Here is a 56,701-nt window from a genome sequence, read left to right on the forward strand (position 1 = left end):
TTTCCGCAATACGCCGCCGGGATGTACAAGCCCTTCTTCGCGGCGGTCTCGGCGCTGATCCTGCCTCTGGCGGCGGTCTCGCCCTTCTACGTCTGGATGCTCGACGGGCGGATGCGTCAGCCCGAAGACGGGACATGGGCCTTCGGCGCGCTGCTGCTCGGGCGGCCGGGCGTGGATCCCGAGAAGATCCGGCAATACGCCCTCGGCTGGCTGGTGAAGGGCTTCTTCCTGCCGCTGATGTTCTCGGGGCTGCATGACAATCTCGTGGGTCTGCGCGGCCGGCCGCCCATCGAGAACCTCGATCTGCTCGGGCTGCACTTCCTGATCTACGACTATCTGCTGCTGATCGACGTGGGCTGCATCGTGGTGGGCTACGCCCTGACGCTGCGCCTCATCGATTCGCACATCCGCTCCGCCGAGCCCACCGCTCAGGGCTGGTTCTGGACGCTGGTCTGCTATCCGCCCTTCTGGAACGCGGTCGGGCCGGAATATCTGGCCTATCGCACCGAATCCGACTGGCGGCTGCTCTTCGCGGGCCATCCGGTGCTGCTCGGGATCTGTTCGGCGCTGATTCTCGGGCTGATGGGAATCTACGCCTGGGCTTCGGTGTCCTTCGGGCTGCGCTTCTCGAACCTCACCCATCGCGGGATCGTCACCAACGGGCCTTACCGCTACAGCCGTCATCCGGCCTACGTCAGCAAGAACCTGAGCTGGTGGGTCGAGACCCTGCCTTTCCTCACGCCCTTTCTGATGGGCGCGCGCTACGGCGTCTGGCGGGGCTACTGGCTTCCGGCGGCGGCGCGCTGTCTGCGTCTGCTGGGGGTGAACCTCATCTACGCCATCCGCGCCTGGAGCGAGGAGCGTCATCTGTCGCGCGATCCGGTCTATGTGCGCTATGCGCTCTGGGTGGAGCGCCATGGCGCGCTTTCCTGGCTGACGCGCCTCTTCCCGATCCTGCGCTATCGTCCGCCGGAGGGCTGGGAGCCCGAGCCGCCTCCGGCGGGTCCCGAGGGCGCCGACCGCGCCCGGCGCGCGCCCGACGGACTCCAGCCTTCGGAGGAGGCCTCCGCCGAGAGCCGCGCGGATACGATCTGGCTCCATGAGGCCGCCCGCGCCGAAGGACGCTCGGGGGAGTCCGCCCGGGCCTCCGGGGGAGCTTCCGGCGAGGCCCCCGCCCGCGAGGAGGCGCAGGAGGCGCGTCGTCAGGGCGGCGGAGATCCTTCGGCCTGAAGCCCGGGCCTTCCTCCCCCCACCATGGGATCTCCATGGGATTTCGCGGCGCTCTCCGACCCCCTTGCGGGCGAGGAGGGCGCCTTTTTCCTGTCCGCCCGGCGGCCCGGGTCCCCGTCCGGGGCTTGTCCGGGGCTTGTCCGGGGGGGGGCGCCGGGGCCATGGCCTCCGCCTCCGCGAGGGCGTCCGGGCCCCCCTGCGCGCCGCGCCGGAGGCCGAGCGCGAGCCCCGGGCCGGAGCCTCCACGAAAAGGAACCCCGACGCAGGGCGCGCCGGGGTTCGAGGAAGTCGCAGCCTGGAGCCTCTTGCGGCCAGGTCGGGTCGGGTCGTCCTGAGGCTCCGGAGCCGCCTTGTCCGGGCGCGATCCCGGCGGAGGGCTTAGCCCTCCATCAGCAGGCCGGTTTCGCAGGTCTTCTGCGGATTGGACTCCACGCCCTCGAAATAGAGCCGACGCGCGATGCGGGGCTGATAGGTGACGTATTTCTTCATGTGCCGGACCGAGGAGCCCGCCAGCAGGCCGCCCATCACCAGACCGCTTTTCGGCTCGTAGGTGAATTCGCCGCGCACGATGATCACGCTGTCTCCGGGAGGCAGGGCCATGCCCGCCAGAAGATGGCTCAGATCGGTCGAGTTGAGGCGGGTGGCGACCGGATATTGCCCCGTCTGCCCGAGATAGGAAGCGGAGTTCGCCTGAGCCCCGTCCCATCCCCGGCTCCAGGAGACGACGTAGATCGGCGTCGTGGGCGCCCCCGCCTGATAGCAGGCCACCGCCGAGATCACCTGAAACTTCAGGCTGGCGTTCCCGTAGGGAGCCATGACCGTCGGCGAACTGCCCACGATCTCGCCGAAGCTCGCGTTGGTCAGGGTGCGCTCCTGGGTCAGCACGTTGCCGACCGAGGCCGTGGTGGCGTTCAGGCGGCCGCTCGCCCAGATGAGATGCGTCACCTCGGTCGAGCCGAGCAGAAGCAGCACCAGCAGCGGCGAGAGAAGCGCGAACTCCAGCGCGGCGATGCCGCGGCGGCTTCGGCGGAAACGGCGCAAGAGCCTGAGGTCTGGGCGTTTGATGGGCATGGTCTCTGCTCTCGGACGGCTGCGGGGCGGGGGCGGCGGGCGGGTCTCCTGGAGCCTTGTCCGATCCTGCCGGATCGTCCGGGGGCTCCCAGGTCTCGTAAGGTCGCATTCTCGCGACGCGAAGCCTTCCGGCTCCGCCGGACGACGCTCTAGCTTGCGCAGGGGGTCTCGGAGTTGAAGGGCTCGTTCTTGAAGATCTGGGTCGCCTGCATGTACATGTGCTGCGAGCCAGAAGATCCGCCGCCGCCTCCCGATCCCCCCGAATCCGCGCCCAGAAGAGCGCCCAGATAGGGGAAGAAGACGCGGTGCTTCTGGATCGCCCGCACGCCCATCCGGTCGCCGCCGACGCCCGGTTCGTAGGCGTTGCTGGCCTGATCGAAGGAGACGTTCTGCCGCGCCAGAAGATCCGGGAGGGGCATCACCAGGATGCGCACCTTCCCGGTGCAGGAAGGCGAGTCGTGGATGCCCAGATAGGAGCAGAACAGATCGCGCACCTCCTCCTGAGGCGCGCATCTGCCCTCGCCGGTCTCGACGAAGCGCACGATCTTCTGCGTCGAGGTCTGGAGCCGGGAGTTGTTCATGTGCGCGACCGAAACCTCGACCACGCCGAGGATCAGCGCCAGAAGCGGGCCGATGATGAAGGCGAACTCCACCGCCGTCGCGCCGCGGCGACGCAACAGGAAAGAGCGGATGGTGGAATGCGGAAGTCTGGGCATCGACTCGCCTCGGATTAGCGCGGGATATGGCATCCTCCGCGCCCGGCTTTAGAAATTCGCTAAAAAACATGGTTTTCGACGCCTGACGTCCTGGAGCCCGCTCTTGCGTCCGGGCCGCAGGCGGCGTATGGGGCCCTCCCGGAGCCGGAGACGGACGCCCGCCGACCGGGGGAGTCCTCCGGCCACCGGGCGCGGTCCGGCTTTCCGGAGCGCGCCGATCCGAAGAAGGCGGCGTCCGGGTCCGGGGCGCGGCCGATCCAGGAGCCGCCCGTCCATGACCGCGACAGAATCCGGTTCTCCGCCGTCCGGGGGCCTCGAAGCCGATCCGGCGGCCAGGCCTTTCCGCAATCTCTACGGCCGACGCAAGGGGCGTCCTCTGCGCGCCGGGCAGCAGAGCCGCATGAGCGAGGATCTGCCCCGCCTCTCGCTGCCGGGCTTCGAGCCGGAGGCGATCTCGGCGGGCGGATCTCCCGTCGCGCCGCCGCCGCCGCTGGATCCGGCGGCGCTCTTTCCCGAAGCGAGATCCCTGCGCATGGAGATCGGCTTCGGCGGAGGCGAGCATCTCGTGGCCTGCGCCCTCGCGGAGCCGGAGGTGGGATTCATCGGCTGCGAGCATTTCGCGCAAGGAGTCGCCAAGCTTCTGGCGGATCTCGCGCGGCGCGGCGGCGCGGAGAATCTGCGGCTCGCGGCCGGAGACGCCCGCGCCGTGCTCGACGCCCTGCCGGAGGCCTCTCTGGAGCGGATCTATCTGCTCTATCCCGATCCCTGGCCCAAGCGGCGCCATGAGGAGCGGCGCTTCGTCTCGGAGGCCAATCTCGACGCCATGGCGCGCGTCCTCGAGCCGGGCGGAGAACTGCGCCTCGCGACCGACATCGTCGACTACGCGTCGCGCAGCCTGAAGATGCTGGAGGGGCGCAAGGATTTCGCCGTCCATCCCGACACGCGCGCCGACTGGTCGCGCCCCTGGGAGAACTGGCCCGGCACGCGCTACGAAGCCAAGGCCAAGGCCGCCGGACGCCCGCAGCATTATCTGATCTTCACGCGGCTCTGAGCCCCTCGAAAAGGAACAAGAACAAGAAGAAAGAAAAAACCCGCCTCGTCGGAGGCGGGTCTTCCTTTCTCCATATCCTCGCAAGGGGGCTCAATCGAGGTTGGGCGTCCCGAAATCGAGGCCGGGCATCTCGAAATCCATCGAGGGCGCGAGATTGTCGAGCTGCTGCTGCATGGCCGCCTCGTCGAGCTGGGTCTGGCCGCTCTTGTAGTGCATCACCAGGCCGGGGAAGATGCAGATGATCGCGACCATCACCAGCTGGATCAGCACGTAGGGCGCCGCGCCCCAGAGAATCTGCGGCGTGGTGACCGGCGCCATGCGCTTGCCCGTGACGCGATCCGTATATTCCTTCTTCGGCGCCACCGACCTCAGGAAGAACAGCGCGAAGCCGAAGGGCGGATGCAGGAAGCTCGTCTGCATGTTCACCGAGAGGATCACCCCGAGCCAGATCAGATCGATGCCCAGAGCGTTGGCCGCCGGAACCAGAAGCGGCACGATGATGAAGGCCAGCTCGAAATAATCGAGGAAGAAGGCCAGGAAGAAGATCATCAGGTTCACGACGATCAGGAAGCCCACCACGCCGCCCGGCACCGAGGTCAGAAGCTCCTCGACCCAGTGATGCCCGTTCACGCCGTAGAAGGTCAGCGAGAAGACGCGCGCGCCGATCAGGATGAACATCACGAAGGCCGAAAGCTTGGCCGTCGAATAGAGCGCCTGCCTGACGATCTCGTAGTTCAGGCGGCGCGGATTCCTGTCCGCCAGCCGCTTGAGCCCCGCGAGCAGAAGCGCGCCCATGGCGCCCATGGCGCCGCCCTCGGTGGGCGTGGCCACGCCGAGGAAGATCGTCCCCAGCACGAGGAAGATCAGGAACAGCGGCGGCGCCATCACGAAGGTCACGCGCTGCGCGATCGCCGAGAGGAAACGCTTGCCGGTCGCCTTCTCCAGCAGCCAGTTCGCGAGCGCCACGACGGAGGCGAAGACCATCGCCGCCAGAAGCCCCAGGATCACGTGATCCGCGATGGAGAGCCCGCGGCCGCTGGTGGCCATCCAGCCGACCGCCGCCGCGAGGGCGTAGAGAATCCCCAGCGAGCGCAATCCGCGTCCGCCGTCGGGCTCGCGAAAGCCGATGGCCTCGGGAGGCAGGCCCGGCAGCATCGCGGGCCGGAACATCGACACGAAGAAGATGAAGAGGGTGTAGAAGCCCACCAGACACATGGCCGGCAGAAAGGCGCCGGCGTACATGTCGCCCACCGAACGCCCGAGCTGGTCGGCCATCACGATCAGCACCAGCGAAGGCGGAATGATCTGCGCCAGAGTGCCCGAAGCCGCGATCACGCCCGAGGCCACCCTCCGGTCATAGCCGTAGCGCAGCATGATCGGCAGCGAGATCAGCCCCATCGAGATCACCGAGGCCGCCACCACGCCGGTCGTCGCGGCGAGCAGCGCCCCCACGAAGATCACCGCATAGGCGAGCCCGCCCCGCACCGAGCCGAAGACCTGGCCCAGCGTGTCGAGCAGATCCTCCGCCATGCCCGAGCGCTCGAGGATCATGCCCATGAAGGTGAAGAAGGGCACCGCCAGAAGCACTTCGTTCGTCATCACCCCGCCGTAGCTGCGGTTGGGCAGGGCGTTGAAGAAGTTGGGCGTGAACAGCCCCAGCTCCATGCCGATGAAGCCGAAGATCAGGCCGTTCGCCGCCAGGGAGAAGGCCGCCGGATAGCCCATCAGCAGGACGATGATGAGCGAGCCGAACATGATCGGCGCCATGTTGTGGATGAACCAGCCCGTGAAGCCCGGTTCCGTGGCCGCCTCGGCGCTCCCGAAGAGAAGCCCCCAGACGAAGACCATCGCCATGGCCAGAGCCGTCGAAACCACCCACCCGAACAAGCCGCGTCCGAGCGTGGTCTTCTTGCGCATGCCGCGCGTTTCCATGATGTTTTCTCCGCGACGGCGTCAGGGGCGGGCGGGAGAGGCCTCGTCGGCCTCGTCGACGATGATGGCGGCCTTGAGCCTCTCGACCTCGGCTTCGGCGGCGTCCGCCGCGAGGACCGGATCCTCCATGCGCCCGTTGAGGATCGCCAGCCGCTTGATCAGCTCCGAGATCGCCTGAAGCAGAAGCAGCGTGAAGGCGACGGGCATCAGAAGCTTGATCGGCCATTGCGGCAGGCCGCCCGCCGCGAAGGACTGCTCGTTCGTGGCGATGGAGGCCCGGGCGAAGGGAACGGAGGTCCAGATCATGATCAGACAGAAGGGGATCAGCACGAAGGCGTGGCCGATCACGTCGATCCAGTCGCGCGTCCGCTTGCTGAAGCGGTTCGACAAGACGTCGATGCGCACATGTTCGTTGTCCCTCAGCGTCCAGCTCGCGCACAAGAGGAACACCGCGCTGAAGAGCATCCACTGAGCATCCAGCCAGACGTTGGACGACGTGTTCAGCGTCTTGCGGATGATGGCGTTTCCGGCCGAGATGGCGGTGGCCGCCAGCAGGAGCCAGGCCGCCTTGCGGCCGATCCAGCCGTTGACGGAATCGATGGCGCGCGAAAGAGAAAGAAACATTCCCGACCTCCCCTGAAAGGGTGTTCGCGTCTTCTTCCAGACGTCTTGGGCGGTGGTTATGAACGCTCGCGCGGCGATGCGCAATGCGCGGCGTGAGGCCCGGGAGCTTTCCCCTGTCGTAAGACCTGTCGCAAGAAGAGCGTGAAAGCGCTTGCGTTCCACGGTTTTCTCCCCGAGATTCCGCCCTCGAAGGCAGCGCAGGAAGCCAGGGCCGCGCCCGGAGCCTCCCGCGCTCAGAAACGTCTCAGGGAGAGATCCGCCGATGAAACGTCGTCAATTCCTGCAGGGCGCGGGCGTCGGGCTCGCCGCCTCCGCGCTGGCCGCGCCGGCCCTCGCGCAGACCATGCCCGAGCTGCGCTGGCGCCTGACCTCCAGCTTCCCGAAATCCCTCGACATCATCTACGGCGGCGCCGAGCTCTTCGCGAAGGCCCTTTCCGACATCACCGACGGCAAGTTCCAGGTGCAGCTCTTCGCGGCGGGCGAGATCGTCAACGCCTTCCAGGCCGCCGACGCCGTCGGCGACGGCACCGTGGAGCTGGCCCACACCTGCTCCTATTACTATTTCGGCAAGGATCCGACCTTCGCGGCGGGCACCGCCCTGCCTTTCGGTCTGAACGCCCGTCAGCAGTCGGCCTGGTACACCCAGCGCGGCGGCAACGACCTGCTGAACAAGCTCTATCACAACTACAATCTGGTGGGTCTGCCCTGCGGCAACACCGGCACCCAGATGGGCGGATGGTTCCGCAAGGAGTTCAAGTCCCTCGACGACTTCAAGGGCGTGAAGATGCGCATCGCGGGCCTCGCGGGACAGGTGATGTCCAAGCTCGGCGTGGTGCCCCAGCAGATCGCGGGCGGCGACATCTACTCCTCGCTGGAGCGCGGCACCATCGACGGCGCCGAATGGGTCGGGCCCTATGACGACGAGAAGCTCGGCTTCGTGAAGGTCGCGCCCTATTACTACTATCCCGGCTGGTGGGAGGGCGGCGCGACGCTGCATCTCTTCGTCAACAAGGGCAAGTGGGACGAGCTGCCCAAGATCTATCAGAGCGCCATCCGCGCCGCCGCCGCCGAGGCCGACCGCGACACCCTCGCGCGGTACGACGCCTCCAATCCGGCGGCTCTGCGCAGCCTGATCGCCGCCGGCGCCCAGCTGCGCCCCTACACCAACGAGATGCTCGAAGCGGCCTTCAAGGCCGCCAAGGAGGTCTACGCCGAGACCGGCGCCCAGAACGCCCTGTTCAAGGAGGTCCATGATTCGATCATGGAGTTCAAGAACGAGCAGTATCTCTGGTCGCAGCTCGCCGAGTTCAACTTCGACCGCTTCCAGATCGCCAATCGCGGCAAGTGACCGGCTGAAGGCGCGCCGCGCAGCTCGGGGCCCCCCGTCGCAGGACGGGGGGCTTCTTGCGTTCAGGCCCTGCCGAAAGCGAGGGGAAGACCGAAGAAGCGGTTGGCCGTCGCCGAGACATGGGCCGGGTCGCCGGTGGTCAGCAGCTTCGGCGCGCGCCAGCGGTCGGAATCGAGATAGGCCGGATGACGCGCCAGCCAGGAATCGAGGCTCGCCGCCGTGATGGCCGGTTGCGCGAAGATCCGCGTCCCGGCGGGCAGGGCCGCGCGGAAGGCCGCCTCAGCCAGAGGATAATGCGTGCAGGCCAGAACCGCCGCGTCCGGAGAGGGCATCCGCCGGAGCGCCTGCTCCACGCAGAGCCGCGCCACCTCGTCGGCCTTCGCCCAGTCGCCCGCCTCCAGGGCGTCCACGAGGCCGGGGCAGGGCTCTGAGGCCACCCGCAGATCCGAGGCCCGGTTGGCGGCCTCGCGCTCGAAGGCGCCGCTGGCCACCGTGGCGGGCGTGGCGAAGAGCGCCACCTCCAGAGGCCCCACCGGATGCGGCGCGGGCGGACGCGGATCCGCCCAGTCCCGACCGGTCAGCGCCTCGACCATCGGGACCAGGACGCCCAGCACCCGCCGTTCCGGCGCCCTCTGCGGAAGCCACTCCTGCTGCAGCCGCCGCAAGGCCGCCGCCGAAGCCGTGTTGCAGGCGAGGACCACCGCCTGACAGCCCTCCTCGAAGAGCCGCTCCACGCCCGCGCAGGTCAGGCGGTAGATCTCTTCGGGCGGACGCACGCCGTAAGGGGCGTTGGCGTTGTCGCCGAGATAGACGAAAGGCCGCCAGGGCGCGGCCTCGGTCAGGGCGCGCAGCACCGTCAGGCCGCCAAGGCCGGAATCGAAGACGCCGATGGGCATGGAGAATCTCCGTGAAGGCGGGAGGCCGCAGCATAAGGCGTTTCGCAGCCCTCTGACGACAGGCCGCCTCCCGAAGACGAGGCGAGGAAGCCTTTTGCGCTCGTCGTGAAGAGGCTCCGCCCCCGCGTCGGCCATGAAAAAACCCGCCCCCGGAAGGGGCGGGCTCGATTCTGGAAGCCTGAAGGCTCCGGAAGCGGATCAGCGCTTCGAGAACTGGAAGCTGCGGCGAGCCTTGGCGCGGCCGAACTTCTTGCGCTCGACGGCGCGCGAGTCGCGGGTGAGGAACCCGGCCTTCTTCAGCGAAGGACGAAGCTCCGGCTCCTGCAGCGACAGCGCATGCGAAAGCCCGTGCTTCACCGCGCCCGCCTGACCCGAAAGGCCGCCGCCGGCCACCGTGGCCATGACGTCGAAGCGGCCCACCACGCCGGCGATCTGGAAGGCCTGGTTGACCACCATCTGCAGCACGGGGCGCGCGAAATACTGCTCGACCGGCTTGCCGTTGACCGTGATCTTGCCCGAACCGGGCTTCACCCAGACGCGGGCCACGGCGTTCTTGCGGCGGCCGGTGGCGTAGGAGCGGCCGAGGGCGTCCTTGACCGGCTCGCGCTTCGGCGCGGCGACGGCCTCGGCGACCGGAGCGCCGCCGACGGCTTCCCGGAGGGCGTCCAGCGATTTGATCTCGTCAACCATGATCAGCCGTTCCTCGTGTTCTTCGGATTCAGCGAGGCCACGTCGAGCACGACGGGCTGCTGGGCGACCTGCTTGTGCTCGGCGCCGGTGTAGACGCGCAGATTCGACATCTGCTGACGACCCAGCGGGCCGCGCGGAACCATGCGGCGGATGGCGTTCTCGACGACGCGGTCGCCCTTGCCCGAGTCGAAATACTGACGGGGCGAACGCTCCTTGATGCCGCCGGGGAAGCCGGTGTGCCAGTAGAAGCGGTTGTCGTCGCGCTTGCGTCCGGTCAGCTGCACCTTGTCGGCGTTGATGACGATGACGTTGTCGCCGCAATCCATGTGCGGCGTGAAGCTCGGCTTGTTCTTGCCGCGCAGGATGTTGGCGACGATCGTGGCGAGGCGGCCCAGAACCACGCCTTCGGCGTCGATCAGGATCCACTTCTTCTCGATGTCGGAAGGCGTAGCGGAAAAGGTTTTCATCTCTGGGTCCCGATGTCGGGAAGCCTCCCGACGATTGGCGAAACAGGGACGGGGCGCTCGCGCGCCCCGGTTGGCGGGCAATATAGCCGCGCGCGAAAAGGCGTCAAGCGGATCTTTCGACGCAACGTCGTGGAAAACCACGCAATATCAGATGGTTGTGAATCTGGTATCCGGATACCTCAGGACAAGCCCCCGCCGGAGCGTCCTTTCGGGGCCTCGGGGCGCGGGGAGGGCTCCGGCCGCGAGGGCGGCGCGAGAAGGGCGCGAGTCGGGACAGGGGGGGTGAAATCCTGGCGGACGGGCTCTATCTTGCGGAGAAGCCCCGCCTTTCCTCTTGTCCCTCAGGGAGGCTTCCGCCATGGCCGCCGCGCGTCCGCCCCCGTTCTCCGCGATCCTGCTGTTCTGCGCGTTCTGTCTTCCCGATTCCGCCGGAGCGCGCGCCTCCGAGGCGGCTGCGGCGTCTTTCGCGCCCGAGCCGCCGCTCTCCTTCCAGAGCGCGGAGGAGCCTCTGGAATCCCGGGTCCGGCTGACGCTCGCCGCCGAGGCGGAGCCCGCCTTCTTCCGCATCCTGCTGGACGCCGCCAAGGCCGAACTCCGCCGCGCCCGCGAGGAATCCGAGGAAGCCCACGCCGTGGCGCTCAACGACGGATCGGCCTTCGAACGCTGGAGCCTCGAGATCCAGGACGAGACCCGACTCGTCGAGGCGCGGGCGCTGAGCCTCCTGCGGCGCGTCACCGCCTATGACGGCCGCGAGATCCGCGCGCGGCTCGAGACCTTCGCCTTCGACCGCGGACAGGGGCGGCTCCTGACTCTGGGCGACCTCTTCGGCGCGGAGGAGGGCGAGGATCCCGAGGAGGCTCCGGCGGCCATGGCGCTCCTGCGGGCGGCGGCGCTGGAGCGTCTGGCGCCGCTCAAGGCGGAGCGTCTGCGCATTCCGGAGGCCGAAGCCCGCGCGGCGCTCGAAGCGGCCTGGCCCGAGGACGCGCGCAAGCCGAGGCTCTTCAGCCTCGCGCCCTCCGACGCGCCGGGGGCCGTCGGCGGGATCTCGCTGCATTTCGGCCCGCACGACCTCGGCGCGGGCGAGGAGGGCGAATATGAGGCGCTCATCCCTCAGGAGATCTTCCGCGACCTCCTCGCCGAGGACTGGCGCGACGCCTTCGCGGGGGCGCCGCTCGCCCTGACGCGGCTCCAGAGCGACGAGGGACGCAGCGGCGCGATCTTCGGCCTGACCCCGGGCGAAGCCGTCTCGGCGCCCCTGACCCTGCGCGGAGAAGCGCCGCGCGCCTTCTTCGCCGGAGCGGGGGCGGTCGTCACCCTGACCCCCGAGCATGGCGGCCTGACCATCGCGCGGGCGGTGGCGCAGCCTCTGGGCGAGACGCCGCCCTCCGGCGCGGTGGAGGAGGGCGCGCCCTTCGAGGTCGTGCTGAAGGCCTTCCGCGAAACCCGACCCGGCGCGCCCCTGATCCTGAGGATCAGCTCGGGCGCCGATCCCGAAGACGAGCGCAGCCCGGACCGCATGAGCCTCCGCCTGACGGCGGGCGCCGCGACCGAAACCGCCAGAGACGAGGAGCCCACTCCATGACGCGCCCCATGACGCGCACGCATGACGAACAGGTGCGGGATCAGTTCGGACCCCGGGCGGCGGCCTATGTCGCCAGCGCGGTCCACGCCCAAGGGGCGGATCTCGACCGCCTGGAGGAGATCGCCAGAGCGGCCGCGCCGCGTCGGGCGCTGGATCTCGGGACGGGCGGCGGACATGCGGCCTACCGGCTGGCGCCTCATGCGGCGGAGGTCGTCGTCTGCGACCTCTCGGAGGCCATGACCGCCGCCGTGCTGGAGACGGGACGGTCCAGGGGCTGCCTCAATCTCTCGGCGCAGGTCGCCCGCGCGGAGGCCCTGCCCTTCGCCGACGGAGAATTCGATTTCCTCGCGACGCGCTTTTCGGCCCATCACTGGGGAGACTTCGAGGCGGGGCTCCGCGAGGCGCGGCGGGTTCTCGCGCCGGGCGGCCGGGCGGTCTTCATCGACGTCTCGGCGCCGGAGGCCGAGGCGGCCGACACCCATCTGCAGGCCGTGGAGCTTCTGCGCGATCCCTCGCATGTCCGCGACCATCGCCCGAGCTTCTGGCTCGCCGCCCTGGAGCGGGCGGGATTCCGGACCCTCGCCCTGAACCGCGATTCCCTGCGTCTGGAGTTCGGATCCTGGACGGCGCGGATGAAGACTCCCGCCGTGCAGGTCGAGGCGATCCGCGCGCTTCAGCGGGGACTCGCCGCCGAGACCGCCGCGCGCTTCGCCCTGGAGCCCGACGGCTCCTTCACGGTGGACCGCGTCTTCATCGAAGCGGAATGAGGAGGCCCCGGAGCCTCGTCCGGCCGCGCCTCCGCGACGCGGAGATCTCTAGTCGTCCTGCCAGGGCTTGCCGTCCAGGGCCCGGCGCAGCCCGCGCAGCGCCGTGAAGAAGACGTAGCCCTGAGCCCCCAGCCAGATCAGCAGCGCCACCGGAATGCCGATGGCCGTGATCGCGAAGAGCCAGCCCACGCCCCAGGCGATCAGCCAGCGCCAGAAGGTCTGCTCCGCGCCCTCGACATGCTGGCCCGCCATGAGCCCCCGGGTCTCGTCGCGCAGGCCATAGGCGTCGCGCGCCCCGAGGAAGCCGAGCGGCGGCAGGAAGGTCGCCGCCACCAGCCAGCCCCACATGCGCACCACCCGGTCCGCCACCGGAGGACGGCCCGGCGGCTTGACTCCCGAAAGGCGGCGGAAGGTCCTGATGCTGTCTTCGAGGTCCGACTTCAGCGTATGTTGCGGCATGGGGCGGGAGTCCTCCGGCTGGGGATCTCCTCGATATGGCCCCCGCGCGAGGCGAGTCAATGCGCGCTCGGCCTCGCGCAAGGAGTTCTGCGCGCGCCTGGTCCGTTTCTCCAGACGCCGCGTCAGACGGCGCAGCTTCTTCGGGGAGATCTTCAGGAGAAGAGCCCCTCCAGAGCCTCTTCCGCCGCGACGTCCGGCGTCAGGCGACCCGAAGCCACCTCCGCCTCCAGCCGCGCCAGACGCGTCCGCCTCTCGGGATCGGCGGAGAAGCCCGCCATCAGCCCCCGCCGGATCTCGTCGCGCATCCAGACCAGCCCCTGACGCCCCCGGCGCTGGTCGCGATGCCCATGCTCGCGCCGCCAGCCGTCGAGTTCGGCCACCGCCGCCCAGAGCTCGGCCACGCCCTGCTCCTCAAGGGCCGACAGCGCGAGGGCCTTGGGGAATCCGGGCGCGTCGTCCCTCTGGCGGCGCATGAGCCGCAGGGCGCCGGCGTAATCGGCGCGGGTGCGCTGGGCCGCCGCCTTGAGGTCTCCGTCGGCCTTGTTCACCGCGACCAGATCCGCCAGCTCCATGATGCCCCGCTTGACGCCCTGAAGCTCGTCGCCCCCCGCCGGAGCCAGCAGCAGAAGGAAGACGTCGGTCATGTCCGCGACCATGGTCTCCGATTGCCCGACGCCCACCGTCTCGACGATCACCACGTCATGGCCCGCCGCCTCGCAGAGCAGGATGGCCTCGCGCGAGCGCCGCCCCACGCCGCCCAGCTCTCCGCTGGAGGGCGAAGGCCGGATGAAGGCCTGAGGATCCCGCGACAGCCGCTCCATGCGGGTCTTGTCGCCGAGGATCGAGCCGCCCGAACGGCTGGAGGAAGGGTCCACCGTCAGCACAGCGACCTTGTGGCCGCGCCCCGTCAGGAAGCCGCCCAGGGATTCGATGAAGGTGGACTTGCCCACGCCCGGCACGCCCGTCAGCCCGAGCCGCAGCGCGCCGCCCGTCCGGGGCGCGATCAGCGTCAGCAGCGCGCGCGCCGCGCGGCGATGGTCGGCGCGGGTGGACTCGACCAGAGTCACCGCCCGCGCCAGAGCGCGCCGCTCTCCGGCCTGCAGACGCGCCGCCAGATCCAGGATCTCCGCGGAGGGGGCCGAAGGAAGGGGGTCCGCCCTGTCGACACGGGCGCTTTGTGGGTTCATCGTAACCACCTGTTCACCACGGCGCGACAGATTGGGGCGGCGCCGAACTCGGGAAGGAACGCGTCCTGTGGAGATCAGCATGTGGCCCAAGCGGCGCCGCGCCGCAACCGCTTTTCGCGTCTGGCTGGGAGTCGGCGCGGTTCTGGCCTCCGCCGGGAGCGCGGAGGCGAGCGAAAAGGGCGCTGCGGTCGTCGGGCCCGGAGACGCCAGCCTCGAAGCGGTCTATGACTTCCACATCGGCGGGCTCTCCATCGGCGAGGCGGTGCTGAGGGTGCAGACCACTCCCGAGACCTACGCCGGAGAAGCCCGCATGCAGCCGCGCGGCATGCTGGAGATGTTCCTCAGCGGCCGCGCCGAGGCTCAGGCCCAGGGCGCCCGCGACGGCCTCGGCGCCTTCGATCCCCATTATTACGAGGCCCGCTTCGAGGGCAAGTCCGACGCCCAGACCCTCGTCATGACCCTCGAAGGCGCCAGCCCCGTCACCCTGACGGTCGAGCCGCCCGAAAAGGAGCCCAATCCCCACGCCGCCCCCTGGCGCGACCAGATCGGCGTGCTGGATCCGGTCTCGGCCATCGTGGCGAGCTTCCTGCCTCTGAGCGCGGGGAACGTCTGCTCGCGCACGATTCCGGTCTTCGACGGCTCGCGGCGCTACGACGTGATGTTCACCGCGCCCGACCCCAAATCCGGAGCCCCCGCGCCGCGCTGGTCGAAGCCCTTGCGCCATTGCATGGGCGTCTACGAGCGCATCGCGGGATTCCCGCCCGAGACCCTGCGCGACGAACGCTATTACGTCTTCGACATCTGGTTCGAGGAGGGGGACGGCCCGCTCTGGCGCCCTGTGCGTCTTGCGGGGCGGACGCGTCTGGGCTACGCCGTAGGGAGCCTGCGGGAGTGACGCCGCAGGAGCTTGAGGAGCGGCCTATGGCGCGGCTGCGCACGGATTTCCGGGTTTCGGCCTATCTGGCGCGGCTGGAGGCGGCGGGCGTCTACGCCTCGCTGATCCGGCGCGGCGATCCTCAGGCGGGCGCGGTGGAGGTGAAGGTGGCCCGTCTGGACGGACGCGCCACGCTCTATACGCGGATCTACGGGCCGGAGGGCGAATCCCTCTGGGAGCCGCTCGGGGGCCTGGACGTCCCGGAGGCCGAAGTGGACGCGCGGATCTCGCGGCGGCTCGGGCAGGACCGCGACCTCTGGACCATCGAGGTCGAAAGCCGCGACGGACGCCATTTCCTCGATTCCGACGCGCCCTGACGGTTCGGCCCGATCCTCCGTCCGGCCGCGCAGGACGGATTGACCATGACCGGACAACTCCCGGCTGTATTTGCGTCGGATCGGGGCGCCGAGTCTTGATTCCCGTCGCCGATCCGCCAAGTCTGGGGCGGCGCGGCCGCGGCGCTGATCAAGGACGGCGGCGGGAGGATCCTGGCGATGAACATGCTCGACTTGCTGCTCGGGGCGCAGAACGGACGCGGCCTCGGCGACGTGGGCCGGCAATTCGGCCTGAGCGAACAACAGACGCTCGACGTCGCGAAGGGGCTGCTTCCCGCGCTCTCGACCGGCTTCAAGCAACAGGCCTCCTCCGCTCAGGGCCTCGAATCCCTGCTCAAGACGCTCGGCGGCGGCGGCGGCTACGACCAGCTCTACGACCGCCCCGAAGCCGTGCCGCCCGCTCAGGCCAAGGCCATGGGCGATTCGGTCCTCGGCGAGATCTTCGGCTCCAAGGAGGTCAGCCGCAACGTCGCGGAGCGCGTGTCGCTCTCTTCGGGCGTGAGCTCGGGCGTCGTGAAGATGCTGCTGCCCATCCTCGCCTCGATGGTGATCGGCGGCATGACCAAGCGCGCCCGCAGCGATTCCGGATCCGGCGGCCTGGGCGGTCTGGTGAACGCGGCCTCGGGCGGCGGCGGACTCGGCGGATTGCTCGGCGGCCTCCTCGGCGGCGGACAGCCTCAGGCGCGGCAGCCCCAGCCCCAGCAGGGCGGCGGACTCGGCGATCTGCTCGGCGGGCTCCTCGGCGGCGGACAGCCCCAGGCGCGCCAGCCTCAGCCTCAGGCCCGTCAGCCGGGGCTCGAAGACCTTCTGGGCGGCCTGCTCGGCGGCGGACAGCCTCAGGGGCGTCAGCAGCCCCAGGCGCAGCAGGGCGGCGGACTCGGCGATCTGCTCGGCGGACTCCTCGGCGGCGGACAGCCCCAGCAGCCCCAGACCCGTCAGGCCCAGCCCCAGCAGCGTCCCCAGCAGGGCGGCGGGCTCGAAGATCTGCTCGGAAGCCTCCTCGGCGGCGGACAGCCCCAGCAGCCCCAGACCCGTCAGGCCCAGCCTCAGCAGCGCCCCCAGCAGGGCGGCGGGCTCGAGGATCTGCTCGGAAGCCTCCTCGGCGGCGGACAGCAGCAGCCTCAGGCTCCGCAGGGCCGCGCGGCCCCCGCCCAGACCGGCGGACAGCAGCGCGCCCCGAACGGCGCCCCCAGCATGGACGACCTGCTCGGCAGCCTGACCGGCGTGCGTCAGGCCCAGACCGGAGCCCGGACCGCCGCGCCCAAGGCTCAGGGCGGGCTGCTCGGGATGCTCGACGCCGACGGAGACGGCAAGATCGACGCCGACGTGCTGGCCCAGATCCTGCGCCAGCAGCAGGGCCGCTGAGGCCTGGCGGCCTCCGCCTGACGGGATTCATGAAGGGAGCGCCTGAAAGGGCGCTCCCTGTCTTGTTTGCGGGGCCCTTCGCGGGATGGGCTCCGCCTCAGGCGGTGATCGTCTCGGGCAGTTCGAAGGTCGTGACCTCGAACTTGCTGAGGAGATGCGGCCCGAAGATCGTGGCGATGGCGACATCCGTGGCGTCGCGGCCGCGGGCCATGACGATGCGTCCGATGCGCGGGACGTTGTGCCGGGCGTCGAAGGTGATCCAGCGCCCGCCCATGTAGACCTCGAACCAGGCGCTGAAGTCCATGGGATCGGGGACCGCCGGAACGCCGATGTCCCCGAGATAGCCCGTGCAGTAGCGCGCCGGGATGTTCATGCAGCGGCACAGCGTGATCGCCAGATGGGCGTAGTCGCGGCAGACGCCGGTCCCCTCGTTGAAGCCCTCCAGAGCGGTGCGGGTGTTGCGGGCGTTCTGGTAGTTGAAGACGATCCGCCGATGGGCGAAGTCGCAGATCGCCCGCACGCGCTCCAGGCCGGGAGGAATATGCCCGAAGAGCGCCCAGGCGTCGCCCATGAGACGGTCCGTCTCGCAATAGCGGCTGCCGAGCAGGAATTGCAGGGTCTCGGGCGGCAGGTCGGCCAGGTCGTGTTGCGGCGCGCTCCAGTCGATGGGGTCGGGAACGCCCGGATCCCGGATCACCGAGGCGCTGCTGAAGCGGATGATCCCCGGAGGAGCCGTCAGCCTCTGGCAGCGGTTGCCGAAGACGTCGTGGTAGCTCGTCATCGGGACGGGCGGATCGGCGCGGATGACCTCCGCGGCTTCGAGATCCTTCTCCCGCCCCGGCGAGACGTTCAGCTGGAGGATCATCGGCGTGGGCGCCTGAACCTTGAAGGCTATGTCGAAGCCCGTCTGAATGCGCATGGCCGCTCCCTTCGTTTCTCCGGCGTCTGCGGATCGGGACGCAGGCGCGCCCTCGGCGCGCGGGACCCCATCCTTTGGTATTGTATTAGGAACGATTCTCCGCGCATCAAGGCGCCGCACTGCGGAAAACCCGTCCGGCGAGGCCGGACGGGTCGTTCTGGGGCGGTTTTTCGAAGGTCGAACCGTTTCGGGACGCGAAATCTCCGAGGCCGGGCCTCTTCAGGGCGCCGCGAGCCAGTTGAACAGATCCTCGTCGAACTTGATGTTGACGCGCATGTAGACGCCTTCGCGGTTGTAGCCCTGAGGATCCAGATCCTCTTCGCGGAAGCCGCTGAAGTTGTAGCCCACGCCGAATTCGACGTTCTCCGTGGCCGCGTAGTTGAAGCCGAGCCCGCCCGACCAGCTCGTGCTTGCGCCCCATCCGGCGGTCAGGGCGCCGCCCCGGCCCTCCAGGGCGAAGCGGTCGGTCAGGCCGTAGAGCACCCGGACGTCCGCGAGCCCGACCTCGCTGCGGTAGCGCGCGCCGTCGAAGCGCTGGTCGGTGAAGCGCAGGCCCAGGCGGCCCGAGACTTGCAGTCTGTCGGTCGCCTGCGTGTTGATGTGCGCCGCGAGGATGTGGTTCAGGCTGTCCTCGCGCAGCGCGGAGGCCGTGCGTTCGTATTCGGCTTCGTAATAGGCCAGCACATGGGTGCGGTTGTTGGTCGGGCGGAAGGCCAGGCCGAGCCGCACATGCGCCCGATGGCTGCTGAAGCCGGTGTCGGGCAGACGGCCTTCGTAGCGCGCGGCCGAAAAGAGGGTCAGCTCCTCGGTGGCGCGGCCGACCAGCGCCGCCGTGGCGCCGAAGGTCCAGTCCTTGTCCTGGACGCGGCTCTCCAGACGCAGGGCGCGGCTCATCGCCTGGCTGCGCTCGTCGCGCAGCGCCAGCGAGAGGGCCGCCGAATCCGGGCCGTCTCCGGCGAAGGCGCGGACGTGCTCGCCCTGAGCCTGGAGGGTCAGCTTCTCGGCCAGGGCGTAGTCGCCGCGCAGACCCACGGCGTTCTCGACGCCGCGTCCGTCGCGCGATCCGGTGAGGCGGGTCTCCGAATAGACGCGGGTGTCGGGACGCCAGTCGTTCTCCACGCCGACGACGGTGCGGCCCTGGCTGAAGGCGTCGGCCAGGCTGAGATAGCCGTCTCCCTCGGGGCCGGTGACGGTCGCGTCGTCGTTGGCGAACTCGTGCTTGACGTAGAAGGCGGTGTCGGGCGTCGCCTGGACGTCGAGGCGGGCGCTCGCGCGGAAGGCGGGCGTGTCCACGGCCCTGGCGGCCTCCAGAGTCCCCGAGACGCTGCGTCCCAGGATGTCGGTCGAGGCGCGCAGGCCGGTGGTGACGAAGGTCTGTTCGGTGCGCTCCGCGCCGGTCTCGGCCTGTTCGTGGCGGACGCCGAGGCGCCCTTCGACCGGCCCGAAGTTGCGGCGCAGCTCCGCTTCCGCCGAGGCGCGCCAGTTGTCCTCGACCAGATCGGCGCTGTAGACGCCCTGAGCCCGCAGCTCGGCCAGATCGCCCAGAGGGCCCTGGACTCCGGCGCGCGCCTCCATGCGGCCCGAGGAGACCGAAGCGCTTTCGCCCTGGAAATCGGCTTCGGCGCGGCCGAAGCCGCCGTCCGCGCGCCATCCGCGGCCCAGCTGCGCCTCGCCCTCGACGAGCACGGCGGTTCCGGTCGCGCCGGTGTCGGGATTGCGCGACCAGGCGCCTTCCGCCCGGATCCGGACGTCGTCGTCGGGGCGATATTCGGCGTAGACGGCCGCGAGGCGGTTGCGCTCCTCGGGATCGTCCACGTGGCTCCAGGCGCCGCCCACGCGCAGGCCTTCGGTCAGCTCGCGCTCGATGCGCGCGCCCGCCACGGTGTAGGCCTCGCCTCCGGACTCGCCCTCGTAGATCGCCTCGATGTAGACGGGGTTCAGGTCGTCGTCGAGCGAGGGGACCGGCGAGAAGAAGTCGAGGCGGCCCGAGTCGTAATCCAGCGTGAAGTCGGAGCCGCGCCGCACCTCGCGCCGCGAGAGCAGGATTCCGGGGTTCAGCCGGTCGCGCACGATGATCGACAGCCGCTCCGCGCCCGAGCGGATCGGCGCGCCGGGCAGCTGGTAGCCCATCGCCAGGCCGAGGCCCTGGATCTCGATCCTGCGGGTGGAGGCGTCGGGCCGGGCGGCGAAGACCTGGGCGCGCCAGCCCTCGCCTTCGTAGGTCGCGTTGACGCCGGTCAGGTTGCGGCGCAGGCCGCCGAGCTTGAGGTCGTTCTCGGCGTCGGTGACGAAGTCGCCCCACATGCCCATGAAGCCGCCCTTCTCGAGGCGCACGTAGAGCGGGCTGCGGGCCTGGGCCTCGTAGCCGGTGACGGAGCCGTCGCCGTAGACGGGATAATAGGCGTTGGGGTCGAGATCGCGGAAGAGCTTGTCGTCCTCGGTGCGCGAGCTGTCGTAGAGCAGGGTCAGCAGGGCGTCGCCGCGGATCTTGCCCTTCAGGAAGACCGCGCCGCGCGCGCCGATCTCGTAGGACTCGCCGTAATCGTCCTCGTCGTCGATGGCGCGCAGGCTCTCGGGGATGCGCCATCCGCGTCCGGCGAAATTGGCCTCGAAGGCCAGCAGGCCGACGCCCATCAGGGGGCGTTCGTCGGCGGAGAAGCGCAGATCGAGTTCGGCCTTGCGCTTGTCGTCGCTTTCGGCGGTCACGCGCACGGGGCCCGGCCGCACGGAGCTGGCCAGTTCGACCCGAGCCACGCCGTCTTCGAGGCGCACCTGAAGGCCGCGCGCCTTGCCGTCGAGATCCTGGGTCATCCAGGCGCCGTCCTCGGCGTGGAGCGTCGCGAAGGAGACGCCCTCCACCGGGATTCCGGCGTCGTCGGTCAGCTTGAGGGTCAGCTGCGCGAGGCTGCGGCCGCCGTCGGCGGGCAGCGAGGAGCGGTCGGAGACCAGCGCCAGCCGCGCGGGCGCGCCCGGACGGCTCGCCGTGGTCGTGGCGAGGACGCGTTCGTTGCCGAACTGGTCGCGGCCGCGGATCTCGATCTGGTTGGGGCCGGCGGTCAGGCTCACGCCGTACCAGGCGACCAGCTCGGCGCGGGCGGCGGGATTGCGCAGCCGCTCGCCGAGCTGGCTTTGCGGCACCGCGACGCCGTTGACGTAGAGCGTCGGTTCGGCGTCGGCGCGGATGGCGGCCATGAAGCGGCCGTCGCGGCTGATTCCGTCCTTCGGCCAGAGCCAGCGGCCTTCGCGGCCCATCTCGGCGGTGAGGCTCTGGACGGCCTCCTCGCTGCGGGGCATCGAGGCGCGGGCGGGGATCTGCTCGCGGGCGCTTTCGGCGACCTGGGCCTCGCGGCGTTCGAGCAGGGGCGAGTCGGCGCGCAGATCGCCGCTCAGGCCGCGTCCGACGTCGCCGTCGCCGCGGGCGCGGGCGCGCAGGTCGGATTCGAGGTCGCGGACCCGGGACTCGAAGCGCACCGCCTCGTCGAGCTGGCGCTCGATGCGCGGCTGGGCGGAGTCGGTCGCGATCTCGGACCAGAGCGCCTCCATCTGGGCGCAATCGGCCACGAGGTGGAAATCGGCGCGCGCGAGGTCGCCGAAGCGCAGGTTCACGAACTGCGACCAGCCGCCCGTCGACAGCACGCTGCGCGGAGAGGCGGGCGCGAGGCCGCGCGGGGTGGTCTCGCCGTCGAGGCGCGCCACATGCGGGCCGCTCTGCACGCCGTAGAGGCTGAAATAGCCGCGTTCGTCGGTGACGGCGTAGACGCCGGTCTCCAGCCAGACGCGCGCTCCCGCCAGAGGCCAGACGCGCGGACGGACCAGGGTCCCGTCGGAGCGGGGCAGGCGCAGGGTCCCGAGTCCGGCGTCATCGAGGCCGAGGGCGTCGATCCGGTCGGGCAGGCGCTCGCAGGCCGAGACCACCGCCACGCGGCCGATGAGATAGTTCTCGTCGCTGATCGGGCCCTTGTTCTCCAGCTTCACGCGCGCCCGGGAGACGGCGGAATCGACGCGGGTGGCGTCCGGACGCAGGCCTGTGGCCCAGGCCGAGTTGAGGAGATCGCCCGAAGCGCCCGCGCCCACGCGCATCACGTAGCTGACGCTGCGCGTCTCTCCGGCGGCCATCTCGCCCAGACGGAAGAGGTTGGCGTTGGGCGCCTCGAAGCTCCAGGCCTCCCGGGCGGGCGCGGCGCCGTCGATGCGCAGGCTGCCGGGCGCGAAGGAGAGTCCGCGGGAGGCCTCGTCGCGCAGCACCGTCCCCGAGAGCAGGCGGCCGGTGCGGTTCTCGATCTTCACCTCGTAGCGCAGGAAGTCGCCGACCTGGGCCGTGGAGGCGGAGACGGTCTTCTCCACCCGCAGCCCCTGGTCCACGATGGGCGCGGCGTAGAGGTCGAGCGGAATGTCGAGGCCGCCCAGATCGGCGCCATGGGCGCTCAGACGCGCGGCCGCGACCTGGAACACGGCGTCGCGGCCGCAGCCCAGCGCGAAGGCCGGATCCACCACCCGCCCTGAAAAGGGCGTCGAGGCCACCAGCGCCAGAGAGGGGAAGACGTGATCCTCCTTGGCGGCGGTCACGCAGTAATCGCCGACCGGCAGGCCCTGGGGCAGACGGAAGAGGCCCTGGGCGTCGCTGACCACGGACAGCCCGGAGGCGGCGGAGGAGGACCGCGCCAGAGCCGCAGGCGCGCCCGGCGTCTCGACGCGCGAGAAGGAGACTTCGGTGTCGGGCAGGCGGGCGGCCGTCGGGGTCGAGCCGACGAAGGTCACGCCGCCGCTGTCCACCAGAGCCTCGACCTGGAGCAGGTCCGAACAGCCCGCCGCGGAGATCTTCGCCGTCAGACGGCTGCGCAGGCCGCTCTGCAGGGCGCAGGAGGCGGAGTCGCCCGTCTGGCAGATCAGGCTGCGCCCCGAAGGCGCCTCGCGCTGGATGCGCGCGGCCTCCTCCATGGCGTAATATCCGGAGCGTCCGGGAACGGGAGTCAGGCGCGCGCGGATCATGTCGCCGGTCGATTCGTCGGAGATCTCGGCCAGGAATTCGTCGACCAGAGCGGCGGCGGCGGGCGCGCGCAGGATCAGCGCGGCCTCGGAATCGCCCGTCAGAGGCGCGCCTTCCGGGGTGAAGTAATAGAGCGCGCTCCGGGCCTGGTTCAGCGCCGACTCCACCGCCGAAGCCTCGAAGCCCGCCAGAGCGAAGGCGCCGTTCGCCTCGGCGAAGCAGGCGCCGGGCGTCACGGGCGCGCAGGGCGCCGCGCCGGAGAGGTCGAAGGAGCCGTCGAGGCGGCCGTCTCCCTCGGCGTCGAAGACGGCGGGCGTCGAGGCGAAGCTCGCGAGCCGTCCGGCGCTCAGGGCCTGAAGCCGGTAGGTCATGCGCGCCTCGGCGCCCGAGGCCAGCACGCCCTCCGGCAGGAAGAAGCCGATGCGGGTCGGGCGCTCGACGCCGTTCCAGGCCGCCCAGGAGCGCCAGACCACCGCCGCGCCCTCGCCGAAGCCGAGCAGCGCATGGGAGCCCGAAAGCGAAAGCTGCGGCGCCGAAGCGACGGGGAAGGCCTCGCGCGGAAGGACGTCCTCGATCATCGCGCCGCGCGTCGAGCCGCCGTCCACCGGAAAGGCGCGGACATGAGGCGCGAGCCGGTCGATTCCGGAGGCCCCGAGCAGGATGGAGAACTCTCCGCCCGGCGGAATCGCCGCCGAACAGGAGGCCGCGAGGCTCTTGGTCAGCCGGGCCGCGCCGGGCCGCGCGACGGTCACCATATCCCGCACCGACGCGATCTCGCGGACCGTGGCGTCGGGATGCGGGTCGGAGATCCGGACGGAGATCTCCGGCCGGATCGTCGCGCCGAGGGGGACGCCCCGGGGCACGACGCCCACGAGCAGGATCGTGACGGAGTTGTCGCCGGTCTCGGGCAGGCGGATGGGGCTGTCCACCACGAGGTCGCCCGCGCTCCACTTGCCGTCCCGGTCGAGGTCGAGGGCGAAGAAGGGGCTCTCCAGGCGCCATTCGCCCAGGAAGGCCGGAGACCCCAGCGCGTAGGAGCTGGGCATGTTGCCGGTGTTGGTCAGGCTGTGGGGCAGCGCGACGAGATCTCCGGGCATGGCGCTCAGCGGAGCGAGCTCCCCGAGAAGCCCCGTCTGCACGCCCCGCACCCGCAGAGAGGCGAAATTGCTGGCCGTGCGGAGCCGCTCGGCCGAGCCCGGATGATTGTAGTCGGCGAAGACCTGCCCCCTGATCACCGTGCCCGCGGCCGTGGCCGCGGAGGCCTGCGGCGTCCGGGCCAGGGAGGCTCCGAGGAGGATCGACGCGGCCAGGGCCGTTCTGCAGGCGACGCGGAATGAGAAGAGCGTCGCGAGGGCAGGCGTCCGGGCGGCGAGGCTTTGGATTCCCATGGGGCGGAGCTTTCCATGAACGGCGGCGTCCGGAGACGCTTCGGGATCTCTGCGCCCCTGGGATGCGCGGGCGGGATCTCCACGCTCGGGGAAGGGCGCGGGGATGCTCCGCCCGCCCGGAGTTCCGGGGCGCGGGGGCCTTCGCCCGCGAAGACGCGGGCGGGGCGGCGGCGGGCGGCGGAGACTGAAAATGACCTAACGAATGAAGCCGGCCGCAGCGCGGAGCGTCGGGCCGGGGGGGAGGGGCGCGGACGCCCCTCCCTGTTGTCTTCAGGGCCGGATCACTGGATCCGGGTCGAGAAGCGGATCCGGAAGGTCTGGCCGGGCAGCAGTTCGCCGCCGGTCAGCAGGCCGCTGGCGTCGAGCGTGATGTCGCCCGAACCCGAGACGTTGAAGCCGGCGAGCGGAGGCGACGCCGCGAAGGTGCAGACCGAAGAGGTGTTCTCGAGGCAGAAGCGGCCGGTGTTGGCGACGTAGGTGGTGAAGTCGGGCACGGCGTCGCTGACGACGATCGTGTTGACCGGCTCGGTGCCGACGTTGGCGCCGACGATCTCCCAGACCGCGCAGTCGCCGGGGTTGGCGCGGGACGCGTTCTCGGTGAAGGCGCCGTCAGGGCCCAGGTCGTCCAGAGCGACGCCCGCGCAGAGCGCGTCCACGGCGGCGGTCTTGGTCAGGCGCAGAACGCCGGTGGCCACGCGGTAAGGCACGCGGGTGGTCTGGGTGGTGGCGCCGTCGGTGCCCGAGAGGGTGACGGTCACGCGCTGGTCGACCGAAGCGCTGGTCGGGGCCTGCACGTCGATCCAGACCGGGATCTCCTGGCCGGGGGCCAGAGGCACCTTGCCGCCGTTGACGAGATTCACCGAGGTGGTCGTGCCGTCCGGATTGCGGACGAAGACCGGGGAGCCGTCGGGGATGGTCTCGAGCGCGCGGTCAGGCACGCCGTCGCCGTTGGTGTCGACCCAGATCGTCGAGCCCCAGGAGGGGTCGGAGCTGGCCACCGTCAGGTCGTATTCGCCGGGCGTGTTGCCGGTGTTGGTCAGGGTGTGGTCGGTGCGGCTGGCGGCGCCCGGCGCGATCGGCTGCTCGTCCTTGTCGGCCGAGAGCTGATAGCGGGGATCCGGCGAGACCTTCACCGCGTCGAGCTTGACGTCCGACACGCCGGTGCTCTGCGAGCGCACCGAGAAGAAGATCGGATAGGCGCCGTCGACCAGAGCGTCGAGGGAGGCGTCGGCGGAGGCGGTCTGGCTGCGGAAGTCCGCCGTGTAGTTGGCGAGGGCCTGAGCGTAGTCGCTCGGAACCTGCACGACGGCGGTCAGGGAGTAGACCCCGCCGGACTGCACCGCCGGAGTGGTGGTGATCTGCTGGCCCGCGGCGTTCAGGAACCGGACCGACCAGCCGTCGGGCAGGGCCTGAAGCCGGGAGCCGACCGCCGCGCCCGCGAACCAGCCGCCGCCCGCATAGAGCTGGAAGCTGTCGGAGACGCCGCCGAAGTTCTTGATGTGCAGCGGGAAGCTGGCCACGCCGCCGACCGCGGCGGGCAGGGTGGTGGTGGCGGTCGCGGTCGCGGCGGCCGCGTTGTAGGCGTCGACGGCGTCCCCGGCGTTCCAGACGCCCGGATTGCTGTTGGCGAGGTCGACGCCGGCGGCGGTGATCTCGCCCAGACGGTTGATCACCGTCGCGGATCTGGTCGCGTCGCCGACGGAGGTCGCGACGGTGGACGCGTCATAGGGCGTGCCCGGAGTCAGCGTGGCCGTCTGCGGCAGGATCGCGCGCACCTGGAAGGTGTAGGGAGCGCCCACGGCCAGAGTCGGGGTGTTGGGAACGCCGTCGCCGTTGGTGTCGAGAAGCTGGACGGAGCCGTTCTCGTTCCAGAAGGAGAAGAGCGTGCCCGCCGGGAAGCTGTGGCCCGCCGGAACGCTCAGATTGAAGCGGTCGGGCGAGTTGCCGGTGTTGGTGACGATGTTCTTGAAGATCACCGTCGCGCCGAGCGGAGCCGTGTCGACCAGCTGCACGCCGTCGGACGCGTTGTCGTCGTCGCCGCCGTCGTTCACGCCGTTCGCGCCGTTGACGCCGGTGTCCACGAGGGTCAGGGCGCGGACCGGAGCGGCCTCGACCTGAGCCGGGTTCGAGGGGACGGGATCCTCTTCGCCCGGAACGCCGTCGAGATCGCCGGCGGCGTAGGCGGTGTTGATGATCTGGGTGCCCGCGACGACGGTCGCCGGATTGTAGGTGACGCGGAAGGTCAGCTGGACCGAGGCGCCCGCCGGAAGCAGGGCGTCGCGGCCTTCGACGCCGACCAGAGCCGCGTCGACGACGTCGCCGTCGTTGTTGTAGTCCTGGCCGTAGGTGGTTTCGTCGATGTTGGCCACCGCGACCGCCGCGACGTCGCCGGCGTTGCCGCCGAAGCCGGTCGAGACGATGCTGCCGCCGACCAGGGTCACGCCGTCGGGCAGGGCGTCGAAGATGCGGACGTCGGTCGCGGCGCGGCCGCCGGTGTTGCGCACCGTGACGGTGTAGGCGATCTCGCCGGTCGCCGTGTTGATGACGGCGGCCTTGGTCACCTCAAGCACGGCGTCGGAGGTGACGGTCACGAGCAGGTGGTTGGCGCCCAGAGTGGTCGGGGTCGCGTCGGAATAGGCGTTGGTCTGGCCCGCCGGAGTGGTGTCGCGCACCACGCCGAAGGAGCCCGTCGCGCCCGCCGCGTCGACGGGGGCCGCGGTGATCACCGAGGCGTATCCGGCGGCCGCCGCCGCGCCGTTGGGCAGCTGGGCCGCGATCAGCAGCTGGGCCGCTTCGGCGCCGTTCAGGCGGACGAGGCTGGTCGTTCCGGCGCCCGAGGCCAGGACCGGCTCGCCCGCGTCGGCGACGCCGTTGCCGTTGAGGTCGCGGAAGACCTGGAGGGCGGTGAAGTCGCCGCTGTCGCCGGTGACGTTGGCCACCGAGATGCGGTACCAGGCCTCGCCGTTGCCCTGGTTGGTCAGGGTGTGCGAGGAGTAGACCGTCTGTCCGGCGGCGCCGGTCTTGCTGCGGTCCTGCGAGATGGTCGCGTCGTAGACCTGCTGGACGGTCAGCTCCGCGATGTTCGACTGCGCCTGATAGCTGTTGCCGCCCGCATCCTGATAGGTGGCGGTGGCCTGGTTGCGAATCACGGTGTTCGCCGCAGTGGCGGCGTGCGCTTCTTGCGCGACGCCCGCCAGAGCGATGAACGCCGTCGTCGTCAACGCCAAGGCGCGCACGCCCGGCTTGATGCGAATTGGCGTCATCTTCCGACCCTTTATTGTGGTTGGCCTCTGGAGAGCCGGAACGGCTCTCGGCCCATGGAGCCGCGCGTTTCGCGACGCAGTCTCCATGTGGGCGGATTTTACGAAGAAGAGGATTGAAACTTTGATAATCCGAGATCGATATCCCGCTCTCGAAAGATCGGTTTCCCCGGCGTCAGGAAGAATGAAACGAAAGAAGGGAAGACCTCGGGCGAGGCCTCCCCATCAGGATATTCAAGAATGGAGATCGTTCCGGCGCAGGATCCGGACGAGATCTTGTCCTCTTCTCCAGACCTGCGCCGTCTGGAGGATCAGTTCACGCGGGCGCGGTACTTGTACTGGATGGACTGGCTCGGATGGATCGGAGCGGCGTCCACCCAGCGGACATGGGTGTATTCGGCGGCGGGCACGACCACCTCGACGGTGCGGCCCTGGGCGTCCTGACGCAGGCGGCGCACCGGCTCGCGCTCCCAGCTCTCGCCGTTGTCGATGCTGACCTCGAGACGGTCGCCGCCGGGGGCCAGGGCCGAGTCCGCCACGTAGCTCATGCTGTCGGGGATCGGGCCGGTGATCACCACGCCCGAGATCGAGGCCGGAGACACGTTGGTGTAGTTGATCTGATACTCCACCACGTCGCCCGGCGCCGCCTCGGCGACCGGGGCCAGGATCTCCTGGCCGAGCGCGTCCCGGGAGACGACCATCGCGGTCAGCGAGGAGACCAGCGGCTCCGCCGGCTGGGCGAAGGCGGACGGGGCGAAGGCCAGCGCCGCGGCGAAGGCGGCCGGACGGAGAAGCACGGGGAGGGACATGGTTCGAACCTCATTCACTCGGATGCGGCGGGGGGCGCCGGGGGAGATGGCCCGCGCTTGTGGGCGGAGGAAGGCGACGATCCCGGACGCCCGTCACTGGATGCGGACCGTGAAGCGCACTTCCGCGCTCTGGCCGGGCCGCAGACAGTAGTTCTCGGGGATCAGGTCGCCGTCGATGTCGAGAGGGGCGCCGACGTCGCACGCGATGGTCGCGCCCGAAATCAGGCAGGATCCGCCGCCCGGCGGGGGTTGGCTGACGATATGCGGAGAACCTTGCAAAAGGGTGAATTCCGGCGCCTCGTCCTCCAGCCGCACGGCGCAGATGGACTGCGCGCCGAGATTGGAGGCCGTCAGGCGCCAGATCACGCAGGCCTGGGGCGGAGCGAAGACGCCGCCGGTCGCGAAGGGCGCGTCGGGCGTCCCGTCGCAGTTCATGTCCGGCGCGCCCGCCTTCTCCAGGGTCAGGGTCGTCGGGCCGACGACGGTCGTGTCCTGGACGCTGCTGGAATAGGGGCCGATCAACGATTCGGCGATGAGCGTCGCGACGTCTCGGGCCCCTTCGGGCGCCGAGCAGGGCGCGAAGACCCGCAGCCGCACCAGAGTCCAGTCGCCCGGATGCAGCTCCACGACCAGCGGGACGCTCATGCCGTTCCAGTAGAGGGAGCGGGTGATCCAGGCCCCTGCGGCCACGCTGTAGACGGAATAGGTCGCGCCGGTGGTCATGAAGAGCGGGGGCAGGTCGTGCATGGGCAGGAATTCGGTCGGCTCCTGGCCGGAGGGCCCCACCGGCAGCTCGATCACCGAGGTGAAGGCGGTCTGGTCGAGCAGCCGGAGCCGCACGGAGATCGGCGTCGTGCCGAGGTTCTCCACCTTGTGCAGATAGGTCGCCACGCCGCAGGGCGCCGCCGAGCCGCTGCGGTCGGGCGAGATCCGCAGCCCGTCGACGACCCGCAGCACCTCCAGATCGATCCGCACCACGTCCTGTCCGTTCGAGCCGCCGCCCCGCGCCGAGACGTAGAAGCTGCGCAGGCCCGGAGCCGCGTCCGGAGGAATCGCCATGGAGAGGTTGAAGCTCGCGACGCCGCCCGGCGTCGAGGGGGCGGCGGGCGTGAGGGGCCCGGCGTGCGGAAGCGCCGTCTGATCCGTCGCCGAGACGGTGGTCCGCACGATCCAGTCCTCGGGGAGCATCATGGTCATGGCCTCGTCGAGCCAGACCTCCAGCACGCCGTCTTCGCTCACCGAGCCTTCGTTGGCGAGAATCAGCGCCTGGTTCACGGTCTCGCCGGGACGCCCGGTCACGAGGGCGGCGGCCGAGTCGGCGGGATCCTGGTTCACGGCGCCGCCGTCGTTGAAGGCGGGGCCCGCGTTCACGGCGATGTCGAGCCGGCCGAACCGGATCTCGCCCAGGACCAGACGCGCCGAGGCCGTCACGGAGGGCGCCGAATCGAGATGGACCTGAGCCACGGCCTCATAAGGGCCGATGGCGACCGCCACGTCATGCGGCGGACGCGCCATGACCACCACCCGGCGCAGGCCGCCCACGGCCGTCACGCCGAGATCGTGCCAGCCGTCTCCGTCGCTGTCCGAAAGCGGCGTGACGCCGTCGGCGCGATAGAGCCGGAAGATCGTTCCGGGCGGAAAGCCCGCCGGAGCGCTCGCCGGATCCACCCGGATCCGCAGGAACTCGGGTTCGGTGGAGGCGTTCGCGGCGATCAGCTCGAAGCGCGCCGATTCGCCCACCGAGATCTGCGAGACGAGTTGCGCGCCGTTCTGGAGGCCGTCGTCGTCGCCGCCGTCGTTGAGGGCGGGATCGGCGTCCGCGCCCGTGTCGCGCAGCGTGACGGCGCGTTCGGGGGGCGCCGCGTCGATGGTGACGTTCGAGGTCTCCACGACGTAGCCGCCGTTCTGGGGATCGACGCCGATGACCTTCGCCTCGTTGTGGATCTTCGTCCCGCGCACATATCCGACGGGCGGAGTCGCGAGGAAGCTGACCCTGACCGTCGCCCCGGGGGCGAGGTCATGGCCCGCGCCGCCGAGATAGAGGCCGCCCGGATCCAGAGGATCGCCGGAGACGTCGAGGGGCGCACGGACGGGGATGGTCGGCGGATCGACGACGACCGAGCCGGGGACGTAGGTCCACTGGCCGTCGGGCAGCTCGTCGATGTGCATGTCCTCGAGGATCTGCTGGCCGCGGTTCGTCAGGGTGAGGCTGTAGCGGATCTGGTCGTCGGCGAGGCCGGGGCCGTTGGAGATCCATTCCGAGGTCTTCACCAGCTCCGGGATGGGGCTGTCCACCATGAAGATCTGGTCGGTGTTGACGTCGAAGACGCCGGAGGTCGGGGTGAAGACGAGGTTCGGCTGACAGACGAGGGCGACCGGCGTGGCGGTCTGGGCCTTCAGCTGGAGGTTGGCGTAGGCGCCGGTCATGGGCGCCCCGGGATGGGTCTCGGCGACGAGGATGAGATTCGCGCCTTCGTTGCGCTCCAGCCGGACCACGCCCGGAGCCAGGACTCCGCCCGGACCGTTGCGCTCGAAGAGCAGCTCGTCGCCGGAATCGAGCAGGAGGTCGTAATTGCGGTCGAGATAGATCCGGATGCGGCTCAGGTTCATCGTGCCGCTGCTCTCGGCGGAGACGCAGAAGGGCGTCGTGGCGTTGCCGACGTTCTCCAGACGATGGACGAAGCGCGTCTCGCCGCCGGGAACGATCATGCGCGTCTGGTTCTTGCTCAGGCGGCCCGTATGGACCGACTGCACCACCAGAGCCACCTCGTTGGTGGTGACGCTGCGTTCCTGGCCGTTGGCGTCCTCGTAGACCACCACCGCCTGATTGACGATTCGCGTGCCTCCGTCGGGGGAGGTGGAGGCCCAGTCGCCGACGGGGCCCCAGCCGCCGCCGGAGGCGGCTTGCGCCCGGGCGCCGGAGACGCCGCCCGCGCAGACCAGAAGCCCGGAGAACAGCGCGAAGGCCAGACCGCGTACGGAGATGGAGGCGAAGAGATTCGGACAGCGCATGTGGAGACCTTGTCGCCAAGGATTATGAAAAGCCGGGCGTTCAGGCTCTGGCCCGCCCCCCTCTGAAACAGCGTAGACAATGCGTCGGAGGTCTTTCGGGAGGCTTAATTTCTTACGCGGTTCAAGTCAGGCGCCGGGGGAAAGCTCCGGCCCGGGGGCCTCCTCCGCCGCCTGCTCCCGCGCGGGGCGGGCGCGGCGGTTGACCCGGGCGCGCGGGCGTGGGAGAGGGCGCCGGGTCGCCGCTCCGGCGGGCGGGCCCGGGATTCCGCCCCGAAGCTCCAGAGAGGATCGTCGTCATGCCGCAAGCCGCCGTCTCGCTCCCCGTTCCGGTTCCCGCGCGCCAGCGCCTCATCGTCGCGCTGGACGCGCCCGAACTGGAGCGTTCGCGGCTTCTGCGCAGGACGCTCGGTCCGGCGGCGAGCTTCTACAAGGTGGGGCTCGGTTCGCTGGCCCAGGGCGGACTCGACTTCGCCCGCGAGATCAAGGCCGAAGGCGGGCGCGTCTTCCTCGACCTCAAGCTCTTCGACATCGGCGCCACGGTGGAGGCCGCCGTCCGGAGCCTCGCGCGGGGGATCGCGCCGGATTTCCTGACCGTCCATGCGGATCCTCCGGTGGTGCGGGCGGCCGCCGAAGGGCGGGGCGGATCGGCCGTGAAGATCCTCGCGGTGACCATCCTGACCAGCCTCGACCGGGCGGACCTCGACTCCATGCTGATTCGCGCCGGGGATCTGGAGGATCTGGTGGTCGAGCGCGCGCGCCGGGCCTTCGCGGCGGGCGCCGACGGGCTGATCGCCTCGCCCCATGAGGCCGCCCGGCTGCGGGCTCTGCCGGAGGCGGCGGGCAAGCTGATCGTCACGCCGGGAGTGCGTCCGACGGGCGCGGACCACGGCGATCAGAAGCGTGTGGCGACTCCGGCGGCGGCGCTCGCGGCGGGGGCGGATCATCTGGTGGTCGGGCGCCCGGTCTGGGCCGCCGCGGATCCTCGCGCCGCCGCCGAAGCCGTTCAGGCCGAGATCGCCGAAGCTCTGGGCTGAAGGGCGGGCCTCCGCGAGCGGCCTGTCCTGAAGGACGACGTCCTTCCGCACCGTTGCGGCGCAAGGCGCGCTGCGGCGCTCCTGCTCTTGCCGCACCTGCGAAAAGGCGTATATGCTCGTAACTTCGACGCATAAGTCTTTCACCTTCGCCGCATGGCCGGGGCGCGAGCCTTCCGGAGGCGGTCAAGAGGGAGCCGACGCCAGCCTGATGCGCAAGCTCTACAGCTTTCCTCTCTCGGCGCCCTGCCGCAAGGTCCGCCTCGCTCTGGCGGAGAAGCGTCTGACCTGCGATCTGATCGAGGAGCGCGGCTGGGAGCGGCGTCCCGATTTCCTCATGCTGAATCCCGCCGCCGAGACTCCGGTCCTCGTGGAGCCCGACGGGCTCGTGGCCGTGGATTCCGCCGCGATCCTCGAACATCTCGAAGAGGCCTGGCCCGAGATTCCGCTCCTGCCGCTCGATCCGGCGGGCCGCGCCGAGGCCCGGCGGCTCGCGGCCTGGTTCGACGGCAAGTTCGCCCGCGAGGTCACCGCGCCCCTGACTCACGAGCGGCTGTTCAAGCGGCTCAAGGGCGAGGGGCCGCCGAACTCCGAGCGCCTGCGGATCGGCTCGGCCAATCTGCGGCATCATCTGGATTACGTCGGCTGGCTGGCCGACCGGCGCCGCTATCTGGCGGGCGAGGCGCTGAGCTTCGCCGATCTGGCGGGGGCGGCGCATCTGTCCTGTCTGGATTACCTCGGGGCGGTGCCCTGGAGCCATAACGAAGCCGCCAAGCTCTGGTACATGCGGATCAAGTCGCGCCCGAGCTTCCGGAGTCTGCTCGCCGACGCCCTGCCGGGAATCCCCCCGCAGCCGCGCTACGCCGATCTGGATTTCTGATCATGGACGCTCTCAGCCCGGCCTTCGCCCAGGATCCCGCCGCCCTTGAGGCCCTCAAGGCGGAGCTGAAGAGTCGGGCCGAGGCCGAGGGCTTCGCGGATTTCGGAATCTGCGCCCCCGACGCCATCCCCGAGGCGCCGGAGCGTCTGCGCCGATGGCTGGAGGGCGAGGCTCAGGGCGACATGCTCTGGATGAAGGAGCGCGCGGGCCAGCGTTCGGACCCCCGCGAACTCTGGCCGGAGGTCCGTTCGGTGATCATGCTGGCCGAGAACTACGGCCCCGGCCCCGGCCATGATCCTCTGAAGGTGCTGAAATCTCCGGAATGCGGCGGCGTCGCGACCTACGCCCAGGGCGAGGACTACCACGACGTCGTCAAGAAGAAGATCAAGCGCCTCGCGCGCTGGCTGGCCGAGACCACCGGCGAGGCGGTCAAGGTCTTCGTGGACACCGCCCCGGTGATGGAGAAGCCGCTCGCGGCGGCGGCGGGTCTGGGGTGGCAGGGGAAACACACCAATCTCGTCAGCCGCAAGGCGGGCTCCTGGACCTTCCTCGCGGCCATCTACACCTCGACGCCCCTGCCGCCCGACGCCCCGACGAAAGGCTCCTGCGGCTCCTGCAAGAAATGCCTCGACGCCTGCCCGACCGGAGCCTTTCCCGCCCCCTTCCGCCTCGACGCCCGACGTTGCGTCTCCTACCTCACCATCGAGCACAAGGGTCCGATTCCCCATGAGTTCCGAAAGCCCATCGGAAACCGGATCTACGGATGCGACGATTGCCTCGCGGTCTGCCCCTGGAACAAATATGCGAAGGCCGCCCATGAGATGGCCTATCGCGGCGTGATGCTGCAACGCCCCATGCTGGCGCATTTCCTCCAGATCGAGAGCGACGAGGATTTCCGCGAGATCTTCGCGAAATCGCCCATCAAGCGGATCGGGCGGGGGCGTTTCCTGCGCAACGTGCTGATCGCGGCGGGGAATTCCGGGCTGGAGGGGCTGATTCCCCTCGTCCGCGAGCGCCTCGCCGATTCCGACCCCGTGACGCGCGGCGCGGCGATCTGGGCTCTGGCGCAGCTTCTGCCGCGGCCGGAGTTCGCGGCTCTGGCGGCGACGCGCGCCCCCGACCCTGATCCCGAGGCCGAAGCCGAATGGGGCGCGGCCCTCGACGCACCTCCTGCGAATCCGGAGACATGATGCGGAGAAGACATCTTCCGACGTGGATCGCCTTGTTCATGGGCGGAGCGGCTCTCCTCCTTCCGCAGGGCGGCGCAGAGGCGCAGATTCCGCAGGCGGAGGAGGCGCAGGCGCCTCGGGTGGAGATCGAGGATCTCGGCCACCACCATGACGGGGCCCCGTCCTTGTGGATCGAGGATTGCGATCTCCTCGTGGTCTTCGGGAGCCATTCGACGGGGATCGACGGGAAGCTCTATAGCGAGATTCTGGCCTTCGTCGAAGAGGCCCCTGGCGTCGAGGGCGCGCGTCTGGCGTGGTGGGGGAGGGAGGGCGAGCGGAATCTCTGTCTGGAGGTCGCGCCGGAGGCGGCGGACAGGCTCTATGACGAGATCAGGGGCAGGATTCCCGAAGAACAGTCCGACCGCAATGGCCCGACGAGGCTGGAGCGTCGGGGCTTCGCGCCTTTTCCGCCGCGGTGACGCTCAGGAGGCGCCTTCGGGACGCGCCGTTCTCCGTATCCTGAACGCCTCTCCCGCCGCGTCGAGGCGTCCTGCGCGCGTTTTGACGGTTGCCCTCCGGAGCCTTGCAAGCTATGCGCCTGACATGATTTCGCCGCGCGCCTGCTCCTTCGCTTCCTCTTCCGCCTCCGGCCTCGCCGGCGGGCCGGAGCCGCGAAGCCTCCGCTTTCGCCGCGAAGCCTGCAAGGAGGCCGGCCCGTGACCCCGATCCTCGCCTTTCTCGCCGCCCTCGGACGGCCCGTGCTGGCGCTCTGCGCCGGAGTGGGGCGATTTTCGCTCTTCGCCTTCGGGGCCTTCTGGCGACTCTTCGCGCCGCCCTGGCATCTGCGCGAATTCTGGCGTCAGGCGCTGAGGATCGGGTATTTCTCGTTGCCGGTGGTGGGCTTCACGGCGGTCTTCACGGGCGCGGCCCTGGCGCTCCAGATCTACATGGGCGGCGCCCGCTTCAACGCCGAGCAGGTGGTCCCCTCCATCGTCGAGATCGGCATCCTGCGCGAGCTGGGCCCGGTGCTCGGGGCCCTGATGGTGGCGGGGCGGGTCTCGGCGGCTCTGGCGGCCGAGATCGGCGCCATGCGGGTCAGCGAGCAGATCGACGCCCTGCGCACCCTCTCGACCGACCCCATGCGTTATCTGACGGCGCCGCGTCTGGCGGCGGGGATCCTGACCATGCCTCTGCTGATTCTCGTGGCGGATTCGCTGGGGATCTTCGGCGGCTATCTGGTGGGCGTGCGGCGTCTGGGCTTCCAGCCCGACGCCTATCTTCAGGCGACCATCGCCGCCTTTCAATGGATGGACGTGGTTTCGGGCCTTGTGAAGGCGGCGGTCTTCGGAGCGGTCATCACGCTGATGGGCTGCTATCACGGCTTCAACGCCGGACGCGGCGCCCAGGGCGTGGGCCGGGCGGCCACCAACGCGGTGGTGGGCGCCTCGGCGCTGATCCTCGCGACGAATTACGTCCTCACCGAACTCTTCTTCGGATCTTGAGCCATGGCCGAGCATTCCTCTCCGAAAGCGGCCCCGAACTCTCCCATGATCGAGTGGCGCAGGACGGACAAGCGCTTCGGATCGAATCACGTGCTGCGGGGGATCGACCTCCAGGTGGCGCGCGGCGAATCCTGCGTGGTGATCGGCGGTTCGGGCACGGGCAAGTCGGTTCTGCTCAAGACGGCGCTCGGGCTGCTCAAGCCCGACGGCGGCGAGATCCTCATCGACGGCCAGCGCGTGGACCATCTCTCGGAGGCGGCGCGCTTTCCGCTGATGAACCGCATGGGCGTGCTGTTCCAGGGCGGGGCGCTCTTCGACAGCCTGAGGGTCTGGGAGAACGTGGCCTTCCGCAAGCTGCGGGGCGCGGGGCGCAGGGCCCTCGCCGAGGCGAAGGAGGCGGCCGTCGAGAAGCTGCGCCGGGTGGGGCTCGGGCCGGATGCGGCGGAGCGTTACCCCGCCGAGCTGTCGGGCGGCATGCAGAAACGGGCGGCGCTCGCGCGGGCGATGATGGCCGATCCGGAGATTCTCTTCGTGGATGAGCCGACGGCGGGTCTTGACCCGATCATGTCGGGCGTGATCAATCACCTGATCCGTGAGATCGTGACCGAAAGCGGCGCCACGGCGGTGACCATCACCCATGACCTCAGCACCCTGCGGACGGTGGCGGACAAGGTCGCCATGCTGCATCAGGGGAAGATCATCTGGCAGGGCCCGGTCGCCGAGGCGGATACGGACCCGAATCCCTGTTTGCGTCAATTTCTGGCGGGCCGCGCGGAAGGCCCCATCGAGGCGGTGAGATGAGGGAAGCGATCGGCGGATTGCTGGAGGCTCTGTCCGGATACGGGTCGCTGTGGCTGGCGGCGACGGGGCTGGCGGTGATGCTCGCCACGGCGGCGGCGAGCCTCGGGCTCAACGTGCTGCGTCTGGCCGAGGGCCGCACGGGCGCGGCGCGGTCGGTCGCCTTCCGGGGGATCTTCGGAGCGGGGGCGCTTCTGGCTCTGGCGCCGATCGGGGCGAGCTTCGGCGCCAACGTCGCGGTGATTCTGGCGGCTCTGGCGGCGGTGGCGGTGCTGGCGGGGGCGCATGGCTCGGCGGTGCGGCGCAAGTCCGAGGGCGATCCGGAATTCGCCCAGACGGTCACGGTCTTCGACTGGCTGCTGATCCTCGGCCTCGGAGCGGCCATGTTCCTGCTGATCGCGCCGCGGCTGATGGTCTGGTTGAAGTGAATGGCCAAAGCCTCCGCGCGCTATGTCTGTCAGAACTGCGGCGCGGTCACGCCGCGTTGGGCGGGGCGTTGCGACGCCTGCGGCGGCTGGAACACCATCGTCGAGGAGGCGGGGCTTTCGGTCGCCGGGCCTGAGGGCAAGTCGCTCGGCGCGAAGAAGGGCCGCAAGGCCGCGCTCATGCCTCTGGCGGGCGAGGAGGCGGCGCCGCCCCGGCTCTCCAGCGGGGTGGGGGAGTTCGACCGCGCCCTGGGCGGAGGTCTGGCTCAGGGCTCGGCGGTGCTGCTCGGCGGAGATCCGGGCATCGGCAAGTCCACGCTCATGCTCCAGGCGATGGCCGGTTGGGCGCGCAACGGGGCGAAGACCATCTACGTCTCGGGCGAAGAGGCCGCCGCCCAGATCCGCATGAGGGCGGCGCGGCTCGGAGTCTCCGAGTCCCCGCTGATGCTCGCCACCGAGACCAATCTCCGCGACATCCTCACCACTCTGGACGCCGAAAAGCCCGCCGTGGCGGCCATCGACTCGATCCAGACCCTCTGGGCGGATCACGTCGAGAGCGCGCCGGGCTCGGTGGCGCAGCTGCGGGCGGCGGTCCATGAGCTGGTCAGCTTCGCCAAACGCCGCGAAGTCGCCTTGCTGCTGGTCGGCCACGTCACCAAGGAAGGCCAGATCGCCGGACCCCGCGTGGTCGAGCATATGGTGGACACCGTGCTCTATTTCGAAGGCGAGCGCGGCCATCAGTTCCGGATCCTGCGGGCGGTGAAGAACCGCTTCGGCCCCGCCGACGAGATCGGCGTCTTCGAGATGACCGGGGCGGGGCTCTCGGAGGTGCGCAATCCTTCGGCGCTCTTCCTCGGCGACCGCGAGAAGCGCGCGCCGGGGGCGGCGGTCTTCGCAGGAATCGAGGGCACGCGGCCGGTTCTGGTCGAGATTCAGGCTCTGGTGGCGCCTTCCTCCTTGGGAACGCCGAGGCGCGCGGCGGTGGGCTGCGATTCGGCGCGTCTGGCGATGATCCTGGCGGTTCTGGAGGCCCGTTGCGGCGTCTCCTTCGGGGCGCAGGACATTTACGTCGCGGTTTCGGGCGGCCTGCGCGTCACCGAGCCTGCGGCGGATCTGGCCATCGCGGCGGCGCTGCTGTCGAGCTGGCGCGACAAGTCCACGCCCGCCGAGGCCGCCTTCTTCGGCGAGGTCAGCCTCTCGGGCGCCCTGCGCCCCGCGCCTCAGGCCGACGCCCGCATCAAGGAGGCCGAGAAGCTCGGCTTCACGCGGATCCTCGCGCCCGACAAGACCAAGCCCCTTTCGGGCGGGACGGCGCGTCTCGATCTGCTGGAGACGCTCGACGATCTGGTGAACCGCTTCGGGAGGCCCCCCGGCCATGAGTGAAGACGACGATCTGCGCCGCGATCTCGACGCGGCGGCCTTCCGGCGGCTGCTGGCCCATCTGGCGGCCCATCCGGAGGTCCAGAACATCGAGATGATGAATCTGGCGGGCTTCTGCCGCAACTGCCTCGCGAACTGGCGTCAGGAGGCGGCCGCCGGGCGCGGAATCCCCATGACGAAGGACGAGGCCCGCGCCGAAGTCTACGGCATGCCCTACGAGGACTGGCGCAAGCTGCATCAGCGCGAGGCCTCGCCGGAGGCTCGGGCGTCCTTCGCGGCGCGCGAGAAGCCCGGATCATGATCCGCCTGGCGCAGGCTTCGCCCAACCACGGCCCCCGGCGGGGGGTCTCCGCGCCGGATTGCGTGATTCTCCATTACACCGACATGCTCTGTCCCGAAGGCGCCCTTGCGCGGCTCTGCGATCCGGCGGCGGAGGTCTCGGCGCATCATCTCGTCGCCGAGGACGGGCGGATCTGGAGCCTCGTCTCCGAGACGGAGCGCGCCTGGCATGCGGGTCTGAGCTTCTGGGGCGGCGAGCGCGACATGAACAGCCGCTCCATCGGGATCGAGCTGGCCAATCCGGGCCACGGCAACGGCCATGCGCCTTTTCCCGCGCCCCAGATGCGCGCTCTCGAAGGGCTGCTGAGGGAGATCTTCGCGCGCTGGTCGATCGCTCCGGAGCGCGTGCTGGCCCATTCCGACGTCGCGCCGCGCCGCAAGCAGGATCCCGGCCCCCGATTCGACTGGCGCGGCCTGGCGCGTCATGGGCTCTCGATCTGGCCCGAGGCCGCCGAACCGCGCGGAGAAGGCGAGATCCTGTCCGATCCGGGGGCGATCCTGCCTTTCGCGGCCCGTTTCGGTTACGAAGTCGGGGAGGACCTGGGCCGGAATGGGAGAACTCCCCCGGATCCGGGCGGGCATGGGCCGCAGACCCCGATTCCGGAGATTCTCCGCGCTCTGAGGCTGCGGTTCCGTCCGCAGTTCCCCTGCGAGGCCCTCGAATCGCCCGCCGACGCCCGGGATCTCGCGATTCTGCAGGAACTGGCCTTCCGCTGGCCCTCCGCCTGAGGCCGCGTCTTGACCGACCGGCGCGCGGGGCTTAGGACGGAAGGCGGATCGGAAGGCTGGACGGCCGCGCTCCGCGGCTTGCTCGCGGATCGAGGAAAGTCCGGGCTTCATGAGGATGCGGCGCCGGATAACCTCCGGCGGGCGAGGCCCTCCGCAAGGAGGGGCGAGTTCAGGGAAAGCGCCACAGAGAACGAGACCGCCCCGATTCATCGGGGCAAGGGTGAAACGGTGGGGTAAGAGCCCACCGCCCCGGCGGCGACGTCGGGGGCATGGCAAGCCCCGCCGGAAGCAAGGTCGAATAGGGGCGGACGGCGCGGGGCCTTCGGGTCTGCGCGCGAGGGCTGGTCCTCAGCCCATCCGCCCGGGTGGACCGCGCGAGGCGTCGAGCGATCGGCGCCCCAGAGGAATGGCCGTCGCCGCGATTTCGGTCGCGGGCACAGAACCCGGCTTACAGGCCTTTCGATCCCTCTCTCCCAGCCTCGGCGCCCGGCCTCCCGGCCGGAGACCGGATTTCTGCGCCTTTCGGATAGGGTGAAGCGCGGCGATTCGGAAAATGTTCCGTATCCGTCTTGATTGTTCTTCGAATATTCGCATGTCCCTGACGCCGGAATCCGGGTCGGCGCCTGATCAAAGGGGGGAATTCTTCAATTTTCGAAGAGCGTTTTCCGGCTGAAAACAGGACGGTTGTTTTTTTGTTCTTTAACCTTTGAGGAATGGTCCCATATTTTCCCATGCCCATCACATTGACACCCATGCCGAGCCCATGCTAGTCCGTTGGTTAAGACGAAGAGCGCCGCGCAGAGCTTAAAAAAGTCGGATTGAGGCAGGTTTCGAACTAAACGCCCGCGCGACGCTCTTCGACTCCTCTCAAAGCGCTGGAACCGGGTCTGGATCCAAGCGCTTTAGAGGTCGTTCCCGAACTCCCTTCGGGGTTTCGCGGAATTCGCCGCCGCCGCAGGGAGCCGCATCAGGGCTCCGCAAGGCGGCAGAGGGCTTCCGGCTCCTGAAGGCGCAGGGCGGGGGCGTGCGCGGCGCAAGCCGCGCGGGCGACGGACGGGAGCAGACATGGCGCTGTTTCTCTCCAGAAGTCTGCACAAGATCGACAAGAAGGGCCGCGTCTCCATACCGGCGCCTTTCAGAGCCGCCTTGGGCGTCGAGATCTCCCAGGGGCTGGCGCTCTCGCCTTCGCTGCGCGACGATCCTTGCGTGGAGGGCGGCCCGATGTCCCGCATCGAGGGCTTCCACGACCAGCTCGCCAGGCTCGATCCTCACGGCGACGAATATTTCGCCCTCGCCAGCGTGCTGCTCGCCGACATGCGCGTGGCGCCCTTCGATCCCGAAGGCCGCGTGGCTCTGCCCGAAGAGTTCATAGCGTTGGCTCTCCTTAAGGACGAGGCGCTTTTCGCAGGACTTGGCGGATACTTCCAGATATGGAATCCGGCCGTTTACGAAGAAAGGCGCGCCGATTCCCGCCGTCTGGCCCGCGCCAGCGCGCATCTGCTGGGGCGTCCGCCGGGGCCGCGTCTGGTCCGCTCGTCCGAAGGAGATTGAGCCTCCATGACTTCCTCGAACCGCGACGATCCGGAGGCCGCCCCCGAAGCCCCCGGGGCGCGAGAGGCGCTTGAAGCCGCCCGGCTGCGCCATGATCCGGTGTTGCTGGCGGAGGTTCTGGCCGCGCTCGCCCCCCGCGAGGGCGCCCGTCTGCTGGACGGCACCTTCGGCGCCGGAGGCTACGCCCGCGCCCTGCTGGAGGCGGCGGATTGCCGCGTCCTGGGCGTCGACCGCGACCCCTCGGCCCTGGAGGCCGGAAGGCTCTGGGCGCCGCTTTACGGAGGGCGGCTGGTCCTGGCCGGAGGGCGCTTCGGGGATCTCGACGCCATCGCCGTGGAGGAAGGCTTCGCGCCGCTCGACGGGATCGCCCTCGACATCGGCGTCTCCTCCATGCAGATCGACCAGGCGGAGCGCGGCTTCTCCTTCATGCGCGACGGGCCGCTGGACATGCGCATGAGCGCCGAAGGCCCCTCCGCCGCCGACGTGGTGGCCGAGGCCTCCGAAGAGGAGCTGGCCGACATCTTCTATCATTACGGCGAGGAGCGCCGGTCGCGGGGCATCGCGCGGGCGGTGGTCAAGGCGCGGGCCGAGGCCCCGATCCTGACCACCCTGCGTCTGGCCGGGATCCTGGCCGCCGCCCAGCCGCGCCCCAAACCCTACGAGCCCCACCCCGCGACGCGCTGCTTCCAGGCCCTGCGCATCCACGTCAACGACGAACTCGGCGAACTGGCGCGGGCGCTCTCCGCCGCCGAGCGCGTCCTTGCGCCGGGCGGAGTCCTGGCCGTCGTGACCTTTCATTCTCTGGAGGACCGGATGGTCAAGCGCTTCCTCCAACTGCGGGCCGAGGGCGCGGCGCGGCCCTCGCGCCATACGCCTGCGGCTCTGGGCGCCGAGGAGGACGCGCCGGGCTTCGAGCTTCTGAGCCGCAAACCGGTCGTCGCTTCGGAGGAGGAGACCGCGCGCAATCCGCGGGCGCGTTCGGCCAAGCTGCGGGCGGCGCGCCGGACTTCGGCGCCGGCGCGGCCTCACGATCCGCGCGAGGGGGCCTTGCCGATCCTCACGGCGGAGGGCTCTGCGCGCGCCCGCAAGGCTTCGGGCGGGAGGCGCGCATGAGGCGGGCCCTGACCCTTCTGACGGCTCTGGCGCTGATGCTGGCGGCGAGCTACGCCCACCGGGTGAAGATCGAGACCCGCGAGCTTGAAAAGCGCGTCGGGGCCATGACCGCCGAGGTCAAGCAGCGCCGGGCCGCCGTGGCGACGCTCAACGCCGAATGGGCCTATCTCAACCGCCCCGAGCGGCTGTTGCGTCTGGCGGCGGTCTACGGCGAGGAGATGGAGCTGAAGCCGCGCCGTCCGGACGCCTTCGCGCATCTGGACGAGATTCCCATTCCCGGCGGACGCCTGATCTCGCGGGCTCCGGCGCCTCTGGACCTTTCGGATCTGGACGCCGCGATCATGGGCGCCCTGAATCCCGAGGCGCCCGTCTCCGCCGCCGAGGCTCCGCCCGCCGAGCCCGCCTTCCCCGATTACGAAGAGGTCGTGACCGAGCCCGAGTTCGTCGGCGAGGGCGTGGGCGAGGGCTGGGCCGAAGGCGCGCTCGACCCCTACGCCGCCGCCCTCGTGGAGAGCCAGGCCCTGCCCCCCCCGACGCGCAGCGGCCCCGTGGCCGGAACGGCGCCTCAGGCGGCGCCCTTCGCCTTCCAGCCGCCCATGGCCGGAGGACAGCCTCAGGCCGCGCCGCAGGGATATGCGCCGCCGCCCGGCGCGGGCTTCTCGCCGACGCCCGCCGTCTATGCGCCCGCCTATGCGCCTGCTCCGGCCTCGGCGCCGCCTTCGCCCACGGGCTACGCGCTGCCGCCGGGGGCCGTGATCGTTCCCGCGCCGGGAGGGTCGCCCGTCGCCTATCCGTCAGCGCCCGCCGGATTCGCCCCGCCCGCGCCGTATAACGGAGCCGCGCCGACGCCCCTCCCGGCCGCGATGAGCGCCCCGCAGCCTGTCTTCGCGCCCGATCAGGCGCCGCCGCCCCGGATCGAGATTTGGGAGCCTCTGCCATGAACCGCCTCTTCGAGGAGAATCCCTTCGGCGCGCCGGATCCGGATTTCCGGCCTCCGCTCGCCGGGCCGCCCGCGCCGCGGCGCAAGCCCCGTCGGGGGCCGAGCCGCTCCGTCCTGCTGATGGGCGCCTTCGTGGGCGGCTTCCTGCTTCTGGGCGGACGCATGGCGATGGTCGCCTGGCCCGAGGACGGAACGGCTCAGGCCTCTCCGGCGGCGACCGGCTCGGCGGGGGGCGGGTCGAGCGTTCTGGCTCAGGCGGCGGCGCGCGACGAGCTGCTGCCGCGTCTGCGGGCCGATCTTCAGGACCGCTCGGGCCGCATCCTCGCGACCTCGCTGCCGATCTACGACATCTACGCCGACCGCGCCCGCATCCTCGATCCGGCGGAGACCGCCACGCGCCTCGCCGAGGTGGCCCGGACCGATCCGGTGGCGCTCCAGCAGCGCCTGACCCAGGCGCCGCGCGGCACGATCACCATCATGCGCTCGGCCACGCCCGCGCAGCTCCAGCAGATCCACGACATGGGCCTGCCGGGGATCTACGGCGCCGGACGCCTGACGCGCTTCTATCCGGAAGGCCGCCTGGCGGCGCATGTCCTCGGGGGCGTGAACGCCGAACAGCGCGGCGTGGGCGGCGTGGAGCTGGGGCTCGACGCCTATATCCGCGACCCCGCCCAGGTGGACAAGCCCATTCCCCTCTCCATCGACGTGCGGGTTCAGGCGGGGCTCGAATCGGCCCTGCGCGAGGCGCGGGCGCGCTTCGCGGCCTATGGCGCGGCGGGAGTCATCATGGACGCCCGCACCGGCGAGATCATCGCCATGGCCTCCATCCCCGATTTCGATCCGAACCACCGTCCTTCGCCCCTCGCGCTGAAGCCCAACGAGGACAGCGCGCTGGATCCGCTCTTCGACCGCGCGGCCCAGGGCTCCTACGAGATGGGATCGGTGTTCAAGATCTTCACCGCCGCCGCCGCTCTGGAGAGCGGCATGGTGGATCTCTCGACCATCCTCGACGCGCGCAACCCGATCTACCGGGCGGGGCACCGCATCACCGATTATCGCGGCCCCAACCGCATGGTGACGCTCACCGAGGGGGTGATGTTCAGCTCCAACCTCGCGCTCGGGCGTCTGGCGACGATGATCGGCCACGAGCACATGTCGGAGTTCCTGCGCAAGCTCGGGTTCTACGAGCGCGTGCCGCTGCAATATCCGACCGCCAGCCTCGCCATGCCCCAGACTCCCCGCAACTGGGGGCCTCTGGAGCTGATCACGGTGGGTTACGGCCACGGGATCTCGGTCTCGCCGCTGCATGTGGTGGCGGCGGCGGCGACGCTGGTCAACGGCGGATGCCGCGTGCGGGCGACCCTCGTGCGTCTGGAGGCTCCGCCGCCCTGCGAGCGCGTGGTGGACCCAGAGGTCTCGGTGGCGGCGCGCGGGCTGATGCGTCTGGTGGTGCAGTACACCACCGGGCGCAACGCCGAGGTCAAGGGCTACGAGATGGGCGGCAAGACCGGCACCGCGCTCAAGGCGATCAAGGGCGGCTACAGCCAGCGCGAGCGCATCGCCAACTTCCTGACCATCTTCCCGGCCCATGATCCGAAATACGTCGCCATCGTCAGCCTCGACGATCCGAAGGTCATCGAGGGCAAGGAGCGCAACCTCTCGCCGACGGCGGGCCGCACCGCCGCTCCGGCCATGAAGGACGTGATCGAACGCATCGCGCCGCTGCTCGGGCTGGCGCCCGACGTCGCGGGCGAATGGAAGGCCGAACAGATCGTCGGGGCGCGCTTCGGCGGCCTGAAATACCGGCCTTGAGGAGCGCGGCATGACCTCCCGACCCCTTTCCCTCGCCGAGGCCCTGCTTCAGGCGGGCGCGGCCCTTCCGCTCGGCGCGGCGCCCGAGGCTCCCTTCCTGGGCGCCAGCGCCGACACGCGGCGTCTGAAGCCCGGCGCGGTCTTCGTGGCGCTGAAGGGCGCGGCGCGCGATGGAATCGACCTGCTCGACGAGGCCAGGGCGCAAGGCGCCGTCGCGGCGGCGGCCTCTCTGGAGGGCGCGGCCAAAGCGTTTGGGCGAGGCGAGCCGCCGCTTCCGCTCTTCGTGGCGGCGGATCCGCGTCGGGCGGCGGCGATCCTGGCGGCCCTGACCCATGGCGCGGCGCAGCCTCCGGTTCTGGCGGCGGTGACCGGCACCAGCGGCAAGAGCTCGACGGTGGAGTTCCTGCGCCAGATCTGGGGCGGCCTCGGACGCAAGGCGGCGGCGCTCGGCACGGTGGGGACGGCGGTGGCCAATCTGCCGCCCGAACTGGCCGAAGCGGGCGGGCTCACCACGCCCGATCCCGAGAGCCTGCACGAGATCCTCGCGCGCTTCGCGGCGGCGGGCGCCGAGCGCTTCGCCTTCGAGGCCTCGTCGCATGGCCTGGACCAGCGGCGCCTCGACGGGGCGCGTCTGGCGGGGGGCGCCCTGACCAACCTCGCGCGCGACCACATGGATTATCACCCCACGACGGAGCATTACCTCGCGGCCAAGCTGCGGCTCTTCGCCGAGCTTCTGCCGCTGGAGGCGCCCGCCGTCCTCAACGCCGACGACCCGACCTACGAGATCGCCGCCCGCATCGCGCGGGCGCGGGGTCTGCGGCTGCTGCCGGTGGGCTTCGCCGCAGAGGCGGACATGGGAATCCGGATCCTGGAGGCCTCTCCGGAGGCGGCGGGCCTGCGTCTGCGCTTCCGTCACGAGGGCCGCGAGCATGGGGCCTTCCTCGGGCTGGTCGGGGGCTTCCAGGCGCGCAACGCCCTGACCGCCGCCGCCCTCGCCATCGGGACCGGAGAGGAGGCGGAGGCCGTCTTCGCCCGGATCGAGGAGCTGAAGGGCGTGCGCGGCCGCATGGAGCCCGTGGCGGCCCTGCCCAACGGCGCGCAGATCCACGTCGACTACGCCCACAAGCCCGACGCCCTCGCGGCGGCTCTGGCGGCCCTGCGGCCCCATGCGGCGGGCCGGATCCATGTGGTCTTCGGCGCGGGCGGCGACCGCGACCGCGGCAAGCGTCCGCTGATGGGCGCGGCGGCGGCGGCGGGCGCCGAGGTCGTGATCGTGACCGACGACAATCCGCGCTCCGAGGAGCCCGCGGCCATCCGCGCGGCGATCCTGGCGGCGGCTCCGCAGGCCCGCGAGATCGGCGACCGGCGCGAGGCCATCCGCGCGGGCGTGGCGGGGCTCGGGCCGGGCGACTCCCTGCTGGTGGCGGGCAAGGGCCACGAGCCGGGTCAGACGATCCGGGGCGTGACCCATCCCTTCGACGACGCCGAAGAGGTCCGCCGCGCCGTGGCGGATCTGACCGGAGGAGACGCATGACCCCCGTGAAACAACCGCTCTGGACTCCCGAAGCCCTGGCCGCCGCGACGTGCGGGGCCCTGCTCGGGCGCTGGCGCCCGGTCGGCGGGATCGTCAACGACACCCGCGAGCTGAAATCCGGCGACCTCTTCCTCGCTCTGGCGGGCGAGGCCCGCGACGGCCACGCCTTCGTCGGGGCGGCGCTGAGGGCGGGGGCTTCGGGGGCTCTGGCCTCGCGGATTCCCGACGGCCTTCCCGAAGGCGCGCCGCTGCTGCTGGTCCCCGACGTCATGGCCGCCCTCGACGCCCTGGGCCGCGCGGGCCGGGCGCGGGCGAAGGACCTGACCGCTCTGGCCGTCACGGGCTCGGTGGGCAAGACCAGCGTCAAGGACGCCCTCGCGGCGATCTTCTCGGCTCAGGGAGCCACCCACGCCTCGGAGAAATCCTTCAACAACCATTGGGGCGCGCCGATCACGCTGGCGCGCACGCCCGCCGGAACGCGCTGGGGCGTCTATGAGGCGGGCATGAACCATGCGGGCGAGCTCGGCCCCATCTCGCGGTTGATCCGCCCGCATCTGGCGGTGGTCACCACGGTGGAGGCCGCCCATCTGGAGCATTTCGGCGAGGTCCGGTTCATCGCCGAGGCCAAGGCCGAGATCTTCGAGGGCCTGGAGCCCGGAGGCGCCGCGATCCTCAACCGCGACAATCCCTGGTTCGACCTGCTCGCCGAGCGGGCCCGGGCGGCGGGGGCGCGGGTGGTGGGCTTCGGGACGCACCGCGCCGCCGAGGCGCGGCTGATCTCCTTCCGCTCCGGTCCGGACCACGTCGAGGCCGAGGCCGAGATCCAGGGTCTGCGCCTGAGCTGGCGCGTGGGGTCTCCGGGTCGGCATCAGGCGATGAACTCCCTGGCGGCGATCGCGGCGGCGGCTCTGGCGGGCGCCGATCCGGGCAAGGCGGCGGCGGCTCTGGCGCGCTGGAGCCCCGGCGCGGGGCGCGGCGCGCGCGTCCGGATCTTCCTGAGAAGCGGCGGCGCCTTCGCGCTGATCGACGAAAGCTACAACGCCAATCCGGCTTCGGCGCGGGCGGCTCTGGATGTTTTATCCTCGGCGGCTCTCGGGCCGGGAGGGCGCCGTCTGGCCTTTTTCGGCGACATGCTGGAGCTGGGCCCCGCCGGGCCCGATCTGCACGCCGCGCTGGCGAAAGAAGCTGCGGATTCGGCGGATCTCGTCTATACGGCGGGCCCCCTGATGCGGAATCTGCACGAGGCGCTTCCCCCGGAGCGCCAGGGCGGCTGGTTCGCCGATTCGACGGCTCTGGCCTCGGCTCTGGCCGAGGGGAGGGCGGCGGTCCGGGCCGGCGACGCGGCCATGGTCAAGGGCTCCAAGGGCAGCCGCATGGGGCCCGTGGTGAACGCGCTTCTGGCGCTCAGCCTCACGACCCCCTGAGCGGCGGCCCGAGACGGCCCGATCACAACACGAAGCCGGAGCCTGCGCCGGATCCCGGAAGGATCCCGCCAGAAGCCGGGCGCGAGGAGCGGACGACCGAATGATCTACCACCTGTTGAGCGGCTTCACCGACGGCCCGCTGAACGTGGCGCGCTACGCCACCTTCCGCGCCGGAGCGGCCTTGCTGACGGCGCTTGTCCTCTGCTGGATCTTCGGGCGACCGCTCATCGACTGGCTGAGGCTCAAGCAGGGGCGCGGACAGCCCATCCGTCAGGACGGGCCCCAGACCCATCTGACCAAGGCGGGCACGCCCACCATGGGCGGCGTGATGATCCTCGGCGCCCTGACCATCTCGACGCTGCTCTGGGCGAATCTTGCGCAACCCTATGTCTGGCTGGTGCTCTTCGTGACGCTCGGCTTCGGCGCCATCGGCTTCTGGGACGACTTCCTGAAGGTCAGCAAGCGCAATCCGAAGGGGGCTTCGGGCCGGGTGCGTCTGGGAGCGGGCTTCGCCATCGCGCTGATCGCGGCGCTCTGGGCGGTCTGGCTGGAGCCCGAGCCCCTGCGCTGGCGTCTGGCGGTGCCGGTCTTCAAGGACGTGCTGATCAATCTGGGCTGGTTCTTCATTCCCTTCGCGATCTGCGTGATCGTCGGGACGGCCAACGCCGTGAACTTCACCGACGGGCTCGACGGCCTGGCCATCGTGCCGGTGATGATCGCGGGCAGCGCCTACGCCGCCATCGCCTATTTCGTGGGCCATGCGGTCTTCTCGAACTATCTTCAGGTGCATTACGTGCCGGGGGTGGGCGAACTGACCGTCTTCTTCGCGGCTCTGGCGGGGGCGGGGCTCGGATTCCTGTGGTATAACGCGCCGCCTGCGATGGTCTTCATGGGCGATACGGGGTCTCTGTCTCTGGGCGGAGGCCTCGGCGCGGCGGCGGTGGCCACCAAGCACGAGATCGTGCTCCTGATCGTCGGCGGGCTCTTCGTGGTGGAGACCCTGTCGGTCATCATCCAGGTGGCGAGCTTCAAGCTCACGGGCAAACGGGTCTTCCGCATGGCGCCGATCCATCACCATTTCGAACAGAAGGGGTGGAAGGAGCCGACCATCGTGATCCGCTTCTGGATCATTTCGGGCGTTCTGGCCCTTCTGGGCCTGGCGACCCTCAAGCTGAGGTGAGTCGATGATTCCCGTCACGGCGGCGGCGGGCCGCAGATACGGCGTTCTGGGTCTGGGTCGCTCCGGACTCGTCTCGGCCCGGGCGATCCGGGCGGGCGGCGGCGAGGCGCTCTGCTGGGACGATTCGGAGGCCGCCCGCGCGACGGCGGCGGCCGAAGGCTTCACGGTGACGGATCTGACGAAGCCCGAATCCTGGGCGGGCGTGGACCGGCTGATCCTGAGCCCCGGCGTCCCGCATCACTGGCCGGAGACCCATCCGGCGGTGGAGGCGGCTCTGGAGGCGGGGGCGCTGCTCGACAACGACTTCGGCCTCTTCTTCGAGGAGGCGGAGGCCTGGCGCCTCGCGGGGGATTACGGCCCCGAAGCCGAGGATCAGGCCGCCCGCGCCGCCGAGATGGGCCTTTACGACCCGACTCCGGGCCCGAAGTTCATCCTGATCACCGGATCCAACGGCAAGTCCACGACCAGCGCCCTGACGGCGCATCTGCTCACGGCCATGGGCGCCCCGACCCAGCTCGGCGGGAACATCGGGCGCGGCGTGCTCGATTTCGACGTCCCGCCGCCCGAAGGCTTCGTGGTGATGGAGATCTCGTCCTATCAGCTCGATTCCGCGCGGCGGCTCGACGCGGATCTGGGCGTCTGGCTCAACATCTCGCCGGATCATCTGGACCGTCACGGCGGGATGGGCGGCTATGTGGCGGCCAAGCGCCGCCTCTTCGAATTCGGACGCCCCCTCAGCGCGGTGATCGGCGTGGACGAGCCCGAAGGCCGTCTGATCGCCAACCAGATCCGCTATGAGGCGGAAAGCTCCGCCCCGGTGCTGGAGATCTCTTCGCGCAAGGCGCTGAAGACGAACACGGGCTGGTCGGCCTTCCTCGACGGCGGCGACCTCGTCGAATGGCGCGAGGGCGCCGAGCTCTTCCGCCTCGACGTCTCGACTCTCCCGACCCTGCGCGGACGCCACAACGGCCAGAATCTCGCGGCGGCCTGGGGGATCTGCCGTCTGCTCGGCTTCGAGCCCGAGCGGATCGCGCCGCATCTGGCGAGCTATCCCGGCCTGCCGCACCGCATGGAGCTGGTCGCGCAGATCGACGGCGTGGCCTGGGTCAACGATTCCAAGGCCACCAACGCCGACGCCGCCGAAAAGGCGCTGCTGACCTACGACAGGATCCGCTGGATCGCCGGAGGCGTGCCCAAAGCCGGAGGAATCGAGCCTCTGAAGCCGCTGTTCGGAAAGATCGCGAAGAGCTACCTCATCGGAGAGGCGGCGCAGGACTTCGCCGCGACCCTCGGCGCGCATCCGCACGAGATCGTCAGGACGCTGGAGGAGGCGCTCCGGCGCGCCCGCGCCGAGGCGCAGCCCGGCGAAACGGTCCTGCTCTCTCCGGCCTGCGCGAGCTTCGACCAGTTCAAGGATTACGAAGCGCGCGGCGCGGCCTTCCGCAAGATCGTCGAGGGCCTGCGCGAGGCCGCGGAAGCTCGGGGCGGAGGCGCCCCATGACCACGACCCTGCAGGATTTCCGCGAGGCGGAGGAACTCGATTCGCGCTCCGGCTGGACCCTGGAGCGCCTTCAGGACCGCTGGTCGCGGGTGGATCACTGGAGCTTCGTGGCGGCGCTGATCCTGATCGGCGTGGGCTTCGTGCTGTCGATGTCGGCGGGCCCGACTCTGGCGGCGCGTCATGGGGTGGATCCGTTCTATTACGTGACCCGTCAGGCGATCTATGCGGTTCCGGCTCTGGCGGCCATCGTCTTCTGTTCGGTGCTGAGTCTGCGCGACGCCCGGCGGGTGGGGGTGATGATCTTCCTCGCGGCCATCCTCATGCTGATCCTGCTGCCCTTCATGGGCATCGAGCGCGGCGGCGCGGTGCGCTGGTTCTCTCTGGCGGGGGTGAGCGTCCAGCCTTCGGAGTTCCTCAAGCCGGGCCTGATCGTCGCTTGCGGCTGGATGATGACCGTCAGGCCCGAGCCGGGGGCGCCTCCGGGCATGCCTGCGGCGGTGGGTCTGCTGGTGCTCTCCTGCGGCCTGCTGGCCAGCCAGCCCGACTGGGGACAGACGGCCCTGAGCCTCTCGGCCTGGTCGGCGATGTTCTTCCTCACCGGCGCGAGCGTGATCTGGGCCGCTTCGGGGGCCATGGCGGTGGCGGTGGTGGCGCTGAGCGCCTACGCCAGCTCCTCGCATTTCCGGGGGCGCATCGACCGCTTCCTGCATTCCGACGGCGAGCTGAGCTTCCAGATGGAGATGACGCTGGCCGCCATCCGGCAGGGCGGGGTCTGGGGCATGGGTCCGGGCGAGGGGGTGCGCAAGCTGGCTCTGCCCGACGCCCATTCGGATTTCATCATCGCGGTGGCGGCGGAGGAATACGGCCTCATGCTGACTCTGGCGATCATCCTGCTCTTCGCCTTCATCACGCTGAAGTCTCTGGCGCGGGCGGCGGCCTCGAAGGATCCCTTCGTGCGGGTGACGGGAGGCGGCCTGGCCTGTCTGATCGGCTTCCAGGCGGCGATTCACGTCGGGGTGGCGGTGCATCTGCTGCCGACCAAGGGCATGACGCTGCCTTTCGTCTCCTATGGCGGCAGCTCCATGCTGGCCTCGGGGCTGACCATGGGCCTTCTGCTCGCCCTGACGCGCAAGCCCGATCCGGAGCCCGAGCCCCTCCGCGACCCCTGGGACGAGGGACTCGAAAGATGAGCGGGACAGGGAAGGGGCGGCTTCTGGTCGTCGCGGCGGGCGGCACGGGCGGACACATGTTCCCCGCCCAGGCCTTCGCCGAGGAGATGCTCGGGCGCGGCTGGCGGGTGGCTCTGGCTTCGGACGAACGCGGCCTGCGCTACGCCGGAGGCTTCCCTCCGGAGGTCGAGCGCCGCGAATTGCGCGCGGCGACCTTCGCGCGCGGCGGGCTCGCGGCCAGGGCGCGCGTCCCCTTCGAGATCGTCGCGGGCGTCCGCGAGGCGGCGCGCTGGATGAAGGCCGAGAAGCCGGCTCTGGCGGCGGGCTTCGGCGGCTATCCCTCGCTGCCGACCATCGGCGGCGCCCTCCTGACGGGGGTTCCCCGACTGCTCCATGAGCAGAACGCGATTCTCGGGCGGGTGAACAGGCTCTTCGCCGGAAGGGCGAATCTCGTGGCTCTGGGGACGCCCCTCGCGGCGCCCGCGCCGAGGGGCGCGCGGACCGAACTGGTGGGGAATCCCCTGCGGGCGGGGGCTCTGGCCTACGCCGGGACGCCCTATGCGGCGCCGCGTCCGGGCGGACCGGCGCGGCTTCTGGTCTTCGGGGGCTCCCAAGGCGCGCGGATCTTCGGCAGCCTGATTCCGGCGGCTCTGGCGCTTCTGCCGGAGGAGCTGCGCGGACGCCTGCGCGTGACCCAGCAGATTCCCGAATCCGACCATGGGGCGGCTCTGGAGGCCTTCGCGCGGGCTGGCGTGGCTCCCGAGGCCGCGCCCTTCTTCGCCGACATGCCCCGACGCATCGCGGAATCCCATCTCGTGATCGCGCGGGCGGGCGCCTCCTCTCTGGCGGAGCTGGCGGCCATCGGGCGTCCTTCGATCCTGATTCCCCTGCCCGAAGCCATGTCGGACCACCAGAGCTTCAACGCCCGCGCCTTCTCGGAGGCGGGCGCCGCGATCCATGCGCCGCAGAAGGATCTGACGCCCGAATCCCTGGCGCGGATTCTGGCGGATCTGCTCGCCGATCCGGGCCGTCCGGAGGCCATGGCGAAGGCGGCGCGGGGGCTTGGTCGTCCGGAGGCGGCGAAGCGTCTGGCGGATCTGGCCGAAAGTCTGATTTGACAACCCCCGGCGATTTTTCCGACTTCACAGGACTTCGCTTCTTTCGCGTGTCGCGCCTTGCGGGACACATTCTTTCGCGCTATTCACCGAGCCACTGCGAAGAAACAGCATCGGAGTGAGTGCGTCATGGCGAGAGCGAAAATCGCGCTGATCGGGGCCGGAATGATCGGCGGAACGCTTGCCCATCTCATCGGTCTGAAGGAGCTCGGGGACGTCGTCCTCTTCGACATCGCCGAGGGCACGCCTCAGGGCAAGGCGCTCGACATCGCCCAGTCCGCCCCCGTGGAGGGCTTCGACGCCCGCCTGAAGGGCGCGAACTCCTACGCCGACATCGCGGGCGCGGACGTCTGCATCGTCACGGCGGGCGTGCCGCGCAAGCCGGGCATGAGCCGCGACGACCTTCTGGGCATCAACCTCAAGGTGATGAAGGCCGTCGGCGAGGGCGTCAAGGCCCACGCCCCGAACGCCTTCGTGATCTGCATCACCAATCCGCTCGACGCCATGGTCTGGGCGTTGCGCCAGTTCTCGGGCCTGCCCGCGAACAAGGTGGTCGGCATGGCGGGCGTGCTGGATTCGGCGCGCTTCCGCCACTTCCTCGCCGAGGAGTTCGACGTCTCGGTCGAGGACGTCACGGCCTTCGTGCTGGGCGGCCACGGCGACACCATGGTGCCGCTGGCCCGTTACTCCACGGTCGCGGGCATCCCGCTGCCGGATCTGGTCAAGATGGGCTGGACCACCCAGGAGAAGCTCGACGGCATCATCCAGCGCACCCGCGACGGCGGCGCCGAGATCGTCGGCCTGCTCAAGACCGGCTCGGCCTATTACGCGCCGGCGGCCTCGGGCGTGCTGATGGCCGAGAGCTACCTCAAGGACAAGAAGCGCGTGCTGCCCTGCGCGGCCCATCTGACCGGCCAGTACGGTCAGCCGGATCTCTACGTCGGCGTGCCGGTGGTGATCGGCGCGGGCGGCGTGGAGCGCATCGTCGAGATCGAGCTGAGCGCCGAAGAGCAGGCCGCCTTCAACAAGTCGGCCGACGCCGTGAAGGGCCTCGTGGCCGCCTGCAAGGGCATCGAGCCGAGCCTCGTCTGAGGCCGCCCCTCCGGGTTGCGGCGCAGCGAGGCCTGGGTTAAGGAGAGGGCGCTTTCGGCGCCCTCGTCCGACCGCCTCCCTCCGCGCCGGAGCCATCCGCGACGCAGGCCGCTTCAAGGCGGCGAGCAGGGACATGCGATATGAACATTCATGAATATCAGGCCAAGGCGCTGCTGCGCCAGTATGGGGCGCCGGTCTCCGAGGGGCGCCCGGTGCTCCGGCCCGAAGAGGCGCGCGTGGCCGCGCAGTCGCTGGGCGGCCCGCTCTGGGTGGTGAAGTCCCAGATCCACGCGGGCGGCCGCGGCAAGGGCAAGTTCCTCGGCGCTCCCGCCGACGCTAAGGGCGGCGTCCGCCTCGCGAAGTCGGTGGACGAGGTCGAGGAGAACGTCAAGCAGATGCTCGGCTCGACCCTCGTGACCATCCAGACCGGTCCGGCGGGCAAGCAGGTCAACCGCATCTACGTCGAGGCCGGTTCGGACATCAAGCGCGAGCTCTATCTCTCGCTGCTGGTCGACCGCGCGACCTCGCGCGTGGCCTTCATCGCCTCGACCGAGGGCGGCATGGACATCGAGGAGGTGGCTCACAACACCCCCGAGAAGATCAAGACCATCACCGTCGATCCGGCGGCGGGGATCCAGGCCCATCACGGCCGCGAGATCGCCTTCGCCCTGGGCCTGAACGGCGCGCAGCAGAAGCAGTGCGTCAAGCTGATCAACACGCTCTACAAGTTCTTCATCGAGAAGGACGTGGCGATGCTGGAGATCAATCCGCTGATCATCGACGGCGACGACAACCTCAAGTGCCTCGACGCCAAGGTGAGCTTCGACTCCAACGCGCTCTATCGCCACCCCGAGCTGGCCGAGCTGCGCGACGAGACCGAAGAAGATCCCAAGGAGCTGGCCGCCTCCAAGTATGACCTGAACTACATCGCCCTCGACGGCGAGATCGGCTGCATGGTCAACGGCGCGGGCCTCGCCATGGCGACCATGGACATCATCAAGCTCTACGGTTCCGAGCCCGCCAACTTCCTCGACGTGGGCGGCGGCGCCACCGAAGAGAAGGTGACCGAAGCCTTCAAGATCATCCTGTCCGATCCGAACGTGAAGGGCATCCTCGTCAACATCTTCGGCGGGATCATGCGCTGCGACATCATCGCCAACGGCGTGATCGCGGCGGCCAAGGCGGTGAATCTCAACGTGCCGCTGGTGGTGCGCCTCGAGGGCACCAACGTCGAGCTGGGCAAGGAGATCCTCGCGAATTCCGGCCTGCCGATCGTCTCGGGCGACAACCTCGCCGACGCCGCCGAGAAGATCGTGGCGGCGGTCAAGGCCCGCAAGGCCTGAAGCCCTCCGCAAGCTTCCATGATCGGACGCCGCGCGACGACGCCCCGCTGAAGCGGAGAGCGCCGCGCGGTTCGGGAAATTCCATCAAGGAGAGATCGGCATGGCCGTTCTTGTCGACAAAGACACCAAGGTGATCTGTCAGGGCTTCACCGGCGCCCAGGGCACCTTCCACTCCGAGCAGGCGATCGCCTACGGCACGAAGATGGTCGGCGGCGTGACCCCCGGCAAGGGCGGCGGCCAGCATCTGGGCCTGCCGATCTTCGACACCGTCGCCCAGGCCCGCGAGGCCACCGGCGCCGACGCCACCGTGATCTACGTTCCGCCTCCCTTCGCCGCCGACGCGATCCTCGAAGCCATCTCCGCCGAGGTGCCGCTGATCGTCACCATCACCGAGGGCATTCCGGTCCTCGACATGATGAAGGTCAAGCGCGCGCTGAGCGGCTCGAAGTCGCGTCTGATCGGGCCCAACTGCCCCGGCGTGATCACGCCCGGCGCCTGCAAGATCGGCATCATGCCGGGCCACATCCATCGTCGGGGCAAGGTGGGCGTGGTCTCGCGCTCGGGCACCCTGACCTACGAGGCGGTCGCCCAGACCACCGCGGCGGGCCTCGGCCAGTCGACCTGCGTCGGCATCGGCGGCGACCCGATCAAGGGCACCGAGTTCATCGAGGTGCTGGAGCTCTTCCTCAACGATCCCGAGACCGAATCGATCATCATGATCGGCGAGATCGGCGGATCGGCCGAAGAGGACGCCGCCGAATTCTACAAGGCCCAGAAGAACCGCAAGCCCATCGCGGGCTTCATCGCGGGCCGCACGGCGCCTCCGGGCCGCCGCATGGGCCATGCGGGCGCGATCATCTCGGGCGGCAAGGGCGGCGCCGAGGACAAGATCGAAGCCATGCGCTCGGCGGGCTTCTCCATCGCCGACAGCCCCGCCCATCTGGGCGAGGCGGTGCTCAAGGCCATGGGCCGCTGAGGCGGCTGTCGTCGCCCATGGGCCGCTGAGGCGGCCTGTCGTCACAAAGACGCGCGGCGCGCTGAAGGCGCCTTCAGGGGCTTGCCTTCCGCGCGCCGGACGCATAGGTGCTGGGCGGCGGTCTCCGGCGGATGCGACTCCTCGTCGCGTCTCTCCGGCGCCGCTCCGGGCTTCACGGACTCCAGGGCCGCGCCTGCGCGCGTCCTCCGGACCCTGCGGCGTCAGCCGCCTTCCTCAGCGAGGCGAAGCGGTCCCGCGACGCCCATCAACAAACGTCAAGGGAGAGCGCGGGGGCGACCCTGCCAGAGCGCGATGAGCAACCCAAACGGCGGTCAGAACCAGAATTTCGCGAGTTTGTCCTTCCTTCAGGGCGCCAACGCCGTCTACGTCGAACGGCTCTACGGGGAATACGCCCGTGATCCTTCGGCGGTGGATCCGACCTGGAGGGCCTTCTTCGAGGCGCTCGGCGATTCGCCCCAGGCGGTCGAAGCCGAGGTGAAGGGCGCCCCCTGGGGCCGCGCCGACTGGCCGCCCGTCGCCTCGGGCGACTGGGTGTCGGCCTCGGACGGGCAATGGCCCTCGCCGGCGGCTCTGGACCGTTCGCCCAAGGCCATCGCCGACAAGCTCAAGGCCAAGGCGCCTGCGGGCTCTGCGGCGGCCGATCCGGCC

The 56,701-nt window shown here is 70.2% G+C and carries 46 protein-coding genes and 1 other RNA gene (2 of these 47 running past the window's edge); 33 read left to right on the forward strand and 14 right to left on the reverse strand.

The genetic code is table 11. The annotated features are described in order from the left end of the window. Positions 1-1,230: the 3' portion of an isoprenylcysteine carboxylmethyltransferase family protein gene (locus PHN62_RS10030; protein ID WP_300149866.1), read on the forward strand. The gene continues 315 nt to the left of window position 1, outside the view; the window shows 1,230 of its 1,545 coding nt (coding positions 316-1,545); its start codon lies off the left edge, out of view; the stop codon is at positions 1,228-1,230. A gap of 378 nt (positions 1,231-1,608) precedes the next feature. On the opposite strand, the gene PHN62_RS10035 is transcribed toward PHN62_RS10030, so the two are convergent. Together PHN62_RS10035 and PHN62_RS10040 are read right to left on the reverse strand one after the other, a co-directional pair. Next, positions 1,609-2,301, reverse strand: a complete 693-nt coding sequence (locus PHN62_RS10035; RefSeq protein ID WP_300149868.1) for a TadE/TadG family type IV pilus assembly protein — start codon at positions 2,299-2,301, stop codon at positions 1,609-1,611. A gap of 149 nt (positions 2,302-2,450) precedes the next feature. Then, on the reverse strand, positions 2,451-3,017 hold the full coding sequence (locus tag PHN62_RS10040; RefSeq protein ID WP_300149871.1) for a TadE/TadG family type IV pilus assembly protein: 567 nt from the start codon (positions 3,015-3,017) through the stop codon (positions 2,451-2,453). Positions 3,018-3,291: 274 nt separating this feature from the next. Between PHN62_RS10040 and trmB the strand changes: the two genes are divergently transcribed. Further along, positions 3,292-4,068 carry a tRNA (guanosine(46)-N7)-methyltransferase TrmB gene (gene trmB, locus PHN62_RS10045; RefSeq protein ID WP_300149874.1) on the forward strand — a complete coding sequence of 259 codons (777 nt, stop codon included), beginning with the start codon at positions 3,292-3,294 and terminating at the stop codon, positions 4,066-4,068. Positions 4,069-4,158: 90 nt separating this feature from the next. Here the strand turns inward: trmB and PHN62_RS10050 are convergent, their stop codons facing one another. Both PHN62_RS10050 and PHN62_RS10055 read right to left on the reverse strand, forming a co-directional pair. Further along, positions 4,159-6,000 carry a TRAP transporter large permease subunit gene (locus PHN62_RS10050; RefSeq protein WP_300149877.1) on the reverse strand — a complete coding sequence of 614 codons (1,842 nt, stop codon included), beginning with the start codon at positions 5,998-6,000 and terminating at the stop codon, positions 4,159-4,161. A 21-nt stretch (positions 6,001-6,021) separates the two neighbouring features. Continuing rightward, positions 6,022-6,624, reverse strand: coding sequence for a TRAP transporter small permease subunit (locus PHN62_RS10055; RefSeq protein WP_300149880.1), 603 nt, complete (start codon positions 6,622-6,624; stop codon positions 6,022-6,024). A 262-nt stretch (positions 6,625-6,886) separates the two neighbouring features. Here PHN62_RS10055 and PHN62_RS10060 point away from each other — a divergent pair, with 262 nt between their 5' ends. Then, positions 6,887-7,972: a TRAP transporter substrate-binding protein gene (locus PHN62_RS10060; RefSeq protein ID WP_300149882.1), complete on the forward strand. Its 1,086-nt coding sequence runs from the start codon at positions 6,887-6,889 to the stop codon at positions 7,970-7,972. 62 nt (positions 7,973-8,034) lie between these two features. On the opposite strand, the gene PHN62_RS10065 is transcribed toward PHN62_RS10060, so the two are convergent. The 3 genes from PHN62_RS10065 to rplM form a co-directional block, all read right to left on the reverse strand. Next, a complete protein-coding gene (locus PHN62_RS10065) occupies positions 8,035-8,868 on the reverse strand; it encodes a glutamate racemase (protein WP_300149885.1) in 834 nt (277 codons plus the stop codon). A gap of 198 nt (positions 8,869-9,066) precedes the next feature. Further along, positions 9,067-9,558, reverse strand: coding sequence for a 30S ribosomal protein S9 (gene rpsI / locus PHN62_RS10070; protein ID WP_300149888.1), 492 nt, complete (start codon positions 9,556-9,558; stop codon positions 9,067-9,069). Positions 9,559-9,560: 2 nt separating this feature from the next. Then, on the reverse strand, positions 9,561-10,025 hold the full coding sequence (gene rplM / locus PHN62_RS10075) for a 50S ribosomal protein L13 (protein ID WP_300149891.1): 465 nt from the start codon (positions 10,023-10,025) through the stop codon (positions 9,561-9,563). A gap of 358 nt (positions 10,026-10,383) precedes the next feature. Here rplM and PHN62_RS10080 point away from each other — a divergent pair, with 358 nt between their 5' ends. Next, positions 10,384-11,607 carry a hypothetical protein gene (locus PHN62_RS10080; protein WP_300149893.1) on the forward strand — a complete coding sequence of 408 codons (1,224 nt, stop codon included), beginning with the start codon at positions 10,384-10,386 and terminating at the stop codon, positions 11,605-11,607. Continuing rightward, complete coding sequence (locus PHN62_RS10085; protein ID WP_300149895.1) at positions 11,604-12,374, forward strand: class I SAM-dependent methyltransferase; 771 nt, start codon at positions 11,604-11,606, stop codon at positions 12,372-12,374. The genes PHN62_RS10080 and PHN62_RS10085 overlap by 4 nt, the downstream gene beginning before the upstream one ends. A 48-nt stretch (positions 12,375-12,422) precedes the next feature. On the opposite strand, the gene PHN62_RS10090 is transcribed toward PHN62_RS10085, so the two are convergent. Continuing rightward, positions 12,423-12,833 (reverse strand): hypothetical protein, encoded by a 411-nt coding sequence (locus PHN62_RS10090; protein WP_300149897.1) that lies wholly within the window; start codon positions 12,831-12,833, stop codon positions 12,423-12,425. A gap of 152 nt (positions 12,834-12,985) precedes the next feature. Further along, positions 12,986-14,020: a methylmalonyl Co-A mutase-associated GTPase MeaB gene (gene meaB, locus PHN62_RS10095; RefSeq protein ID WP_300149899.1), complete on the reverse strand. Its 1,035-nt coding sequence runs from the start codon at positions 14,018-14,020 to the stop codon at positions 12,986-12,988. Between the two features lie 79 nt (positions 14,021-14,099). Here meaB and PHN62_RS10100 point away from each other — a divergent pair, with 79 nt between their 5' ends. The 3 genes from PHN62_RS10100 (at position 14,100) to PHN62_RS10110 (ending at position 16,654) form a co-directional block, all read left to right on the forward strand. Further along, positions 14,100-14,915: a DUF3108 domain-containing protein gene (locus PHN62_RS10100; RefSeq protein ID WP_300149902.1), complete on the forward strand. Its 816-nt coding sequence runs from the start codon at positions 14,100-14,102 to the stop codon at positions 14,913-14,915. Positions 14,916-14,941: 26 nt separating this feature from the next. Then, positions 14,942-15,271 (forward strand): DUF1491 family protein, encoded by a 330-nt coding sequence (locus tag PHN62_RS10105; RefSeq protein ID WP_300149905.1) that lies wholly within the window; start codon positions 14,942-14,944, stop codon positions 15,269-15,271. Positions 15,272-15,448: 177 nt separating this feature from the next. Further along, the gene (locus PHN62_RS10110) at positions 15,449-16,654 is read left to right on the forward strand and encodes a DUF937 domain-containing protein (RefSeq protein ID WP_300149907.1); all 1,206 of its coding nucleotides are present in this window, start codon (positions 15,449-15,451) and stop codon (positions 16,652-16,654) included. 97 nt (positions 16,655-16,751) lie between these two features. On the opposite strand, the gene PHN62_RS10115 is transcribed toward PHN62_RS10110, so the two are convergent. The 5 genes from PHN62_RS10115 to PHN62_RS10135 form a co-directional block, all read right to left on the reverse strand. After that, complete coding sequence (locus PHN62_RS10115; protein ID WP_300149910.1) at positions 16,752-17,573, reverse strand: transglutaminase family protein; 822 nt, start codon at positions 17,571-17,573, stop codon at positions 16,752-16,754. A 219-nt stretch (positions 17,574-17,792) separates the two neighbouring features. After that, entirely contained in the window at positions 17,793-23,948 is a 6,156-nt protein-coding gene (locus tag PHN62_RS10120; RefSeq protein WP_300149913.1) for a hypothetical protein, read from the reverse strand. A 281-nt stretch (positions 23,949-24,229) separates the two neighbouring features. After that, positions 24,230-27,211: a hypothetical protein gene (locus PHN62_RS10125; protein ID WP_300149915.1), complete on the reverse strand. Its 2,982-nt coding sequence runs from the start codon at positions 27,209-27,211 to the stop codon at positions 24,230-24,232. A 308-nt stretch (positions 27,212-27,519) separates the two neighbouring features. Then, entirely contained in the window at positions 27,520-28,017 is a 498-nt protein-coding gene (locus tag PHN62_RS10130) for a hypothetical protein (RefSeq protein WP_300149918.1), read from the reverse strand. Positions 28,018-28,110: 93 nt separating this feature from the next. Further along, complete coding sequence (locus PHN62_RS10135) at positions 28,111-31,029, reverse strand: hypothetical protein (protein WP_300149921.1); 2,919 nt, start codon at positions 31,027-31,029, stop codon at positions 28,111-28,113. Between the two features lie 296 nt (positions 31,030-31,325). Here PHN62_RS10135 and pyrF point away from each other — a divergent pair, with 296 nt between their 5' ends. The 25 genes from pyrF to PHN62_RS10260 form a co-directional block, all read left to right on the forward strand. Further along, complete coding sequence (gene pyrF, locus PHN62_RS10140; RefSeq protein WP_300149922.1) at positions 31,326-32,063, forward strand: orotidine-5'-phosphate decarboxylase; 738 nt, start codon at positions 31,326-31,328, stop codon at positions 32,061-32,063. Positions 32,064-32,271: 208 nt separating this feature from the next. Further along, the gene (locus PHN62_RS10145) at positions 32,272-32,940 is read left to right on the forward strand and encodes a glutathione S-transferase family protein (RefSeq protein ID WP_300149924.1); all 669 of its coding nucleotides are present in this window, start codon (positions 32,272-32,274) and stop codon (positions 32,938-32,940) included. A 2-nt stretch (positions 32,941-32,942) separates the two neighbouring features. After that, on the forward strand, positions 32,943-34,130 hold the full coding sequence (gene queG, locus PHN62_RS10150; protein WP_300149926.1) for a tRNA epoxyqueuosine(34) reductase QueG: 1,188 nt from the start codon (positions 32,943-32,945) through the stop codon (positions 34,128-34,130). Continuing rightward, on the forward strand, positions 34,127-34,588 hold the full coding sequence (locus PHN62_RS10155; RefSeq protein ID WP_300149927.1) for a hypothetical protein: 462 nt from the start codon (positions 34,127-34,129) through the stop codon (positions 34,586-34,588). The genes queG and PHN62_RS10155 overlap by 4 nt, the downstream gene beginning before the upstream one ends. 237 nt (positions 34,589-34,825) lie before the next feature. Continuing rightward, positions 34,826-35,611 (forward strand): ABC transporter permease, encoded by a 786-nt coding sequence (locus PHN62_RS10160; protein WP_300149930.1) that lies wholly within the window; start codon positions 34,826-34,828, stop codon positions 35,609-35,611. Positions 35,612-35,656: 45 nt separating this feature from the next. Next, a complete protein-coding gene (locus PHN62_RS10165; RefSeq protein ID WP_300150006.1) occupies positions 35,657-36,412 on the forward strand; it encodes an ABC transporter ATP-binding protein in 756 nt (251 codons plus the stop codon). Next, a complete protein-coding gene (locus tag PHN62_RS10170; protein ID WP_300149933.1) occupies positions 36,409-36,837 on the forward strand; it encodes a hypothetical protein in 429 nt (142 codons plus the stop codon). The genes PHN62_RS10165 and PHN62_RS10170 overlap by 4 nt, the downstream gene beginning before the upstream one ends. Beyond that, entirely contained in the window at positions 36,838-38,217 is a 1,380-nt protein-coding gene (gene radA, locus PHN62_RS10175; protein WP_300149936.1) for a DNA repair protein RadA, read from the forward strand. It abuts the gene before it with no gap. Then, positions 38,210-38,515, forward strand: a complete 306-nt coding sequence (locus PHN62_RS10180) for a DUF1244 domain-containing protein (RefSeq protein ID WP_300149938.1) — start codon at positions 38,210-38,212, stop codon at positions 38,513-38,515. Before radA ends, PHN62_RS10180 begins: the two co-directional genes overlap by 8 nt. Then, the gene (locus tag PHN62_RS10185; RefSeq protein ID WP_300149941.1) at positions 38,512-39,282 is read left to right on the forward strand and encodes an N-acetylmuramoyl-L-alanine amidase; all 771 of its coding nucleotides are present in this window, start codon (positions 38,512-38,514) and stop codon (positions 39,280-39,282) included. The genes PHN62_RS10180 and PHN62_RS10185 overlap by 4 nt, the downstream gene beginning before the upstream one ends. Positions 39,283-39,330: 48 nt before the next feature. Then, an RNA gene (gene rnpB, locus PHN62_RS10190) (RNase P RNA component class A) lies at positions 39,331-39,749 on the forward strand. Between the two features lie 598 nt (positions 39,750-40,347). Next, a complete protein-coding gene (locus tag PHN62_RS10195) occupies positions 40,348-40,833 on the forward strand; it encodes a hypothetical protein (RefSeq protein ID WP_300149943.1) in 486 nt (161 codons plus the stop codon). Positions 40,834-40,839: 6 nt separating this feature from the next. Further along, positions 40,840-41,946: a 16S rRNA (cytosine(1402)-N(4))-methyltransferase RsmH gene (rsmH, locus tag PHN62_RS10200; protein ID WP_300149946.1), complete on the forward strand. Its 1,107-nt coding sequence runs from the start codon at positions 40,840-40,842 to the stop codon at positions 41,944-41,946. Continuing rightward, a complete protein-coding gene (locus PHN62_RS10205) occupies positions 41,943-42,887 on the forward strand; it encodes a hypothetical protein (RefSeq protein ID WP_300149949.1) in 945 nt (314 codons plus the stop codon). The genes rsmH and PHN62_RS10205 overlap by 4 nt, the downstream gene beginning before the upstream one ends. Then, entirely contained in the window at positions 42,884-44,698 is a 1,815-nt protein-coding gene (locus PHN62_RS10210; protein WP_300149952.1) for a penicillin-binding protein 2, read from the forward strand. The genes PHN62_RS10205 and PHN62_RS10210 overlap by 4 nt, the downstream gene beginning before the upstream one ends. 10 nt (positions 44,699-44,708) lie before the next feature. After that, on the forward strand, positions 44,709-46,232 hold the full coding sequence (locus PHN62_RS10215; RefSeq protein ID WP_300149955.1) for a UDP-N-acetylmuramoyl-L-alanyl-D-glutamate--2,6-diaminopimelate ligase: 1,524 nt from the start codon (positions 44,709-44,711) through the stop codon (positions 46,230-46,232). Then, positions 46,229-47,656, forward strand: a complete 1,428-nt coding sequence (locus PHN62_RS10220; RefSeq protein WP_300149958.1) for a UDP-N-acetylmuramoylalanyl-D-glutamyl-2,6-diaminopimelate--D-alanyl-D-alanine ligase — start codon at positions 46,229-46,231, stop codon at positions 47,654-47,656. The genes PHN62_RS10215 and PHN62_RS10220 overlap by 4 nt, the downstream gene beginning before the upstream one ends. Positions 47,657-47,756: 100 nt before the next feature. Continuing rightward, complete coding sequence (gene mraY, locus PHN62_RS10225; protein ID WP_300149960.1) at positions 47,757-48,836, forward strand: phospho-N-acetylmuramoyl-pentapeptide-transferase; 1,080 nt, start codon at positions 47,757-47,759, stop codon at positions 48,834-48,836. Between the two features lie 4 nt (positions 48,837-48,840). Continuing rightward, a complete protein-coding gene (gene murD, locus PHN62_RS10230) occupies positions 48,841-50,337 on the forward strand; it encodes a UDP-N-acetylmuramoyl-L-alanine--D-glutamate ligase (protein WP_300149963.1) in 1,497 nt (498 codons plus the stop codon). Beyond that, positions 50,334-51,527 carry a putative peptidoglycan glycosyltransferase FtsW gene (locus PHN62_RS10235; RefSeq protein ID WP_300149965.1) on the forward strand — a complete coding sequence of 398 codons (1,194 nt, stop codon included), beginning with the start codon at positions 50,334-50,336 and terminating at the stop codon, positions 51,525-51,527. The genes murD and PHN62_RS10235 overlap by 4 nt, the downstream gene beginning before the upstream one ends. Continuing rightward, positions 51,524-52,624, forward strand: coding sequence for a UDP-N-acetylglucosamine--N-acetylmuramyl-(pentapeptide) pyrophosphoryl-undecaprenol N-acetylglucosamine transferase (locus PHN62_RS10240; RefSeq protein WP_300149967.1), 1,101 nt, complete (start codon positions 51,524-51,526; stop codon positions 52,622-52,624). The genes PHN62_RS10235 and PHN62_RS10240 overlap by 4 nt, the downstream gene beginning before the upstream one ends. Positions 52,625-52,750: 126 nt before the next feature. Further along, positions 52,751-53,713 (forward strand): malate dehydrogenase, encoded by a 963-nt coding sequence (mdh, locus tag PHN62_RS10245; protein WP_300149969.1) that lies wholly within the window; start codon positions 52,751-52,753, stop codon positions 53,711-53,713. A 140-nt stretch (positions 53,714-53,853) separates the two neighbouring features. After that, the gene (gene sucC, locus PHN62_RS10250; protein WP_300149971.1) at positions 53,854-55,056 is read left to right on the forward strand and encodes an ADP-forming succinate--CoA ligase subunit beta; all 1,203 of its coding nucleotides are present in this window, start codon (positions 53,854-53,856) and stop codon (positions 55,054-55,056) included. A 100-nt stretch (positions 55,057-55,156) separates the two neighbouring features. After that, on the forward strand, positions 55,157-56,032 hold the full coding sequence (gene sucD, locus PHN62_RS10255; protein WP_300149973.1) for a succinate--CoA ligase subunit alpha: 876 nt from the start codon (positions 55,157-55,159) through the stop codon (positions 56,030-56,032). Between the two features lie 312 nt (positions 56,033-56,344). Further along, a protein-coding gene (locus tag PHN62_RS10260; RefSeq protein ID WP_300149974.1) for a 2-oxoglutarate dehydrogenase E1 component crosses the window boundary here: on the forward strand, positions 56,345-56,701 show its 5' portion. It continues 2,625 nt past the right edge of the window; the window shows 357 of its 2,982 coding nt (coding positions 1-357); it begins with the start codon at positions 56,345-56,347; its stop codon lies beyond the right edge, outside the window.

This window comes from Neomegalonema sp. (assembly GCF_028688855.1).
Classification (GTDB): Bacteria; Pseudomonadota; Alphaproteobacteria; order Rhodobacterales; family Rhodobacteraceae; genus Neomegalonema.

Bases quoted from the DNA above. Each gene is read 5' to 3' on its own strand.
- PHN62_RS10155 (WP_300149927.1), top strand. From the start codon at position 34,127: ATGATGCGGAGAAGACATCTTCCGACGTGGATCGCCTTGTTCATGGGC.
- PHN62_RS10210 (WP_300149952.1), top strand. From the start codon at position 42,884: ATGAACCGCCTCTTCGAGGAGAATCCCTTCGGCGCGCCGGATCCGGAT.
- PHN62_RS10105 (WP_300149905.1), top strand. From the start codon at position 14,942: ATGGCGCGGCTGCGCACGGATTTCCGGGTTTCGGCCTATCTGGCGCGG.
- PHN62_RS10080 (WP_300149893.1), top strand. From the start codon at position 10,384: ATGGCCGCCGCGCGTCCGCCCCCGTTCTCCGCGATCCTGCTGTTCTGC.
- PHN62_RS10180 (WP_300149938.1), top strand. From the start codon at position 38,210: ATGAGTGAAGACGACGATCTGCGCCGCGATCTCGACGCGGCGGCCTTC.
- queG (WP_300149926.1), top strand. From the start codon at position 32,943: ATGGACGCTCTCAGCCCGGCCTTCGCCCAGGATCCCGCCGCCCTTGAG.
- PHN62_RS10135 (WP_300149921.1), bottom strand. From the start codon at position 31,029: ATGCGCTGTCCGAATCTCTTCGCCTCCATCTCCGTACGCGGTCTGGCC.
- mraY (WP_300149960.1), top strand. From the start codon at position 47,757: ATGATCTACCACCTGTTGAGCGGCTTCACCGACGGCCCGCTGAACGTG.
- PHN62_RS10085 (WP_300149895.1), top strand. From the start codon at position 11,604: ATGACGCGCCCCATGACGCGCACGCATGACGAACAGGTGCGGGATCAG.
- sucC (WP_300149971.1), top strand. From the start codon at position 53,854: ATGAACATTCATGAATATCAGGCCAAGGCGCTGCTGCGCCAGTATGGG.
- PHN62_RS10235 (WP_300149965.1), top strand. From the start codon at position 50,334: ATGACCACGACCCTGCAGGATTTCCGCGAGGCGGAGGAACTCGATTCG.
- rpsI (WP_300149888.1), bottom strand. From the start codon at position 9,558: ATGGTTGACGAGATCAAATCGCTGGACGCCCTCCGGGAAGCCGTCGGC.
- PHN62_RS10215 (WP_300149955.1), top strand. From the start codon at position 44,709: ATGACCTCCCGACCCCTTTCCCTCGCCGAGGCCCTGCTTCAGGCGGGC.
- pyrF (WP_300149922.1), top strand. From the start codon at position 31,326: ATGCCGCAAGCCGCCGTCTCGCTCCCCGTTCCGGTTCCCGCGCGCCAG.
- PHN62_RS10060 (WP_300149882.1), top strand. From the start codon at position 6,887: ATGAAACGTCGTCAATTCCTGCAGGGCGCGGGCGTCGGGCTCGCCGCC.
- rplM (WP_300149891.1), bottom strand. From the start codon at position 10,025: ATGAAAACCTTTTCCGCTACGCCTTCCGACATCGAGAAGAAGTGGATC.
- PHN62_RS10110 (WP_300149907.1), top strand. From the start codon at position 15,449: ATGAACATGCTCGACTTGCTGCTCGGGGCGCAGAACGGACGCGGCCTC.
- mdh (WP_300149969.1), top strand. From the start codon at position 52,751: ATGGCGAGAGCGAAAATCGCGCTGATCGGGGCCGGAATGATCGGCGGA.
- PHN62_RS10130 (WP_300149918.1), bottom strand. From the start codon at position 28,017: ATGTCCCTCCCCGTGCTTCTCCGTCCGGCCGCCTTCGCCGCGGCGCTG.
- PHN62_RS10195 (WP_300149943.1), top strand. From the start codon at position 40,348: ATGGCGCTGTTTCTCTCCAGAAGTCTGCACAAGATCGACAAGAAGGGC.
- PHN62_RS10220 (WP_300149958.1), top strand. From the start codon at position 46,229: ATGACCCCCGTGAAACAACCGCTCTGGACTCCCGAAGCCCTGGCCGCC.
- PHN62_RS10100 (WP_300149902.1), top strand. From the start codon at position 14,100: ATGTGGCCCAAGCGGCGCCGCGCCGCAACCGCTTTTCGCGTCTGGCTG.
- radA (WP_300149936.1), top strand. From the start codon at position 36,838: ATGGCCAAAGCCTCCGCGCGCTATGTCTGTCAGAACTGCGGCGCGGTC.
- PHN62_RS10125 (WP_300149915.1), bottom strand. From the start codon at position 27,211: ATGACGCCAATTCGCATCAAGCCGGGCGTGCGCGCCTTGGCGTTGACG.
- PHN62_RS10115 (WP_300149910.1), bottom strand. From the start codon at position 17,573: ATGCGCATTCAGACGGGCTTCGACATAGCCTTCAAGGTTCAGGCGCCC.
- PHN62_RS10040 (WP_300149871.1), bottom strand. From the start codon at position 3,017: ATGCCCAGACTTCCGCATTCCACCATCCGCTCTTTCCTGTTGCGTCGC.
- PHN62_RS10120 (WP_300149913.1), bottom strand. From the start codon at position 23,948: ATGGGAATCCAAAGCCTCGCCGCCCGGACGCCTGCCCTCGCGACGCTC.
- PHN62_RS10035 (WP_300149868.1), bottom strand. From the start codon at position 2,301: ATGCCCATCAAACGCCCAGACCTCAGGCTCTTGCGCCGTTTCCGCCGA.
- PHN62_RS10055 (WP_300149880.1), bottom strand. From the start codon at position 6,624: ATGTTTCTTTCTCTTTCGCGCGCCATCGATTCCGTCAACGGCTGGATC.
- PHN62_RS10170 (WP_300149933.1), top strand. From the start codon at position 36,409: ATGAGGGAAGCGATCGGCGGATTGCTGGAGGCTCTGTCCGGATACGGG.
- PHN62_RS10050 (WP_300149877.1), bottom strand. From the start codon at position 6,000: ATGGAAACGCGCGGCATGCGCAAGAAGACCACGCTCGGACGCGGCTTG.
- PHN62_RS10205 (WP_300149949.1), top strand. From the start codon at position 41,943: ATGAGGCGGGCCCTGACCCTTCTGACGGCTCTGGCGCTGATGCTGGCG.
- meaB (WP_300149899.1), bottom strand. From the start codon at position 14,020: ATGAACCCACAAAGCGCCCGTGTCGACAGGGCGGACCCCCTTCCTTCG.
- PHN62_RS10090 (WP_300149897.1), bottom strand. From the start codon at position 12,833: ATGCCGCAACATACGCTGAAGTCGGACCTCGAAGACAGCATCAGGACC.
- PHN62_RS10240 (WP_300149967.1), top strand. From the start codon at position 51,524: ATGAGCGGGACAGGGAAGGGGCGGCTTCTGGTCGTCGCGGCGGGCGGC.
- PHN62_RS10145 (WP_300149924.1), top strand. From the start codon at position 32,272: ATGCGCAAGCTCTACAGCTTTCCTCTCTCGGCGCCCTGCCGCAAGGTC.
- PHN62_RS10165 (WP_300150006.1), top strand. From the start codon at position 35,657: ATGATCGAGTGGCGCAGGACGGACAAGCGCTTCGGATCGAATCACGTG.
- trmB (WP_300149874.1), top strand. From the start codon at position 3,292: ATGACCGCGACAGAATCCGGTTCTCCGCCGTCCGGGGGCCTCGAAGCC.
- murD (WP_300149963.1), top strand. From the start codon at position 48,841: ATGATTCCCGTCACGGCGGCGGCGGGCCGCAGATACGGCGTTCTGGGT.
- sucD (WP_300149973.1), top strand. From the start codon at position 55,157: ATGGCCGTTCTTGTCGACAAAGACACCAAGGTGATCTGTCAGGGCTTC.
- rsmH (WP_300149946.1), top strand. From the start codon at position 40,840: ATGACTTCCTCGAACCGCGACGATCCGGAGGCCGCCCCCGAAGCCCCC.
- PHN62_RS10185 (WP_300149941.1), top strand. From the start codon at position 38,512: ATGATCCGCCTGGCGCAGGCTTCGCCCAACCACGGCCCCCGGCGGGGG.
- PHN62_RS10065 (WP_300149885.1), bottom strand. From the start codon at position 8,868: ATGCCCATCGGCGTCTTCGATTCCGGCCTTGGCGGCCTGACGGTGCTG.